This is a genomic window from Pseudomonas migulae NBRC 103157 (assembly GCF_002091715.1).
Classification (GTDB): Bacteria; Pseudomonadota; Gammaproteobacteria; order Pseudomonadales; family Pseudomonadaceae; genus Aquipseudomonas; species Aquipseudomonas migulae_A.
Genome location: NZ_BDAG01000016.1, coordinates 57,672 through 115,342, shown reverse-complemented (window position 1 = coordinate 115,342; position 57,671 = coordinate 57,672). Strand labels below are relative to the sequence as shown.

Annotated in this window: 41 protein-coding genes (2 of these 41 cut by a window edge); 26 read left to right on the top strand and 15 right to left on the bottom strand. The window is 60.2% G+C overall.

Going from position 1 to position 57,671, the window contains the following annotated elements:
* A protein-coding gene (locus tag PMI01S_RS14540; RefSeq protein ID WP_084320695.1) for an AraC family transcriptional regulator crosses the window boundary here: on the bottom strand, window positions 1-866 show its 5' portion. It extends 151 nt beyond the left edge of the window; the window shows 866 of its 1,017 coding nt (coding positions 1-866); it begins with the start codon at window positions 864-866; its stop codon lies beyond the left edge, outside the window.
* Window positions 867-1,097: 231 nt separating this feature from the next.
* Here PMI01S_RS14540 and efeU point away from each other — a divergent pair, with 231 nt between their 5' ends.
* The 4 genes from efeU (at window position 1,098) to efeO (PMI01S_RS14520) (ending at window position 5,403) form a co-directional block, all read left to right on the top strand.
* Entirely contained in the window at window positions 1,098-1,937 is an 840-nt protein-coding gene (gene efeU / locus PMI01S_RS14535; protein ID WP_084320694.1) for an iron uptake transporter permease EfeU, read from the top strand.
* Between the two features lie 98 nt (window positions 1,938-2,035).
* Entirely contained in the window at window positions 2,036-3,238 is a 1,203-nt protein-coding gene (gene efeO, locus PMI01S_RS14530; RefSeq protein ID WP_084320693.1) for an iron uptake system protein EfeO, read from the top strand.
* Between the two features lie 17 nt (window positions 3,239-3,255).
* The gene (efeB, locus tag PMI01S_RS14525; protein WP_084320692.1) at window positions 3,256-4,554 is read left to right on the top strand and encodes an iron uptake transporter deferrochelatase/peroxidase subunit; all 1,299 of its coding nucleotides are present in this window, start codon (window positions 3,256-3,258) and stop codon (window positions 4,552-4,554) included.
* Window positions 4,555-4,578: 24 nt separating this feature from the next.
* A complete protein-coding gene (gene efeO, locus PMI01S_RS14520) occupies window positions 4,579-5,403 on the top strand; it encodes an iron uptake system protein EfeO (RefSeq protein ID WP_084320691.1) in 825 nt (274 codons plus the stop codon).
* A gap of 140 nt (window positions 5,404-5,543) precedes the next feature.
* On the opposite strand, the gene pssA is transcribed toward efeO (PMI01S_RS14520), so the two are convergent.
* Window positions 5,544-6,887: a CDP-diacylglycerol--serine O-phosphatidyltransferase gene (pssA, locus tag PMI01S_RS14515; protein WP_084320690.1), complete on the bottom strand. Its 1,344-nt coding sequence runs from the start codon at window positions 6,885-6,887 to the stop codon at window positions 5,544-5,546.
* Between the two features lie 217 nt (window positions 6,888-7,104).
* Between pssA and PMI01S_RS14510 the strand changes: the two genes are divergently transcribed.
* Both PMI01S_RS14510 and PMI01S_RS14505 read left to right on the top strand, forming a co-directional pair.
* The gene (locus PMI01S_RS14510) at window positions 7,105-7,668 is read left to right on the top strand and encodes a TetR/AcrR family transcriptional regulator (RefSeq protein ID WP_084320689.1); all 564 of its coding nucleotides are present in this window, start codon (window positions 7,105-7,107) and stop codon (window positions 7,666-7,668) included.
* 56 nt (window positions 7,669-7,724) lie between these two features.
* Window positions 7,725-8,201 (top strand): nuclear transport factor 2 family protein, encoded by a 477-nt coding sequence (locus PMI01S_RS14505; RefSeq protein WP_008152708.1) that lies wholly within the window; start codon window positions 7,725-7,727, stop codon window positions 8,199-8,201.
* 117 nt (window positions 8,202-8,318) lie between these two features.
* Here the strand turns inward: PMI01S_RS14505 and sfnG are convergent, their stop codons facing one another.
* On the bottom strand, window positions 8,319-9,410 hold the full coding sequence (gene sfnG / locus PMI01S_RS14500) for a dimethylsulfone monooxygenase SfnG (RefSeq protein WP_084320688.1): 1,092 nt from the start codon (window positions 9,408-9,410) through the stop codon (window positions 8,319-8,321).
* A gap of 343 nt (window positions 9,411-9,753) precedes the next feature.
* Between sfnG and PMI01S_RS14490 the strand changes: the two genes are divergently transcribed.
* Both PMI01S_RS14490 and PMI01S_RS14485 read left to right on the top strand, forming a co-directional pair.
* The gene (locus tag PMI01S_RS14490) at window positions 9,754-10,995 is read left to right on the top strand and encodes an acyl-CoA dehydrogenase family protein (RefSeq protein WP_084320687.1); all 1,242 of its coding nucleotides are present in this window, start codon (window positions 9,754-9,756) and stop codon (window positions 10,993-10,995) included.
* 195 nt (window positions 10,996-11,190) lie between these two features.
* Window positions 11,191-11,970 (top strand): TSUP family transporter, encoded by a 780-nt coding sequence (locus PMI01S_RS14485; RefSeq protein ID WP_084320686.1) that lies wholly within the window; start codon window positions 11,191-11,193, stop codon window positions 11,968-11,970.
* On the opposite strand, the gene nudC is transcribed toward PMI01S_RS14485, so the two are convergent.
* On the bottom strand, window positions 11,938-12,768 hold the full coding sequence (nudC, locus tag PMI01S_RS14480; protein WP_084320685.1) for an NAD(+) diphosphatase: 831 nt from the start codon (window positions 12,766-12,768) through the stop codon (window positions 11,938-11,940). The genes PMI01S_RS14485 and nudC overlap by 33 nt on opposite strands.
* A gap of 7 nt (window positions 12,769-12,775) precedes the next feature.
* On the bottom strand, window positions 12,776-13,588 hold the full coding sequence (locus PMI01S_RS14475; RefSeq protein ID WP_084320684.1) for a crotonase/enoyl-CoA hydratase family protein: 813 nt from the start codon (window positions 13,586-13,588) through the stop codon (window positions 12,776-12,778).
* A gap of 555 nt (window positions 13,589-14,143) precedes the next feature.
* Here PMI01S_RS14475 and glgA point away from each other — a divergent pair.
* From glgA to PMI01S_RS14405, 14 genes are all read left to right on the top strand, one after another.
* Window positions 14,144-15,730, top strand: coding sequence for a glycogen synthase GlgA (glgA, locus tag PMI01S_RS14470; RefSeq protein WP_084320683.1), 1,587 nt, complete (start codon window positions 14,144-14,146; stop codon window positions 15,728-15,730).
* 14 nt (window positions 15,731-15,744) lie between these two features.
* Complete coding sequence (gene treZ, locus PMI01S_RS14465) at window positions 15,745-17,541, top strand: malto-oligosyltrehalose trehalohydrolase (protein WP_084320682.1); 1,797 nt, start codon at window positions 15,745-15,747, stop codon at window positions 17,539-17,541.
* Complete coding sequence (malQ, locus tag PMI01S_RS14460) at window positions 17,538-19,616, top strand: 4-alpha-glucanotransferase (protein ID WP_084320681.1); 2,079 nt, start codon at window positions 17,538-17,540, stop codon at window positions 19,614-19,616. Before treZ ends, malQ begins: the two co-directional genes overlap by 4 nt.
* Window positions 19,613-22,405, top strand: a complete 2,793-nt coding sequence (locus PMI01S_RS14455; protein ID WP_084320680.1) for a malto-oligosyltrehalose synthase — start codon at window positions 19,613-19,615, stop codon at window positions 22,403-22,405. Before malQ ends, PMI01S_RS14455 begins: the two co-directional genes overlap by 4 nt.
* Window positions 22,402-22,743 (top strand): DUF2934 domain-containing protein, encoded by a 342-nt coding sequence (locus PMI01S_RS14450; protein ID WP_084320679.1) that lies wholly within the window; start codon window positions 22,402-22,404, stop codon window positions 22,741-22,743. Before PMI01S_RS14455 ends, PMI01S_RS14450 begins: the two co-directional genes overlap by 4 nt.
* A gap of 207 nt (window positions 22,744-22,950) precedes the next feature.
* Window positions 22,951-25,110: a glycogen debranching protein GlgX gene (glgX, locus tag PMI01S_RS14445; RefSeq protein ID WP_084320678.1), complete on the top strand. Its 2,160-nt coding sequence runs from the start codon at window positions 22,951-22,953 to the stop codon at window positions 25,108-25,110.
* A 1-nt stretch (window position 25,111) separates the two neighbouring features.
* Complete coding sequence (locus PMI01S_RS14440; RefSeq protein ID WP_084320677.1) at window positions 25,112-26,101, top strand: acyl-CoA dehydrogenase family protein; 990 nt, start codon at window positions 25,112-25,114, stop codon at window positions 26,099-26,101.
* Window positions 26,098-26,856: a PIG-L deacetylase family protein gene (locus PMI01S_RS14435; RefSeq protein ID WP_084320676.1), complete on the top strand. Its 759-nt coding sequence runs from the start codon at window positions 26,098-26,100 to the stop codon at window positions 26,854-26,856. The genes PMI01S_RS14440 and PMI01S_RS14435 overlap by 4 nt, the downstream gene beginning before the upstream one ends.
* A complete protein-coding gene (locus tag PMI01S_RS14430; RefSeq protein WP_084320675.1) occupies window positions 26,853-27,452 on the top strand; it encodes a class I SAM-dependent DNA methyltransferase in 600 nt (199 codons plus the stop codon). The genes PMI01S_RS14435 and PMI01S_RS14430 overlap by 4 nt, the downstream gene beginning before the upstream one ends.
* Entirely contained in the window at window positions 27,449-28,108 is a 660-nt protein-coding gene (locus PMI01S_RS14425; RefSeq protein WP_084320674.1) for a glycosyltransferase family 2 protein, read from the top strand. Before PMI01S_RS14430 ends, PMI01S_RS14425 begins: the two co-directional genes overlap by 4 nt.
* A 116-nt stretch (window positions 28,109-28,224) precedes the next feature.
* Window positions 28,225-28,983, top strand: coding sequence for a PIG-L deacetylase family protein (locus PMI01S_RS14420; RefSeq protein ID WP_084320673.1), 759 nt, complete (start codon window positions 28,225-28,227; stop codon window positions 28,981-28,983).
* Between the two features lie 188 nt (window positions 28,984-29,171).
* Window positions 29,172-29,972, top strand: coding sequence for an endonuclease/exonuclease/phosphatase family protein (locus tag PMI01S_RS14415; protein WP_084320672.1), 801 nt, complete (start codon window positions 29,172-29,174; stop codon window positions 29,970-29,972).
* Window positions 29,973-30,391: 419 nt separating this feature from the next.
* On the top strand, window positions 30,392-31,459 hold the full coding sequence (locus PMI01S_RS14410) for an autotransporter outer membrane beta-barrel domain-containing protein (RefSeq protein WP_084320671.1): 1,068 nt from the start codon (window positions 30,392-30,394) through the stop codon (window positions 31,457-31,459).
* 93 nt (window positions 31,460-31,552) lie between these two features.
* Window positions 31,553-34,327 carry an RHS repeat domain-containing protein gene (locus tag PMI01S_RS14405; protein WP_084320670.1) on the top strand — a complete coding sequence of 925 codons (2,775 nt, stop codon included), beginning with the start codon at window positions 31,553-31,555 and terminating at the stop codon, window positions 34,325-34,327.
* Between the two features lie 81 nt (window positions 34,328-34,408).
* On the opposite strand, the gene glgB is transcribed toward PMI01S_RS14405, so the two are convergent.
* From glgB to PMI01S_RS14390, 3 genes are all read right to left on the bottom strand, one after another.
* Window positions 34,409-36,640 carry a 1,4-alpha-glucan branching protein GlgB gene (gene glgB, locus PMI01S_RS14400; protein WP_084320669.1) on the bottom strand — a complete coding sequence of 744 codons (2,232 nt, stop codon included), beginning with the start codon at window positions 36,638-36,640 and terminating at the stop codon, window positions 34,409-34,411.
* Between the two features lie 2 nt (window positions 36,641-36,642).
* A complete protein-coding gene (treS, locus tag PMI01S_RS14395; RefSeq protein ID WP_084320668.1) occupies window positions 36,643-39,999 on the bottom strand; it encodes a maltose alpha-D-glucosyltransferase in 3,357 nt (1,118 codons plus the stop codon).
* Between the two features lie 156 nt (window positions 40,000-40,155).
* Window positions 40,156-42,150, bottom strand: a complete 1,995-nt coding sequence (locus PMI01S_RS14390; RefSeq protein ID WP_084320667.1) for an alpha-1,4-glucan--maltose-1-phosphate maltosyltransferase — start codon at window positions 42,148-42,150, stop codon at window positions 40,156-40,158.
* A gap of 216 nt (window positions 42,151-42,366) precedes the next feature.
* Between PMI01S_RS14390 and PMI01S_RS31700 the strand changes: the two genes are divergently transcribed.
* On the top strand, window positions 42,367-42,534 hold the full coding sequence (locus PMI01S_RS31700) for a hypothetical protein (protein WP_167362929.1): 168 nt from the start codon (window positions 42,367-42,369) through the stop codon (window positions 42,532-42,534).
* 132 nt (window positions 42,535-42,666) lie between these two features.
* Here the strand turns inward: PMI01S_RS31700 and PMI01S_RS14385 are convergent, their stop codons facing one another.
* Window positions 42,667-43,194 carry an MgtC/SapB family protein gene (locus tag PMI01S_RS14385; protein WP_084320666.1) on the bottom strand — a complete coding sequence of 176 codons (528 nt, stop codon included), beginning with the start codon at window positions 43,192-43,194 and terminating at the stop codon, window positions 42,667-42,669.
* Window positions 43,195-43,316: 122 nt separating this feature from the next.
* Between PMI01S_RS14385 and PMI01S_RS14380 the strand changes: the two genes are divergently transcribed.
* From PMI01S_RS14380 to mapR, 3 genes are all read left to right on the top strand, one after another.
* On the top strand, window positions 43,317-43,550 hold the full coding sequence (locus tag PMI01S_RS14380) for a DUF3203 family protein (RefSeq protein WP_084320665.1): 234 nt from the start codon (window positions 43,317-43,319) through the stop codon (window positions 43,548-43,550).
* 195 nt (window positions 43,551-43,745) lie between these two features.
* Window positions 43,746-45,176, top strand: coding sequence for a cytochrome c oxidase accessory protein CcoG (gene ccoG, locus PMI01S_RS14375; RefSeq protein ID WP_084320664.1), 1,431 nt, complete (start codon window positions 43,746-43,748; stop codon window positions 45,174-45,176).
* A 121-nt stretch (window positions 45,177-45,297) separates the two neighbouring features.
* Entirely contained in the window at window positions 45,298-46,707 is a 1,410-nt protein-coding gene (gene mapR, locus PMI01S_RS14370; protein ID WP_084320663.1) for a GntR family transcriptional regulator MpaR, read from the top strand.
* 73 nt (window positions 46,708-46,780) lie between these two features.
* Here the strand turns inward: mapR and PMI01S_RS14365 are convergent, their stop codons facing one another.
* The 6 genes from PMI01S_RS14365 to PMI01S_RS14340 form a co-directional block, all read right to left on the bottom strand.
* On the bottom strand, window positions 46,781-49,501 hold the full coding sequence (locus PMI01S_RS14365) for an RHS repeat-associated core domain-containing protein (protein ID WP_235864425.1): 2,721 nt from the start codon (window positions 49,499-49,501) through the stop codon (window positions 46,781-46,783).
* 134 nt (window positions 49,502-49,635) lie between these two features.
* Window positions 49,636-50,382, bottom strand: a complete 747-nt coding sequence (locus tag PMI01S_RS14360; RefSeq protein WP_017338488.1) for an SDR family oxidoreductase — start codon at window positions 50,380-50,382, stop codon at window positions 49,636-49,638.
* 155 nt (window positions 50,383-50,537) lie between these two features.
* The gene (locus PMI01S_RS14355) at window positions 50,538-52,619 is read right to left on the bottom strand and encodes a putative bifunctional diguanylate cyclase/phosphodiesterase (protein WP_084320661.1); all 2,082 of its coding nucleotides are present in this window, start codon (window positions 52,617-52,619) and stop codon (window positions 50,538-50,540) included.
* Between the two features lie 231 nt (window positions 52,620-52,850).
* Window positions 52,851-54,326 carry an efflux transporter outer membrane subunit gene (locus tag PMI01S_RS14350; RefSeq protein WP_084320660.1) on the bottom strand — a complete coding sequence of 492 codons (1,476 nt, stop codon included), beginning with the start codon at window positions 54,324-54,326 and terminating at the stop codon, window positions 52,851-52,853.
* Window positions 54,323-57,430: an efflux RND transporter permease subunit gene (locus tag PMI01S_RS14345; RefSeq protein ID WP_084320659.1), complete on the bottom strand. Its 3,108-nt coding sequence runs from the start codon at window positions 57,428-57,430 to the stop codon at window positions 54,323-54,325. Before PMI01S_RS14345 ends, PMI01S_RS14350 begins: the two co-directional genes overlap by 4 nt.
* On the bottom strand, window positions 57,427-57,671 hold the final stretch of the coding sequence (locus PMI01S_RS14340; protein WP_084320658.1) for an MdtB/MuxB family multidrug efflux RND transporter permease subunit. The gene runs 2,860 nt beyond the window's last position; only the last 245 of its 3,105 coding nucleotides appear in the window; the start codon falls outside the window, past its right edge; its stop codon occupies window positions 57,427-57,429. Before PMI01S_RS14340 ends, PMI01S_RS14345 begins: the two co-directional genes overlap by 4 nt.

The window sequence follows — 57,671 nt, the reverse complement described above, 5'->3', positions numbered from 1 at the left end:
ATGGCCAATTCCTTGCGCACGCTGTCCTTGAGCCCCTGATACGTCTGCCCCTCTTCCGCCAGCCGCCGACGCAGGGTCGAGGCCGACATGCACAGTTGTTGCGCCAGAGGTTCAGTCTCCGGCCACTGTTCGGCGGGCAACTGCCGCAAATCGTGCTTGATCCGGCTCGCCAGGCTCTCCGGGTCGCGGTACTTGACCAGAATGTTGGCCGGCGCATGGGCCAGGAATCGCTTGAGTTCTTCGGCGCTGCGCTTGATCGGCAAATCCAGGCACTCGGCCGAGAAGATCATCCGGGTGCGCGGCCGGTCGAAACGCAGGTTTTCGGAGAACATCACCTGATAGTCGTCACAGAAATCCGGCTGCGGGCAGCGCAACTCGATGGCCAGAATCGGAATCCGTCGCCCCGCCAGCCAGCAGGCCACGCCGTGAACGATCATCCAGTAGGTGAAGTAGGTAAAGGCGCGACGCGGGTCCTGGTCGTCTTCCAAAAGCACGATCTCCGCCAGACTTTGCTGGCGAACCAGCTGCGCGGGCAAGTGTTCGAGCATCAACGACAGAAACCCCAGCCCTGAGGTCAGGCCAGCAGCGAGGCTCGGCTGGACCATGGAGCAGCGGCACAGAAACGCCAGACTGCCGGATTTGAGCTTGCGCGGGTCCATGCCAAAAAATTCATCGTCCCGACGCCGGGCCAGCAAGCGCCAAAGCCGTGCGTACGAGGTGGCCGGCACTCGGGCCGTGGACGATTCGAGCAGCGCCGGATCGATGCCGACCTTGTTCAACACCTCGTCGGTGGCAGCACCCGGGGCGCAACTTTGCAACAGCGCTTCACGCACCAGTTGAATGGAGATGGTGTCTTTTTCCGACATTACGCAGAGAGTGCCGTGTTGTTATCAGTGGTGCGCATATTAGCCCGATAAGATCAAAAGATCGCAGCCTTCGGCAGCTCTTACAGGGTATGCATTTCAAATGTAGGAGCTGCCGAAGGATGCGATCTTTTGATCTGTTCAGCTTAGGTTCAGGTAAATGTCAATGATTGCCATTTGGGAATGAGTGTCATTATGTTACAAATTAGCACCCTAATTCCGAGACGGTGCTGAATGCTTGTTCCTTTTCTGATCATGCTGCGCGAAGGCATTGAGGCTGCATTGATCGTTGGCATTATCGCCAGCTACCTCAAGCAAACCGGCCGCGGCCAGTGGATGCCCGCCGTATGGATTGGTGTATTCCTCGCCGCTGCACTGGCCCTGTTGGTGGGCGGGGGCCTGGAGCTGGTCAGCGCCGAATTTCCGCAGAAACAACAGGAGCTGTTTGAAGGTGTGGTCGGCCTGGTCGCGGTCGGCATCCTCAGTTCCATGGTGTTCTGGATGCGCAAGGTGGCGCGTTCGATCAAGCATTCGTTGCACGTCTCCCTCGATCACGCATTGACCGGTTCCAGGCATCAGGTGACAGCGCTGATTGCCATGGTGTTTTTCGCCGTCGCCCGGGAAGGCCTGGAAACGGTGTTCTTTCTGCTCGCGGTATTCCAGCAAAGCGAAGGTCCGGCCGCACCGATCGGTGCCCTGCTCGGCCTGATCCTGGCGATCATCGTCGGTTTCCTGATCTACACCGGCAGCATGCGCCTGAACCTCGGCGCGTTCTTTCGCTGGACCGGTCTGTTCATCCTCGTGGTGGCCGCCGGCATTCTCGCCAACTCGGTGCAGGCGCTGCATGAAGCCGGGGTCTGGAATCACCTGCAAACCGTGCTGTTCGATTTCAGCGCCACGCTGCCGATGGACGGCCCGCTGGGTTCGGTGCTGGCCGGCATGTTCGGGTATCAGGATGCCCCGACTGTCAGCACCCTCGGCGCTTATCTGATTTACCTGGTGGTGGCGCTGGCGATGTTCTTCATGCCCGCCCCGCCCCCTTGCAGGAGCGAGCTTGCTCGCGATGGTCGTTAACGATAACGCGCAAAACCAGATGTACAGCGGCGCCTGTGGTGTTTTCGCGAGCGACTTCGCGCCCACAGGATTGTGATTTCCAGTCAGTAAGGGCACCCATGCCAAATCAAGTTCCTCCTCCTCAGGCCTCCCCTCCCCGCGCCTTGCGCTGGGCGGTGGCCGGTTCGGTGATCGTGATGATCGCCGCCGGCGGCCTGTTCTACTACGCCTCGAAAATGGCCGCGGCCAAACGCCAGAGCAACCATGACGAAGTGCTGGTGACCATTCACCCGCACAGCTGCGAACCGAATGCGTTGACGGTGCCGGCCGGTCGCGCCAGTTTCCGCATCGTCAACCGCTCGGACCGTGCCGTTGAATGGGAAATCCTCGACGGCGTGCTGGTGGTCGAAGAACGGGAAAACATCGCGCCCGGCCTGAGCCAGGTGATCAACGCCAACCTGTTGCCCGGCGATTACGCGATCACCTGCGGCCTGCTGAGCAATCCGCGCGGCACACTGCACGTGACGCCAACCGCCGCTTCCGATGCCGCGGCCAAAGCCAAACCGGCGATGGTCGCTTTCGTCGGGCCATTGTCGGAATTCCGCGTTTACCTGAGCAGCCAAAGCACTGCGCTGATCAAAGCCGTCACCGCGCTCGAACAAGCCATCGAGGCCGGCGACCTGAGTCTGGCGCAAGCGTTGTACATCCCGGCCCGCACCGCGTATCAGCGCATCGCCCCGGCGGCACAGCGTCTCGCCGAACTCGACAACACGATCGACGCCCGCGCCGATTACTTTGAAAAACGTGAGCAGGATCCGGGCTTCAGCGGTTTCCATCGCCTCGAATATGCGTTGTTCCAGCAACGCTCCCTCGACGGCCTGACACCGCTAGCCCAGCGGCTGCTGACCGATGTCACCACGCTCAAGCAACAACTGCTCGCCCAATCGCTGCCGCCGGAACAACTGGTCAGCATTGTGGTGCGCAACCTCAACAACCTGGGGGACGTGCGCGCCAGCAGCGGTGAAGAAGAACGCTACAGCCACATCGACTTGAACGGTTTCGCCGGCAACCTTGACGCGGCCCGCAAAGTCGTCGACCTGTTGCGCCCGCTGCTGACCAAGTCCGCCGCCGACCTGCTTCCAACCCTCGACAACGCCCTCGCCAGCCTTGATGCCGAACTCAACGGCTTCAAGGTCGAGAACGGCTACGCGAGCTACGACAGCGTCAGCACCGAACAGCGTAAACAGATCGCCGACAAGGCCAAGGCGCTGGCCGACGCACTCGACGGCATCGATCCCGCCCTTGGCCTTTCCGGCCTATAGCAGAAGACGAACTTCAGATGAACGATTCAGAGCAATTCAACCTTCAACGGCGTCGGGTATTGATGGGCATGGGCGCCGCCGGCGTGGCCCTCGCCGGTTCGGCCTTGAGCTGCCCGGCCATGGCTGCCAGCCCCGCGCAAGTCACCGAAGCGCCGAGCAGCGACAAGACCGAGGACCGCCACGACTTCCACGGCCGGCACCAGAGCGGCATCGTCACCCCGCGCCCTGCGTCCGGCATGCTGGTGTCGTTTGATGTGTTGGCCAGCGACCGCGAAGACCTGGAGCGGCTGTTCCGCACGCTCAATGAACGCATCGCGTTCCTGATGAAGGGCGGTCCGGTGGCGCAGGTCGATCCGAAACTGCCGCCGGTGGATTCAGGCATTCTCGGCCCGGTGGTGACCCCGGACAACCTGACCATCACCGTGTCGGTCGGCGAATCGTTGTTCGACGAGCGCTTCGGCCTGGCGGGCGCCAAACCGAAACGGCTGAGCCGCATGGTCGGTTTTCCCAACGATGCGCTGGAAGCCGATTGCTGCCATGGCGACCTGAGCTTGCAGTTCTGCGCCAACACCACCGACACCAACATCCACGCCCTGCGTGACATCGTGAAAAACCTGCCGGACCTGCTGCTCGTACGCTGGAAACAGGAAGGCAGCGTGCCGCCGCAAGCGCCGGCGAAACCCGGTGTGCCGGCGCAGAGTGCACGCAATTTTCTGGGCTTTCGCGACGGATCGGCCAACCCGGATTCCAACGACGCCAAGGCCATGGACAGTATCGTCTGGGTCCAGCCCGGCAGCGACGAACCGGCCTGGGCGGTGAATGGCAGCTATCAAGCGGTGCGGATCATCCGCAATTTCGTCGAACGCTGGGACCGCACGCCGCTGCAGGAACAGGAAAGCATTCTCGGCCGGATCAAAAGCACTGGCGCGCCCATGGGCGGTGCCCATGAAACCGAGGTCCCGGACTACGCCAAAGACCCGCAAGGCAAGCTGACCAAACTCGACGCCCACATTCGCCTGGCCAACCCGCGCACCGCCGCGACCCAGGCCAACCTGATCCTGCGCCGGCCGTTCAATTATTCCAACGGCGTGAACAAGAACGGTCAGCTGGACATGGGGTTGTTGTTCATTTGCTACCAGGCCGACCTGGAAAAAGGCTTCATCACCGTGCAAACCCGGCTCAACGGCGAGCCGCTCGAGGAATACCTCAAGCCGGTCGGCGGCGGCTATTTCTTCACCCTGCCGGGTGTGACGGGCGACCAGGATTTCATCGGTCGCTCGCTGCTTGACGCCGCATCCCCAAAAACAACCGCCTAACCACCTCCCACACGGAACCGTCCCATGAAGAAGTCGCCACTCGCGTTACTGCTGACCCTTGGCTTGCTCAACACCCCGTTTTCGGCTTTCGCGGCGACGGCGCCGCTGGAGCTGGTGGGGCCGATTTCGGACTACAAGATCTACGTCACGGAACAACTGGACGAACTGGCCAGCCACACTCAGAAATTCACTGACGCCGTGAAGAATGGCGACCTCGCCACCGCGCAAAAACTCTACGCACCGACCCGGGTTTACTACGAGTCCATCGAGCCGATCGCCGAACTGTTCAGTGACCTCGACGCGGCCATCGACTCCCGTGTCGACGATCACGAAAAAGGTGTGAAGGCCGAAGACTTCACCGGTTTCCACCGCATCGAATATTCGCTGTTCTCCGAGAAAAGCACCAAGGGCCTGGGCGAACTGGCCGATGGTTTGAACAAAGACGTCAAAGACCTGCAAACCCGCGTGGCCGGCCTGACCTTCCCGCCTGAGAAAGTGGTGGGTGGTGCTGCGGCGCTGTTGGAAGAAGTGGCGGCGACCAAGATCTCCGGCGAGGAGGATCGCTACAGCCACACCGATCTTTACGACTTCCAGGGCAACATCGACGGCGCGAAGAAAATCGTCGACCTGTTCCGTCCGCAGATCGAGAAACAGGATGCGGCGTTCATTGCCAAGGTTGACAAGAACTTTGCCGCGGTCAACAAGACACTGGCCAAGTACAAAACCAAGGATGGGGGTTTTGAGACTTACGACAAGGTGAAGGAAGGCGACCGCAAAGCGCTGGTTGGGCCGGTGAATACGTTGGCTGAGGATTTGTCGACGTTGCGTGGGAAGCTTGGGTTGAACTGAGTTTTTGTAGCGTTTGAGCGGGCCCCTTCGCGGGCAAGCCCGCTCCCACAGGTTTTGCGGCGTCCACAACACTTGTGATCACCGCCTATCACTGTGGGAGCGGGCTTGCCCGCGATGGCGTCAGTAGCCGCAATACAAAATCAAAGAATGCGGTACAGCAACCGCTCGATCCGCACCCGGCTCACCCGCTTGAGAAACTTGGCCACCGCCGCCGGGTAATCCGGCAGGGTTTCCAGATCCTGATACCGCTCGATGCGCGTGGTGTGCTGGAAGATCTCCGCCAGCTCACTGCGACGCGACGCCAGCAATTCCCCTTTCGGATCATCAATCAGCAACGCGTTTTCCAGATCGAGGCGGAATGCTCGCGGGTTGAGGTTGTTGCCGGTCAGCAAGGTGTAACGCTGATCGATCCACATGCCTTTGAGGTGATAGGTGTTGTCGCCGTCCTTCCACAGGTGCAGGTTCAACTGACCGCTGTCGACGCTGCGATGATGACGCTTGGCGAAGCGGCGCAGGCTGATCTCATAGAGGTACGGCAATGCCGCGATCACCTTGAACGGCTCGCTCGGCGGGATGTAGAAATCGTTGGCGGTCTTGTCGCCGACCACGATGTCGATCTTCACGCCACGTGCCAATGCCCGGTTGATTTCCCGGGTCACTGCCAGCGGCAGATTGAAGTACGGCGTGCAGATCGTCAGTTGATGCTGGGCGCTGGCGATCAATTCGCAAATCACCCGGCTCAGCGGGTTGTTCTTGCCTACCCCGAGCAAGGGGCTGACCGACAAACCGTCCTTGGCCGTGCTGCCCGTGGTGGTGTCGTACGCTGCGTGTTTCAGGCGGCTGCGCAAGTCGCCGATGTCATGGCGCAGGCTGCGGGTGGTCGGCAGGTTCGGCAGGTCGAGGCGGTGTACCGCTTTCGAGGCGATCAGACCGTGCTGGACCAGGTGCTGCATCGAATCGGCCAGCGCGCTGTTCTGCAGCAGGTGATAACGGTCGTAGCGATATTTGTCGAACTTGTGCAGATAGACGTTATTGAGACTGGCGCCGCTGTAGATCACGCAGTCATCAATCACGAAGCCTTTCAGATGCAGTACGCCGAACAGCTCGCGGGTCTGCACCGGCACGCCGTACACCGGCACAACGCTTTCGTGGGTGCGCGTGATTTCCTGATACCACGCCGAGTTGCCCGGCTGCTTGCCGGCACCGATCAAGCCACGCTGGGCGCGCAACCAGTCGACGACCACCACCACGTCCAGTTCCGGACGCGCCCGTTTGGCGGCGTGCAAGGCATCGAGAATTTCCTGGCCGGCTTCATCCTGTTGCAGGTACAGCGCGACGATGTAGATGCGCTGGGTCGCTGCAGCGATTTTTTCCAGCAGGCAACGACGGAACTCGGCAGCGCCTGAGAGGATGGTGACGGCATCGGCGGTCAGCGGAAAACTGCGCAGTTTGGGCAGCAGAGAGCGTTTGAAAAGCGACGGCATAGGGCTCGCAAATGGGTCGAATCCGGAGAGTTTGAGAGCTTACACCATCGGTTGGTTCGGGTCTTGTCGGTGTCTGTGATGGCCCCTTCGCGAGCAAGCCCGCTCCCACATTTGAAAGACAATCCCCCTGTGGGAGCGGGCTTGCTCGCGAAGGCAATTTCATTAACGAAGAAAATCCTTCTTGACCAAGGAGAACGATCGTTCTACTGTACGCCACATGAACGAGATCACAAGCAACGACACACGCGACATCATTCTGGATGTCACCGAAAAGTTGATCTACAAAAGTGGCATCGCTGCCACCGGCATGGATCTTCTGGTGAAAACCGCCGGCGTCTCCAGAAAAAGCATTTACCGCTACTTCGCCAACAAGGAGGAGCTGACCGTCGCCGCCCTGCAACGGCGCGATGTGCGCTGGATGCACTGGTACAGGAGCGCCGTCGACCAGGCCGAAACCCCGGCCGATCGCCTGCTCAACCTGTTTACCGTGCTCAGGACCTGGTTTGACTCGGAAGGCTTCCGCGGCTGCGCCTTCATTAACACCAGCGGTGAAACCGGCGACCCGCAAGACCCGGTTCGCCTGGTCGCCAAAGAACACAAACAGAAGCTGCTCGACTACGTGCGCGAGCTCTGCACCGAACATGGCGCCAAAGACCCGGAGACGCTGGCCAGACAGCTGCTGATCCTGATCGACGGTGCCATTACCGTGGCGCTTGTCATGGGTGATCACAGTGCCGCCGATAATGCGCAATGCATGGCGCGAAAGTTATTGGACCTGTAACACTTTAACCAAGCCCGACAACTTGCTTGAACGTTAATTTGATAGGGAGACTTTAAATGTCTAACGCCGAAGTTCGTCCGCCATTGCCGCCTTTTACCCGCGAGTCCGCCATCGAAAAAGTTCGCCTGGCCGAAGACGGCTGGAACTCTCGTGACCCGGAACGTGTGTCTCTGGCCTATACCCTCGACACCAAATGGCGTAACCGCGCCGAATTCGCCTATAACCGTGAAGAAGCCAAAGGTTTCCTGACCCGCAAATGGGCCAAGGAACTGGACTATCGGCTGATCAAGGAACTCTGGGCCTTCACCGGCAACCGCATCGCCGTGCGTTACGCCTACGAATGGCACGACGACTCGGGCAACTGGTTCCGTTCCTATGGCAACGAAAACTGGGAGTTTGACGAGAACGGCTTGATGGCCAACCGGTTCGCCTGCATCAACGATATGCCGATCAAGGAAAGCGACCGCAAGTTCCACTGGCCGCTGGGTCGTCGGCCTGATGATCATCCAGGGCTGTCCGACTTAGGCCTGTAAACACATCTCCCCCTGTAGGAGCCGGCTTGCTGGCGATAGCGGTCATCCAGTCGACATCATCGTTTACTGACAAACCGCTTTGCCAGCAAGCTGGCTCCTACAGGGGTTTTGTGGTGTTCAGGCGACGGCGGCGTGTTTCACGCCCGCCTTCGCCTCCAGCTCCCGCACCAACGGCAACACCCGCTTGCCGAAATACTCCACCTCTTCCTGAAAGTGCAGGAACCCCGCCAGCACCAGATCCACACCCACCGCTTTCAACGCCACAATCCGTTCGGCAATCTGCAGCGGCGTGCCGATCAGGTTGGTCTTGAAGCCGTCGTTGTATTGCACCAAATCTTCGAAAGTCGATTTGGCCCAGTTGCCCTCGCCTTCCGGTGACGCCCTGCCCGCCTGCTTCGCCGCATCGCCAAAGGCGTTCACCGCGTTCGGATCGGCCTGATCGATGATCTGCGCCAGCACGGCCCGCGCCTCTTCTTCGGTGTCACGGGCGATCACAAACGCGTTCACCCCAATCTTCACCGCATGATTGTTTGCAGCGGCCTTGACCCGGATATCGTCGACTTGCGCCTTGATGCCTTCGGGGGTGTTGCCGTTGGTGAAGTACCAGTCCGACACCCGCGCCGCCATGTCTCGCGCCGCGCGGGAGCTGCCGCCCTGGAAAATTTCCGGTTGCCCCAGTGGTTTCGGTTTGAGGCTGTAGTTGTCGAAGCGGTAGAAGTCGCCACGAAAGGTGAAATTGTCCTGGCTCCAGATGCCTTTGAGTGAACGAATGAATTCTTCGGAGCGGCGATAACGCTCATCGTGTTCCAGCCAGTGTTCGCCGATCGCCTGGAATTCACCTTTGAACCAGCCGCTGACGATATTCACTGCCACCCGGCCGTTAGTCAGTTGATCGATCGTCGCCAGTTGCTTGGCGGCCAGCGCCGGTTGCCAGGGACCGGGCAGGATCGCGGCGATGACTTTCAACTTCGTCGTGGCGGCCAGTAGCGCGTGGCTGAAGGCAACCGATTCATGCTGGTACTCGGCACCGTACCCGGCGGTGAAGCGGATTTGCGTCAGGGCATATTCGAACCCCGCTTCCTCGGCCAGTTGCGCCAGTTTGCGGTTGTAGTCGATGCCCCAGTGGGTCCGTTGCTCGATCTTGCTGACCACCAGCCCGCCGCTGACATTCGGCACCCAGTAGGCAAATTTGACGGCTTGCTGACTCATTAGCGTGTCCTCGGGACGTTGGGAAGTTCTTGGGTGAGAGCAGCAACCGTGCCAGCGTGGTGAGACGACAATCTTGTGCCTGGCGAAAACCCTGTGGGAGCAGGCTTGCTCGCGAAAGCTGTGGGTCAGCCGACGTCAACGTTGAATGTGAAACCGCATTCGCGAGCAAGCCCGCTTCCACAAAGATTTGGGTGTGTCTGGGCAATTTGTTGTTGTGCTGTTGGTACGGCAACAGTTCAAGCGACTTCTGAATCCAAACCCCCAGCAAAACCCGGCGGCCTCTACCCGGCACGGACCGTGCAATCCCCCTCGGCACTAACTGCCGATCCAAGGAGCTGCCCCCATGACCGAACACCAGGTAATCAACCCACTGTCCATTGGCACCGACTATGAAGCGCTGGCCGCGAGATTCCGGCCGGTTTTCCAGCGCATTGCCGCCGGGGCCGTTGAGCGCGAACAGTCGCGCAACCTGCCTTTCGAACCGATTCAATGGCTCAAGGAAGCCGGGTTCGGCGCGGTGCGCGTGCCGGTCGAATACGGGGGTGGCGGCGCATCCCTGCCACAGTTGTTCGAGCTGCTGATTGAACTGGCCGAAGCGGATTCGAACGTACCTCAAGCGCTGCGCGGGCATTTCGCGTTTGCCGAGGATCGCTTGAACGCCACGCCGGGACCGGCCCGGGATCTCTGGTTCAAACGCTTCGTCGAGGGAGATATTGTCGGTTGCGCCTGGACAGAAATCGGCAGCGTGGCCATCGGCGATGTGATCACCAAAGTCACGCCCCATGGCGATCGCTGGCGACTCACCGGCGAGAAGTTCTATAGCACCGGCAGCCTGTTTTCCGACTGGATCGATGTCTACGCCCAACGCAGCGACACCGGTGGCGACGTGATTGCAGCGGTCCGTACACGCCAACCGGGGATCGTGCAAAGCGATGACTGGGACGGTTTCGGTCAGCGCACCACTGGCAGCGGCACGTCGCGGTTCATCGATGCCGAGGTGGACGCCGAAAACGTGATCGACTTCGCCACCCGCTTCAAATACCAGACGGCGTTTTATCAACTCGTCTTGCTTGCCACGCTTGCCGGGATCGGGCGCGGCGCGTTGCGTGATGTGGCGCATCAGGTGCGGGAGCGCAAACGCATTTACAGTCATGGCAACGCACCGCGCGCCAGTGAGGATGCGCAGGTTCAGCAGGTGGTCGGCGAAGTGGCGGCGTTGGTGTATGCCGCCGAAGCCAGTGCCCTGAAGGCCGCGCAGCCGGCGCAAAGGGCTTATCTGGCACGGTTTTCGGGGGATGAGGCGCTGGAACGGGCAGCGAATGTCGCCGCCGAAATCGAATCGGCGAAAGCGCAGGTGGTGGTTTCGGCGTTGATTCAGCGGGCGACCACCGAGCTGTTCAATGCGCTGGGAGCGTCGGATATTCGCGAGGGTAAATCCCTGGATCGGCATTGGCGCAATGCGCGGACGGTGTCGTCGCACAATCCGGTGATCTATAAGGCGCGGATTGTCGGGGATTGGGCGATCAACGGAACTGAGCCGCCGTTTGTGTGGCAGATCGGCAATGGGCCTGCCCGTAAAATCTGAACCCGAGCCCTGTAGGAGCTGCCGCAGGCTGCGATCTTTTGATCTTGCCCCTCAAAAACAAGATCGAAAGATCGCAGCCTGCGGCAGCTCCTACAAGGGATTGGGTCAGTGCGGTCGCCGCCGAAGTTGGATATAGGTAAGATATCGGCCCTTCCCCGCAGCCCCTTGCTGCACCCCGCCGAATAAGCCGATTCCATGCCTTTCGAACTCAGCGTTGACCTCACCACTCTGGCCATTCTGGCCGTTGTCGCCTTCATTGCCGGTTTCATCGACGCCATTGCCGGCGGCGGCGGTCTGTTGACCACCCCGGCGCTGCTGACCGCCGGCCTGCCGCCGCATCTGGTACTGGGCACCAACAAACTCAGCTCGACCTTCGGCTCGGCTACCGCGAGTTTCACCTTCTACCGGCGCAAGCTGTTCCATCCCCGGCAGTGGGTGCACGCCATTGTCGGCACGCTGGTCGGCGCGTTGACCGGTGCGGTGGTGGCGCATTACCTGCCCGCCGAGTGGCTGAACAAGATGCTGCCGGTGATTGTGTTCGCCTGCGGTGTTTATCTGTTGTTTGGCGGCACGCCGAAAGCGCCGCTGGACAGCGACGCGCCGATCAAGAAAAAGTGGCTGTCGACCCAAGGCTTCAGCCTGGGTTTCTACGACGGCGTGGCCGGCCCCGGCACCGGCGCGTTCTGGACCGTCAGCAGCCTGCTGATGTACCCCATCGATCTGGTGAAGGCCAGCGGCGTGGCCCGCAGCATGAACTTCGTCAGCAACATTGCGGCGCTGTCGGTGTTCATATTTTCCGGGCAAGTGGACTGGATCATCGGCCTGTGCATGGGCCTGTCGGTGATGGTCGGTGCATTCTTCGGCGCCCGCTCCGCCATAAGCGGTGGCGCCAAGTTCATTCGTCCGGTGTTCATCACCGTGGTGCTGGGCCTGACCGTGCGGCTAGCCTGGCAACACTGGTTCAGCGTGGCCTAAACGCCGCGCCACATAAACGTCGATCAGGTAACGGGCAATCGAGCGTGACGCCGGCAACGGCGGCAGCTCGTGCACGTTGAACCACTGGGCGTCCTCGATCTCGTCTTCCTGACAGACAATCTCGCCACCGGCGTACTCGGCATGAAACCCGAGCATCATCGAGTGCGGGAACGGCCAGCACTGGCTGCCCATGTACTGGATGTTCTTGACCTCGATCTGCACTTCCTCGCGTACCTCGCGAATCAGGCAGTCTTCGGCCGATTCGCCCGGCTCGGCGAACCCCGCCAGCGTGCTGTAGACCCCGGTGACAAAACGCGGTGAACGCGCCAGCAGGACTTCATCGCCACGGGTGATCAGCACGATCATGCTCGGCGAAATGCGCGGGTAATAACGCAGGTCGCACGGTTCGCAGTACATCGCCCGTTCCCGGAAGACTTGCTTGGTGGCCTGCCCGCAATTGCCGCAAAAGCGGTGCTCGCGGGCCCAGGTACCGATTTGCGCGGCATAACCCAGCACCTTGTAAACGGCATGATCACCGTCGAGCATGAATGCCCGCAGGCCTTTCCAGCCGCAGCCCGGCACTTCGCTGTGACTGCGCAGTTCCAGCAGGTACACCGGCTCGCCATCCAGGTGGCCTATGCCATGCTCGGCAAGAATCGGCAGGTCCTGACGCTTGAGCCATTCGCGCGGGAACAGCGCGCCATTGTCATCGAACAGAAAGCCTTCGGGGCTGCGCGCAACGGCCCAGCCGCCCGGTTGATCGGTGTCCAGTACTGCGGTGGTCCAGCGTGAAGTCATTTTTCAATCAATCCAGAAATTCGGGTTTCTGTTTGCTCAAATGGGCGGCCATGGCCACGCGCATATCATTGGATTGCAGCATGGCGGCGTTCCAGGTGGCGACGTATTCGAGGCCGTCGTCAATGCGATGGTCACGCATGTAGCTGATCATCTCCTTGGTGCCGGTGACCGCAATCGGCGACTTGCTGGCGATGTCGCGGGCAATGCCCATGACGCCGTCGAGCAGGCTGGCGGTGTCGCTGTAGACACGATTGACCAGACCGATATTGCGCGCTTCCTCGGCGCCGAATGAGCGACCAGTGTAAGCCAGTTCACGCAGCATGCCGTCACCGATGATCCGCGGCAAGCGTTGCAATGTGCCGACGTCGGCGGCCATGCCGAGGTCGATTTCCTTGATCGAAAATTGCGCGTCTTCGGTGGCGTAGCGCATGTCGCAAGCCGAAATCAGGTCGATGGCGCCCCCCAGGCAATAACCTTGAATCGCGGCAAGTACGGGCTTGCGGCAGTTGTCGACCGCGTTGAAGGACGCTTGCAGCCTGAGGACCGTGCGGCGCAGCAGGCGCGCGTTGCGCCCCACGTCCTTGCCCAGCTCATTGGCCACGCCGGCCAGCATCATCAGGTCGATACCGGACGAGAAGTGTTTGCCGGCGCCACTGAGCACCACCACCCGCACTTCGTCGGTGTCGTCGATCCACTGGAAGATCTCGATGATCTCTTTCCAGAACGCAGCGTTCATCGAATTGATCTTTTCCGGGCGATTGATTTGCACATGGGCAATTTTATCGGCCAGTTCGACGGTGAACGCAGTGTACTGAGACATGGCAGTGATCCTTTACCGGGCAAAAAAGAGGCCCGAACTATAACAAGGCATCCCGTTGGGCAGTAAGGCAGCGGTTCAGCCAAAAGCGGGACTGCACGACGCACCACAATAGTGCGCCGGCGTTGCAGCCCTCGCATATTCGTGTGACCGCCAGGTTACTTTTTGGAGCTCGATCGCAAAAAAACGTGCACTTCGTCGGAGCGTTTGAGCCCTATTCATGCACGTTCGTACCTCTTTGAACCGATTGTCGAACAATTTTGCCATATGCCCTTCACCGCTCTAAGTTCTGGCCTAGACTCATTTTCGCGTGGCAAAACCGGTCGGTCACAAAGTGCAAAAAAAATCGAAACTTTTGCTCTTCGTGGTCGGTCCTCTGACAGGTAGGTGCGTTGCGACTGGTGCAATCCTTGCAACGTCCACTCCAGCCAATCTGCTTCAACGCGTGGGCAGCGTTTGCTGACCAATGCGTCGCGCGTTTGCGCCCGGCCACAGGAAATGGCCACGAAACACCGTTTGCCAGACCTGAGAATTAGATCAACAACAGGGGAGATTCATATGATCAGTGCGGCTTTAGACATCCAGGGAGAACGTGCTCATCAGCAGGTCGGCGAAACGAGCGCCGTGAGCGCCCCAAGTGCCCAATCGATCAACGTCCCGAGCACCAAGACGCTGACACCGGTGGCCAAACAGAATCCAAATCGAAAGAAAGTGTTGTTCGTGACCTCGGAAATCGCCGACCTGGTGAAGACCGGCGGTCTGGGTGACGTCTCGGCAGCATTGCCCCGGGCCATGGCGCAATTGCACGATGTGCGGGTGCTGATCCCCGGTTACCCGCAAGTGCTGCACAGCGAAAACCCGATTCATATTATTGGTGAGCTCGGTGGTCATGCCGCACTGCCACCCTGCAAGATCGGGCGCATGGACATGCCTGACGGTCTGGTCATTTACGTGTTGATCTGCCCTGAACTCTACGAGCGCGAAGGCTCGCCCTACGGCGCCAACAACGGTCGCGACTGGCCGGACAACCATATCCGCTTCGCCCGCCTGGGCCTGGCCGCTGCCGATATCGCCGCCAACCTCGCGCAGATCCACTGGTGCCCGGACCTGGTGCACGCTCATGACTGGCCCGCCGGCCTGGCGCCTGCCTACATGCACTGGCGTGGGCAGCGCACCCCGACACTGTTCACCATTCACAACCTCGCTTATCAAGGCGTGACCAGTCTGGGCTCTTGCCCGGAGCTGGGCATTCCCGCCCATGCCTTGCAACAGGAAGGCATGGAGTTCTACGGCAAGATGTCGTTCCTCAAGGCCGGCATGGCTTACTCGAGCCACATCACCACGGTCAGCGCCACCTACGCTCAGGAAATCACCACGCCGGCGTTCGGCTGCGGCCTCGACGGTTTTCTTGCCGCCAAGACCCAGCAAGGTCTGCTCAGCGGCATTCCCAATGGCATCGATGAAAGCTGGGATGCGGCCACCGACCCGCACCTGTTCTGCCCGTTCAGCATCGGTGACTGGGAAGGCAAAGCGGTCAACGCGGCGCACGTGCGCGACCTGTTTGGCCTGGACGACTCAGAAGGCCCGCTGTTTGCCGTGGTCTCGCGCCTGGTCTACCAGAAAGGCCTGGACCTGACCGAAGCCGTGTCCGAGTACATCGTCCAGTCGGGTGGCCAGATCGCGATCATCGGCCGTGGCGAGCCGGAAGAAGAACAAGCCATGCGCGAACTGGCCCTGCGTTTCCCCGGGCAAATCGGTGTACGCATCGGCTTCAACGAAACAGACGCCCGCCGCATGTTCGCCGGCAGCGATTTCCTGCTGATGCCATCGCGTTATGAACCGTGCGGCCTGAGCCAGATGTACGCCCAGCGCTTCGGCTCGTTGCCGGTTGCGCGCAACACCGGAGGCCTGGCCGACACCATCGAAAACGGCGTGACCGGTTTCCTGTTCGACGAATCCACCGTTGAGAGTTATCAGGAAGCCCTGAGCCGCGCCTTCAAGGTGTTTGCCTTCCCCGACCTGCTCAACGCCATGCGGTGCCGCGCCATGGCCGCGCCGTTCAACTGGTGCAAAGCGGTCGAACCCTACGCCGAACTCTATGAACAGCTTGTTGCTAAAGCACTGGGGAAATCGAACAGACAGTAAGAGGTTTTTGAACAATGCCGTTACGGACCCTTGAGACCTGGCCCCACGGCGCAATCATGCTGGACGCAGAACACACGCGTTTTGCCTTGTGGGCGCCAGATGCGTTTTTTGTCAGTGTCGAACTGGAAGATGGACAATCCTTGCCGCTACTGCCTCAGGCCGATGGCTGGTTCGTGATCAAAACGCGTTGCCCCGCAGGCACGCGTTATCGCTACAACATCGACGGTGAGATTGAAGTACCCGACCCGGCCTCCCGCGCGCAGGCCGGTGATATTGATCGGCACAGCGTGGTGGTCGATCCCCTCGCCTACACCTGGCAACACAGCACGTGGCTGGGGCGGCCATGGAACGAGGCAGTGATCTACGAATTGCATGTCGGTGCGCTGGGCGGCTTCAGCGAAGTCGAACAGCACCTGGAGCGCCTCGCGGCGTTGGGCATCACGGCCATCGAGCTGATGCCCATCGCGCAATTTCCCGGTGAACGGAACTGGGGCTACGACGGGGTGCTGCCCTACGCGCCCCAGGCGTCCTATGGCACCCCCGAACAGCTCAAGCACCTGATCGACACCGCCCACGGCCATGGCTTGGCGGTGATCCTCGACGTGGTCTACAACCACTTCGGCCCGCATGGCAATTACCTGCATCGCTACGCCAAGGGCTTCTTCAATGAAGACAAGCACACCCCCTGGGGCGCGGCCATCGATTTCCGGCGGCGCGAGGTGCGAGACTTCTTCATCGACAATGCGTTGATGTGGTTGCTGGAATACCGCTTTGACGGTTTGCGCTTTGATGCGGTGCACGCCATCGAAAGCCCGGACTTTCTTCAGGAACTGGCGCATCGCATTCGACAACAGATCGATCCGGCAAGGCATGTCTGGTTGACGGTCGAGAACGAGCACAACCAGGCCAGCCTGCTGCAAGAAGGGTTCGATGCGCAGTGGAACGACGATGGCCACAACGCGTTGCACGTGCTGCTGACCGGTGAAACCGATGCCTATTACGCCGACTATGCCGACAACCCCACTGAACAATTGGCTCGCTGCCTGAGCCAGGGCTTCGTGTTTCAGGGCCACACCAACCGCCATGGCGAAGCCCGCGGTGAGCCCAGTGGTCACTTGCCGCCCACCGCGTTCGTGCTGTTTTTGCAGAACCATGACCAGATCGGCAATCGCGCGTTCGGCGAACGGCTGCACCAACTGGCCCACCCCGACGCATTGAAAGCCGCAACAGCATTGTTGCTGTTGTCGCCGATGATCCCATTGATGTTCATGGGCGACGAATTCGCCGCGCAAGAGCCGTTTCTGTTCTTCACCAGCCATCACGGGGAACTTGCGGAACTGGTTCGCGAAGGACGACGTAGCGAGTTTTCCGCGTTCAGCGCGTTTGCCGATCCGGAAAAGCGCGAACAGATCCCCGACCCGAACGCGCAACAGACGTTCGAAGACTCCCGTCCGAACCTTGCGGCGAGCCGGCAGTCCGCCATTTACGCGCTGTACCGCCAACTGTTGGAGATCCGTCATGAGCAGATCATCCCGCACTTGTCTGGCGCCCACCCGTTGGGGGCCGACGTACTGGCGCAAGGCGCGGTGACGGCGCGCTGGCAACTGGGCGATGGCAGCCTGCTGCGCATTGACCTGAACCTCAGCGACACGCCGGTGGTCCACTCCCCACAGGCCGGCACTTCGTTGCTGTTCGAACACCCGCCGAAGTCCGCCGACCTGTTGGATCAGGGCACGCTTGCCCCGTATTGCGCGCTAGTCAGCCTCACGGCCGCAGCCCCTTTGCTACCCCCGGATGGAGAGCGCCAATGAGCGATGCGCAACTGGAAATACTGGCCGGCCGAGCTGGCCTGGCCGTCGACTGGATCGACGCCAACGGCCGCCCACAGAAAGTCGCCCCATCAGTGTTACGCAACGTCCTGAGCGGACTCGGCCACCCGGCCGGCAGTGCCCAGGAAATCGATGCCAGCCTGCTCGAATTGCAGCAGGTGCAACAGACCCGGCACCTGCCGCCGCTGCTGACCGCAGACTTTGGCGTAAGCCTTAACCTCGCGCATTATTTCGAGCCGGAAACCGCCTGCGAGATCCACCTTGAAGATGGCTCGCGACTCAGCTTGAAACTGGATGCCGAGGCGATGTTGCCCGGCCTGATCCCGGTCGGTTACCAGCATGTCAGCATTGACGGGCAGAGCTTTACGCTGGCCGTGGCACCGGCGCGCTGCTACAGCGTCGGCGATGCCGTCGACAGTCCGATCCCCCGTACCTGGGGCCTGAGCGTACAGCTGTATTCGCTGCGCCGTCCCGGCGATGGCGGTTGCGGCGATACCCAGGCACTGGAGGATCTCGCCCGGGTGGCCGGTGAGCGTGGCGCCGAAGCGTTGGCGATCAGCCCGCTGCACGCCATGTTCAGCAGCGACACCCAGCGCTACAGCCCCTATTCGCCGTCCAGCCGTTTGTTTCTCAACAGCCTGTACGCCGCGCCTGGCGCAATCCTTGGTGAGCGAGCGATGCGCACGGCGATTGATGCCACCGGGCTCGCCGCTGAACTCAAGCACCTTGAAGCACTGCCATTGATCGACTGGCCCGTCGCCGCCGAAGCCAAGCATCGCCTGTTGCAGGCGTTGTACGAAGGCTTTGTCCAGGGCGAACACCCGTTACATGCCGACTTCAGCAGCTACCGCCACGCGGCCGGCGAAGCCCTGGAAAACCACTGCCGCTTCGAAGCCATTCAGGAAGCCCGCGCCGCCAAGGGTGAAAACCTCGACTGGCGCGAATGGCCCGAGCAATGGCGCGATCCGCGCAGCGCGGCACTGGCTGAATTCGCCGAAGAGAATGCCGGGCGCATTGGCTTCTTTGCCTTCTGCCAATGGCTGATCACCCGATGCCTGGAACGCGCTCAAGCCGCCGCCCGCAGCAGCGGCATGAGCATTGGCTTGATCGCCGACCTGGCCGTCGGTGCCGACGGCGGTGGCAGCCAGGCCTGGAGTCGCCAGGATGAACTGCTCGCGTCCCTGACCGTGGGCGCGCCGCCGGACATTCTCAACCGCACCGGCCAGGGCTGGGGGATTTCCGCGTTCTCGCCAGAGGGTCTGGTGCGCAACGGCTTTCGCGCTTTCATCGAAATGCTCCGGGCCAACTTCGCCCACGCTGGCGGCCTGCGCATCGATCACGTCATGGGCCTGCAACGGTTGTGGGTAATCCCTAACGGCGCAATACCCGCTGACGGCGCTTATCTCTATTACCCGGTTGACGATTTGCTGCGCCTTCTGGCCCTGGAATCCCATCGGCATCAGGCCATCGTCCTTGGCGAAGATCTCGGCACGGTGGAAGACAGCCTGCGGGAAAAACTCATCGCCCGCGCGATCCTCGGCATGCGCGTGATGCTGTTCGAACAGGACAACACTCGCTTCAAACCGATCCTCGACTGGCCGGACAACGCACTGGCGACCACCAGCACCCACGACCTGCCGACGCTCAACGGCTGGTGGCATGGCCGCGATATCGACTGGAACGCCAGGTTGGGGCTGGTCGATGCCCAGAGTGAAATCGAGTGGCGCCATCATCGTGAACGGGAGCGCGAAGGCTTGCGCCGCGTATTGAGCGAAGACCCGCAGAACTTTCGTGAGGAGTCCCACGAAACCGACCAGGTACTCGATGCCGCCATTCGTTTCCTCGGTCATACCCGCGCGCCGCTGGTGTTGCTGCCGCTGGAAGATGCCTTGGGCATCGAGCAGCAGGCCAACCTGCCCGGCACCATCGATACGCATCCCAATTGGTCGCGACGTTTACCCGGCTACAGCGAAGCGCTGCTCGATGACCCGGACGCCGCCCGGCGCCTGGAACTGCTCGCTTGCGCGCGACTTCAGGCTGCCGAGCGTGACCGATGAATCCGCCACGTATTCAACCGCTGCGCGCAACGTTGCGATTGCAGTTTCATAAAGGTTTCACGCTCGACGATGCGGTGCCGCTGGTGCCGTATTTCGCCAGCCTCGGCATCAGTCATGTCTACGCCTCGCCGCTGCTGAGCGCCCGCGCCGGTTCCATGCATGGCTATGACGTGGTCGACCCGACCACGGTCAATCCTGAACTGGGCGGCGAAGCAGCATTGCGCCGTCTGGTCAGCGCATTGCGTGCGCAGAACATGGGCTTGATCCTCGACATCGTCTCCAACCACATGGCCGTTGGCGGCGGTGATAACCCCTGGTGGCTGGACTTGCTGGAATGGGGGCGCCTGAGCCCTTACGGCGAGTTCTTCGACATCCAGTGGCATTCGCCCGATCCGTTGATGGAAGGCCAGCTGCTGTTGCCCTTCCTCGGCAGCGACTATGGCGTTGCGTTGCAGGACGGGACCCTGCCCTTGCGCTTCGATGCGCAGCGTGGCGCATTTTATGTCGAGCACTACGATCACCACTTCCCGATTTGCCCAATGAATTTTGGCGAACTGTTGAAAGCGGATGACGAGCAACTCAAGTCCCTGGCCGACCGCTTCAGCACCTTGAGTTATCAGACCGACGCCCACCGTCTGGCGATGCCGCTTAAAGAAGAGCTGCGCGAACTCGCCAGCGACCCGGCCGTGCTTCAAACCATCGAACAGAACCTTGAAGCCTACGACTCGCTGACGCCGGACGGCTTCCAGCGTCTGCATCAGTTGCTGGAGCGCCAGAGCTATCGCCTCGCCAGTTGGCGCACGGCAGCGGACGACATCAACTGGCGGCGCTTTTTCGATGTCAACGAACTGGGCGGACTGCGCGTGGAGCGTCCGGCGGTGTTCGAAGCGACCCACGCGAAAATCTTCGAACTGGTGGCTGAAGGCCTGATCGATGGTCTGCGTATCGACCACATCGACGGCCTCGCCGATCCGCGCGGTTATTGCCGCAAACTGCGGCGCCGGGTCGACAGCCTGGCGCCGGACCGGCACTTGCCGATCTACGTCGAGAAGATCCTTGGCGAGGGGGAAACCCTGCACCGTGACTGGTCGGTGGATGGCACCACGGGTTACGAATTCATGAACCAGTTGTCGTTGCTGCAACATGACCCGGACGGCGCACAAACCCTGGGCGAACTGTGGAGTCGCTGCAGCGAGCGGCCCGCCGATTTCCGTCAGGAAGCGCAACTGGCGCGTCAGCAGATTCTCAACGGTTCCCTCGCCGGTGATTTTGAAAGCGTCGCCCAAGCCCTGTTGCAAGTGGCCCGGGATGACCTGATGACCCGCGACCTGACCCTCGGCGCGATTCGCCGGGCGTTGCAGGAACTGATCGTGCATTTTCCGGTGTATCGCACCTACATCAGTCCCCGTGGGCGCTCCACTGAGGACGATGTGTTTTTCCAGCAAGCCATGGACGGTGCGCGGCAAACCCTCGGCGAGGCCGATTGGCCCGTGCTTGATTGCCTGGCCCGATGGCTGGGCGGTGAACCGTGGCGCAAACGTCCGGTGGGCCGGTCGCGCAAGATGCTCAAACATGCTTGCGTACGCTTTCAGCAGCTGACGTCGCCAGCGGCGGCGAAGGCCGTGGAAGACACCGCGTTCTATCGCTCGGCGGTGCTGTTGTCGCGCAACGACGTGGGTTTCAGCACCGAGCAATTCAGTGCGCCGGTGGCCGACTTTCATGCGGCGTGCCTCAATCGCCTTGAAGAATTCCCCGACAACCTGCTGGCCACTGCGACCCACGACCACAAACGCGGCGAAGACACCCGCGCCAGGCTGGCGGTGTTGAGCGAACGCAGCGCGTGGTTCGCCTGGCAGGTACCGCTCTGGCAGACGCTGGCCCGGCCGCTGCGCGACGACGACCAGATGCCGTCCGCGGGCGATGAACTGATCCTCTATCAAGCGCTCCTCGGCAGCTGGCCGCTGGATCTGCGCAACGACGATAAGGCGGCGTACGAGAACTACACTCAACGTGTTTGGCAGTGGCAACAGAAAGCTTTGCGCGAAGCTAAATTACAAAGCAGTTGGAGCGCACCCAACGATGCTTACGAACACGCGGCTCACCAATTCCTCGAACGCCTGCTACTCAGCCCCGAAGGTGAACGGCTGCGCGCAGCTCTGGCTAAAGCGGCGATGTCGATTGCTGCACCCGGTGCACTCAACGGCTTGGCGCAAACCTTGCTGCGCATGACCGTGCCGGGCGTTCCGGACCTTTACCAAGGCAACGAATACTGGGACTTCTCGCTGGTCGACCCGGACAACCGTCGCCCGGTGGATTACGCCAGTCGTCAACAAGCCATGCAGCGTCCGCTGGACCTGCCTGACCTGCTGGCGAACTGGCGGGACGGGCGTATCAAACAAACCCTGATCGCGCGCACGTTGAACCTGCGCGCCGAACAGGCCGAGCTGTTTCAGCGTGGCTCGTATCAAGCGCTGGAAGTGGTCGGCAGCGAGGCACACCGGGTGCTGGCATTTGCGCGCTCGTACAACCAGAAACAAGCCATCGTGATCGTACCGATACGCTGTGCAGGCCTGCTGGAAAACAGTGCCGAGCCCCAGGTCGGCGCGCAGCAGTGGGGCGATACGCGGGTCAAATTACCGTTCACCACCCCTGACGAGAATCTGAAGGGACTTTTTTCCAGCGTCGCAGTCACAGAACACAAGGAGCTGATGATTGGCGCTGCGCTGGGGGATTTCCCGGTCAATCTCTTTATCCAAAACTTTGAGTTCAGTTCAGGAGCATTGCGATGAGTACCGACGAAAAACGCATCCGCGAATTTGCCTATCAGATCTGGGAATCGGAAGGGAAACCCGAGGGCGAGGAAGCTCGTCATTGGGAGATGGCTCGCAAGCTGGCTGAAGCCGAAGCCCTCGCACCGAAGAAGTCCCCGAAGGCTGCCGCAAGCAAAGCCGTCACCGCCAAACCGGCGGCCAAAGCGGATGGCAAGCTCAACGGTCAGGCCGATGGCAAGGCTGCGGCATCGAAAGCCAAGGCCAAACCGGCCGCGGCGGCTGCGAAAGTCACCCCGCCGGGTGAGAAAGCCGCCCAGAAAAAACCGCGCACCACGAAAAAACCACCCGCGGTTTGACGCTTCACTTCATTGCCGCTTGATTGAACCCGTGGCGAGCCTGCTCGCCACCGTGGGCGCGCTCGCCCCGAAAAACCTGTAGTAGCGAGCTTGCTCGCGATGGACGTTAACGATAACGCGTACTTTCTGACTAAACGCGTCGCTCTTTTGTCCATCGCGAGCAAGCTCGCTCCTACAAAAAGCATTCCCCATTTTGCAGGAGCACCTATGACCAGTCCGAAAAATTCCGCGCCAGAACCTCAAGCAGAGGCCTCGCGAATCCGTGAAGGCTTGCCCTTCCCGCTGGGCGCCACCTGGGATGGTCTGGGGGTCAACTTTGCGTTGTTTTCCGCCAACGCAACCAAGGTCGAACTGTGCATTTTCGATGACGCCGGTGAAGTCGAACTGGAACGCATCGAACTGCCGGAATACACCGATGAGATCTACCACGGTTATCTGCCCGACGCCCACCCGGGGCTGATCTACGGCTACCGTGTCTACGGAGCCTATGACCCGGCCAACGGTCATCGCTTCAACCACAACAAATTGCTGATCGACCCCTACGCCAAACAACTGGTCGGCCAGTTGAAATGGTCCGAAGCGCTGTTCGGCTACACCATCGGCCACCCTGACGCCGACCTCAGTTTCGACGAGCGCGACAGCGCGCCGTTCGTGCCCAAATGCAAAGTCATCGATCCGGCACACACCTGGGGCCATGACCATCGCGTCAGCGTGCCGTGGGACAAGACGATCATTTATGAGACTCACGTGCGCGGCATCAGCATGCGTCACCCTTCCGTCCCCGAGAACCTGCGCGGCACCTTCGCCGGGTTGATGGTCGATGACGTGCTGGAACACATCCGCAAGCTCGGGGTGTCGTCGGTAGAGTTGTTGCCGATCCATGCCTTCGTCAACGACCAGCATCTGCTGCACAAAGGCATGACCAATTACTGGGGCTACAACAGCATCGCGTTTTTCGCCCCCGACCCGCGCTACCTGGCCAGCGGCAAGATCGCCGAGTTCAAGGAGATGGTCGCGCACCTGCACGAAGCCAATCTCGAAGTGATTCTCGACGTGGTCTACAACCACACCGCCGAGGGCAACGAACAAGGCCCGACCCTGTCGATGCGCGGCATCGACAACGCCTCTTACTACCGCTTGATGCCTGACGACAAGCGCTACTACATCAACGATTCCGGCACCGGCAATACGCTGGACCTGAGTCACCCGTGCGTGCTGCAGATGGTCACCGACTCCTTGCGCTACTGGGCCACGGAAATGCACGTGGACGGCTTCCGCTTCGACCTGGCGACCATTCTCGGGCGTTACCACCACGGCTTCGACGAACGTCACAGCTTCCTCGTTGCCTGCCGCCAGGACCCGGTGCTGCGTCAGGTGAAGATGATTTCCGAACCCTGGGATTGTGGCCCCGGAGGTTATCAGGTCGGTGGTTTTCCGCCAGGCTGGGTCGAGTGGAACGACAAATTCCGCGACACCGTGCGCGCGTTCTGGAAAGGCGACGACGGCCAACTGGCGGACTTCGCCAGCCGCATGACCGCGTCCGGTGAAATGTTCAACCAGCGCGGCCGGCGGCCATACGCCTCGTTGAATTTCATTACGGCGCATGACGGGTTCACCCTCAATGACCTCGTGTCGTACAACGACAAACACAACGAAGCCAACGACGAGAACAACCAGGACGGTAGCAACAACAACCTGTCCTGGAACCACGGCGTTGAAGGTCCGACCGACGATCCCGAGATCAACGAGCTGCGTCAGCGGCAGATGCGCAATTTCTTCGCCACGCTGTTGCTGTCCCAAGGCACGCCGATGCTGGTGGCCGGTGACGAGTTTGCCCGCACTCAGGAAGGCAACAACAACGCCTATTGCCAGGACAGCGAGATCGGTTGGGTCAATTGGGACCTGAGCGAGGATGGCAAGGCATTGCTGAAATTCGTCAAACGCCTGATCAAGTTGCGCCTGACTTACCCGATATTGCGTCGCGGACGCTTCCTGGTGGGCAATTACAACGAGGACATCGGCGTCAAGGACGTCACTTGGCTCGCACCGGATGGTAGCGAGATGAGCATCGAGCAATGGGAAGATGCGCACGGCAAATGCCTGGGCATGTTGATGGACGGCCGCGCCCAGGAAACCGGAATTCGCCGCAAGGGCGGTGACGCGACCTTGCTGCTGGTGGTCAACGCGCACCACGACATCGTCAACTTCACTTTGCCGGAAGTACCGGACGGCGGATTCTGGACTTGCATGATCGACACCAACCAACCGTCGATTCGTGGTCAGGAACGCTTCGAGTTCGGTCGTGAATATTCCGTCACCGGCCGTTCGCTGCTGCTGTTCGAATTGCAGCACGAGGAAGAAGAGTGAAATGGACCTACAGGCTTTTCTCCATCGACAGTCAGCGGACTACACCGATACACGGGCGTTAGGCCGGTGCTTGCGGGAGCTGGTCGAGGCCGGTCTTGATCAGCTTCCGCTGCCCGGCAGCGGCCGGACGCTGGAACGCTTTCAGCGTCTGGCCGAGGTCGGCGGGCATGATCTGGGGTTGTGCAAGTTGTACGAGGGTCATACCGATGCTCTTGCGATCATTCAGCAACTCGGCGGTTCGCCCACACCTTCCAGCACCTGGGGAATGTGGGCCGCCGAGCCGCCGGATGCGCGGGTGCGGGTCACCCCTCAAGGCCAGATGGTTGCACTGAACGGGCGTAAGGCCTGGTGTTCAGGCGCGACGGTATTGAGCCACGCGTTGCTGACGACGTGGGATCAACAGGACCGCCAGCAATTGGTGGCGGTGGCGCTGGATCAACCCGGCGTGACCCTCACCGATCAAGGCTGGCAAGCGGTGGGCATGGGCGCCACCGGCAGCGTTGAAGTGCTGTTCGACGGTGCCGAAGCCCAGGCCATCGGCAACCCCGGCGACTACCTGCAACGCCCTGGCTTCTGGCAAGGCGGAATCGGCATTGCGGCGTGTTGGTACGGCGCGGCGCAGAGTCTGGCCGAACGTCTGCGCAGGCACTGCGGCCATCGCGAAGAACCCCACGCCCTCGCCCACCTTGGTGCAGTCGACAGCGCGCTGCATGCCGCGGCAACAGTGTTGCGATTCAGCGCATTGAGCCTCGATGCCGCGCCACAGGAAGACGCCGAACGCCTCGCTCGTCGCGCCCGGGCGGTGGTGGAAAATGCCGTCGAACAGGTGATCCTGCACGTCGGCCACGCCGTCGGCGCCGGTCCTTACTGCAAGGATCGGCAGTTCGCCCGACTGATTGCCGACCTGCCAGTGTTCCTGCGTCAAAGCCACGCCGAACGCGACCTCGCCGCGCTCGGCCAGCACGTCATCAATGGAACATGGACGTTATGAAAACCAATCCCATCGTCGGTCAGGGCACGCCCTTGCACCTGTGGCAAACCTCCAGCCACCTGGCGCAAATGCCAGTGATCGACATCCTCGACCTGGTGCCCGAAGGTTCCCGGGCCGTGGTCATCGCCCCGCACCCTGACGACGAAGTGCTTGGCTGCGGCGGTTTCCTGCAGTTGCTCGCCGCCGCGGAACGGCCGTTGCAATTGATTTCGGTCACCGACGGCAGCGCGAGCCATCCCGGCTCCCGGCGCTGGCCGGTCGAGCGCTTGTGTGCGGTCCGTCCGCAAGAATCCGTTGAAGCGTTGCGTCGACTCGGCCTGCCGTTGCACAGCCTCAAATGGTTGCGCGGCGGGTTCGCCGACAGTCAGGTCGCGGCGCGGGAAACGCAATTGGTGGAATTCATCGAACGTCACCTGCGCCCCACCGACGTGGTTTTCACCACGTGGCGCGAGGACGGCCATTGCGACCATGAAGCGGTTGGGCGCGCCAGTGCCGCGGCGGCGAAACGTGTCGGCGCAACGGTGCATGAACTGCCCGTCTGGACGTGGCATTGGGCAACCCCTGAAGACAGCCTGGTGCCCTGGCAGCGAGCACGGAAAATCCTGCTGGCCCCGCCGCTGGTCGCGCGCAAGCGTCATGCCATTCATGCCTTTGCCAGTCAATTGGAGGGCGACCCAAACATTGGCTTGCCGCCGGTGCTGGCGCCGTATGTGCTTGATCGATTACTGCAACCGTTTGAGGTGGTGTTTCTATGAGTGTCGAGGATCGCTACTTCGACGGGTTGTTTGCCGGCAGCGACGACCCCTGGGCGTTTCGTCAGCGCTGGTACGAACAGCGCAAACGCGCGATCACCCTCGCTACGTTGCCCCGCCCCCGCTACCGCTCCATCTTCGAACCCGGTTGCGCCAACGGGGAGTTGAGTGCCGAGCTGGCCGCTCGCTGCGATCGCCTGTTGTGCTGCGACACCGCAGCCGCTGCCGTGACGCTGGCCAGAACGCGCCTGAGTCTGTTCGACCACGCCGAAGTCCGCCAAAGCCGCTTGCCCGGCGACTGGCCGAACGAACAGTTCGACCTGATCGTGCTCAGTGAAGTCGGTTACTACCTGGACGCCGGTGATCTCGAACAACTCATCGAGCACGCGGCACAGTCACTGACCGCCGACGGCCAATTGCTGGCCTGCCACTGGCGTCCGCCGATCGATGGCTGCCCGCTTAACGCCCGACAGGTTCATGACCTGTTGCACGAGCATCTTCACCTGCCGCGCCTGGTCCTGCATCAGGAAGCCGATTTCCTGTTGGAACTCTGGAGCCGCGAACCGCGCTCGGTGGCGAAGCTGGAGGGCTTGCGATGATCGGCATCCTGATCCCGGCGCATAACGAGGAAGACCTGCTCGAAGACTGTCTGCAAGCTGCGCTGCGAGCCGCGCAACATGAGCTGTTGGGCGGTGAGACAGTCGTCGTTCTGGTGGTGCTCGACAGTTGCACGGATCGATCGTCCGACATCGTCGGCAGTTACCCGGTGCACTGCCTGGAAATCAACGCACGCAATGTTGGCCAGGCCCGCGCTGCGGGTGCGCGGTTTCTGCTGGAGCGCGGGGTGCGCTGGATTTCCTGCTCCGACGCCGACAGTCGCGTGGCTCACGACTGGCTGGTGGCGCAACTGTCGCTGGAGGTGGATGCTGTGTGTGGCACGGTCACCGTGGAAACCTGGGACGAATCGTTCAGTGAGTCGGCACAGATTCAGTATCACCAGCACTATCAGAACCGTGAGGGACATCGACATATTCACGGCGCCAATCTCGGGATCAGCGCCGACGCTTACCGGCGCGCAGGCGGTTTCGAACCCCTGGCGAGCGATGAAGACGTGCAACTGGTGCGGCAACTCGAACGCTGCGGCGCGACGATTGCCTGGAGCCAGCGTCCTCAGGTGCTCACCAGTGCGCGCCTGGACAGTCGGGCCCGGGGCGGCTTCGGTGATTACTTGCGCGAACTCGTACAGGCCGGATAAAAATCAGATCGAACATCGACGCGACGAATAGCCGTACTTGAGCAATACTCTGCTCGCTGCAATCCAGGGTTCGGAACGCGGCACTCTGCTATCAACCAGAACAAGGACGTAGCCCGATGAAATCCGTTTCCATCAGCGACAGCAGCCCTTCAGCGCAGATCTGGAATAGCGCTCTTCAGCTGGACAATGTTCCGGTCATCAATACGCAGACCCTGGTCCCCGCTGGCGGGCGCGCCGTGGTGATCGCGCCGCATCCCGGTGACGAAGTGGTGACCTGCGGCGGTCTGCTGCAATTACTCAGTGCCCTTGGCCATCCCCTCCAATTGATCTCGATCACCGACGGCAGCGCCAGTCATCCGGGGTCGCAGCAATGGTCAGAGAAGCGCCTCAGTGTGTTTCGCCCCCAGGAAAGCGTCGAAGCCTTGCGCCGGCTCGGGTTGCCGATGCACAGCCTGAAGTGGATTCGCGGCGGTTTTACCGACAACGCCCTGGCCGAGCGCGAGCTTCAATTGACCCAGTTCATCGCTCGCTATCTGCGGCCTGGCGATGTGGTGTTCACCACCTGGTGCGAGGACGGCAATATCGACCATGAAGCCGTCGGTCGTGCCAGCGCTAAAGCTGCGGCCTCGGTCGGCGCCGCGTTCAACGAAATGCCCGTCTGGGCCTGGCACTGGCCGTTGCGTGACAGTGGATTGATCCCTTGGCATCGCGCCCGCAAGGTTCGTCTCGATACGTGGTCCGTCGCGCGCAAAAGCCACGCCACCCACGCTTATGCCAGTCAGCTCGATGGTGAGCCGGCCATCGGTATCGCCCCGCTGCTGCCACCGGTGCTGCTTGAGCGTATGCGGTTGCCGTATGAAATCGTATTCGTCTGAACTACACCTATCCAATATGGGAGCGGGCTTGCTCGCGAAAGCGGTCTGTCATCGAACATTGATGCCGACTGATCTATCGCATTCGCGAGCAAGCCCGCTCCCACAGGGAATGGGGCGTACATTCGTACTGAACTGCCTGCCGCCACATCAGTCGCATACATAAGCAACCCTGATTCAGAGGAGTGAAAGTGAGCGATGACTCCAAACGGCAATCCGTCGACTCGGTGCCATTGAACACGCCCCCGGCGATTCATCGACTTCGGGTGCTGACCGTCAACACCCACAAGGGCTTCACCGCACTCAACCGACGCTTCATACTCCCGGAGCTGCGTGAGGCGGTACGCAGTACCTCGGCAGATCTGGTGTTCCTGCAGGAAGTCGTCGGCGAACACGAGCGGCATTCTTCCCGTTTCAATAATTGGCCGCAGACCTCGCAATACGAGTTTCTGGCCGACAGCATGTGGAGCGATTTCGCCTACGGGCGCAACGCGGTCTACCCTGATGGCCACCACGGCAATGCACTGCTGTCAAAATATCCGATCCGCGAATACCGCAACCTCGACGTCTCGATCACCGGGCCCGAGCGTCGCGGACTGTTGCATTGCGTGCTGGACGTGCCGGGACACGCCGAAGTCCATGCCATCTGCGTGCACCTGAGCTTGCTGGAAAGCCATCGCCAATTGCAGCTCGAATTGCTCTGCCAGCTGCTGGAGTCATTGCCCGACCATGCCCCGGTGATCATCGCCGGCGACTTCAACGACTGGCAGCTACAAGGCAACACCGCCCTCGCCCGTCGCGATTACCTGCACGAAGTCTTCGAACGCCACCATGGTCGTCCTGCCAAAACCTATCCGGCGCGGTTTCCGTTGCTGCGCCTGGACCGGGTTTATCTGCGCAATGCCAGCAGCCACGACCCGCGGATATTGGGAAGCAGGCCATGGACGCATTTGTCGGATCATTTGCCGTTGGCGGTTGAAGTGCATTTATAGCGCCACCTTCTAGCGCCCTCATTTTCTCAAGCATTATTGACAGTAATCCGGGTGGGGATTTGATTGGCTGTCCTGTCGGCCAATCAGGTTCACTTACCGATTGTCGGTTGCCAAAAAGCCTCTGGATCACGGTTCCCATGATGATTTTTCGTACAAACAAGAACTTAGATAAGTACTAAAAAACAATTAGTTGCATCGGCTAAATTAGCCATACCGCTCATCGTTCATTTTCTTGACGCGGAGCTTTGAGTCTTCTTAGCTTCACCGTACTACCCCCGGAAGTAACACCTGAGGCAAACCATCAGACACCCGTGAAAACGGGCGGGCCAAGGCTTGCCCCACTCCATTCGGTCGCCCCTCATTCGGGGTAGGAGAGACGCCAGAGCGAGATGCCGCATGCGACTGCAAGGTAGACCTCCATGAAAACTTCATTCACCCCACAAGAGATCAAAGTCACTTTTTGCACTGTCTCGAGTTCACTCCTGCTGTGCTCATCCATGGAAGTGCAGGCCTCACCTGCCGAGGAAGAAACACCCCCCTGGTATGACCAGGAGATTCCGGCGCTTACCTTGCCCGCGCTCGCAGCAACCTACCCCGGCCGCTTCAGCGCCAATCCTGATTTGCGAAGTTCACACCTGACCGTCGAAGACGCTGCGCCGTCGGCCTGGGATCAGCTTTATGGACAGGCGTCGCGTCAAGCTCTAACCGATTACCAGTCCCATGGCTTCACGCTGCCTGGCGCCAATCAACTCAAAGGCCCGGCGATCCTGACCCTGCAAAGTGGCAGCGGCCATACCCAGCAGTTCGGTCTGATCGGCGGCACCAGTCAGTTCCAGAGTAACGGCAACGGCCTGCTGACCAGTCGCGCCCTCGCCGCCCCCAACACTGACACGCTTAACCTGCAAGGCCAGAGCCTCGGCGCCTACTACAGCCTGACCGGCCCCCAAGGCTGGCACGTGGATTTGACGGCCAGCGGAGGTCGGGTCAACGGCATCAGCCGCACCGAACAAGGCGCCCGGCAAGTCACCGAAGGCAGCGCAGTCACCTTCTCGGTGGAAGGCGGCTTTCCGATTGGTCTGAGCGACAACTGGGTCGTCGAGCCCCAGGCGCAGTTGATCAACCAGCGAATCACACTGGACACGCCGTACGCAGGTTCGGGCAATGCGTCGTCCAGCGACCTGTCCTCCTGGAGCGGCCGGGTCGGTGCGCGATTGAAAGGTAGTTACGACATCAACGGCCTCGCGGTTGAACCGTATGTGCGGACCAACTTGTGGCACACGGTGTACACCGGCAATACCGTGACCCTCGATCAGGTCGACAAGATCAGCAGCAGCCGCTACTCATCCACCGTCGAAGTGGGGTTGGGTCTGGTGGCCAGGGTCACGCCCGCCGTGAGTCTGTACTTCAGCGCCGATTACAGCAGTGATGTGGATGACAATGATTTGAATGGGTTGATTGGCAGTCTGGGTGTGCGGATGCGGTGGTGAAAAACCTGTTCTACCTGTTACTTCTTACAGTAGGCAGGCTTGTGGAGGTCGTGCATTGTGAAGAACAGTTCACTTTGATCAGGACCCGCAGGGATGCCGACAGCGACTTCGACACACGCGCATGCCGACACACCGACCCTTCGGGTGTCGGATGCGCGAGGGTTGCTGGTCAGGACGGTGCAGTTTCATCGGCGGGAGGCTGCTGATCCTGTTGATACGCGAGTGACCCATCAACGGTTCGACGCGGCGGGCCGGTTGGTGGGCAGTCGTGATCCATATCTGTTTGATCTGGCTCATACCGATGTATTGGCACCTTTTAACCTGAGCCAAGTGGTGAGCCTGTCTGGTGCTCCGCTTTCGACCCGCAGCGTCGATGCCGGATGGCGTGTTGTGTTGAACGGTGAAGCCGGTCAACTTGTTGAAAGCTGGGACGGTCGCGGCAGCCATTCGCTGACTGAGTATGATGAACTGCTGCACCCGGTGGCCGTGCGTGAATACGGGCGGGAAGTGGCCGAGCACTCGCTCGAACGATTTACCTACGCCGGGGTTGGCGCGGAGTACGCCGCGCACAATCTGTGTGGCCAGTTGATTCGCCACGATGACCCGGCCGGCACTGTGCATGTTCGCGACTTGAGCCTCTTCGGCAGCGTGCTGAAACAGACGCGGCAATTCTTGATCAGCATCGATCCGCCCGATTGGCCCGTCGATATGACAGAACGAAACGCCTTGCTCGAGTCCGGGGATGGCGCGACCACTTCTTACGCCTACTCCGCCACCGCCGAGCCCCTGCGCCAAACGGACGCGTTCGGCAATGTGCAAGCCTTCGCCTACACCCTCGCCGGGCAACTGAAAAACACCCGCCTGACCTTGGCCGGTGATGGACAAACCGAGAAGGTTCTGGTCAGCGCTATCCACTACAACGCCACCGGCCAGATCGAAGCGGAAACCGCCGGCAACGGCGTCATCACCCGCCACCATTACGACGAGGCCAACGGCCGGCTGACCGAACTGAGCGCCCACAAAGCCGATGGCACGCCGCTGCAGATCCTCAAATATCTCTACGACGCCGTGGGCAATGTGCTGAGCATCGAGGATGCCGCGCAACCGATCCGCTACTTCAACAACCAGCGCATCGAGCCGATCAAAACCTACCGCTACGACACGCTTTACCAGCTGATTTACGCCACCGGTTGCGAAGCCAAAACCAGCCGCGGCGGCCCCGCCCTGCCCGACTTTCAATCCTTGCCGCCCGATCCCGGCCAGATCGCCAACTACGCACAAACCTTCTACTACTGCGCCGGCGGCAATCTGCTGAATCTGGAGCATGTCGGCGCGCAAGCCCACAGCCGCACCTTGACCCGTTCCCGCTACAGCAACCGCTGCTTGCCCGAGCGCGACAACCGCCCACCGACCGAGGCAGAACTGGCCGCAGGGTTCGATGCCAACGGCAATCTGTGGGAGTTGCAACCCGGTCAGCGGCTAAGTTGGGACCTGCGCAACCAACTCAGGAAAGTCTGTCCCGTCGTGCGCGAAGATAAACAAGATGACTGCGAATGCTATATCTACGACGGCAGCGGTCAACGAGTGCGCAAGGTGCATTCCGCCCAAACCAACGCGCGTACGATCATTCGCGAGGTGCGTTACCTGCGCGGCCTGGAAATCCGCAGCCACAGCGGCACCGGGGAAATCCTCCACGTCATCACCGCCAGTGCTGGCAGCAACAGTGTGCAGGTGCTGCATTGGGTGCCGACGCCACCCGATGAAATGAAGCAGGATCAGGTGCGTTACGCCCTCAACGATCACTTGAAATCCAGCATGCAGGAACTGGATCAAAACGCCGACCTGATCAGCCAGGAATGGTATTACCCGTTCGGCGGGACTGCTCTGTGGGCAGGTCGCGACGAAACCGAAGCCAAATACAAAACCATCCGTTACTCGGGCAAGGAACGGGATGCCACGGGGCTTTATTGCTACGGCCTCCGTTATTACGCACCGTGGTTGCAACGCTGGATCAATCCTGATCCCGCGGGACCTATCTACGGGCTCAACTATTACTGCATGGTCAGCAACAATCCCACCACCTTTCTGGATGTACTGGGCAAGAAAGGCGAAAGGTACAACGATGAAGATCTAAACAACTTCAAAAAAGAACTTAAGGAGTCCACATCAATAACAAACGCCATCAAAGACAATAAAGAAATACAGAAAATTCTCGGAAAAATAAACAAGACGAAATCGATATCAAAACCCGAGCACTTTGGAAAGTTTGCAACAAGAATACTTTTAGTGCGCGCAGAACTGAAAAATGAAAAAGAACGGCTAGGGCCAGACATTTACAGGATGGCTGACGAACTCTTCCGGTCTGCACTGGGCTTTAATTCAACAACTAGTGGATCTTATGTAGCCTGGAAGGCACCTGCTTTCAACTTATTTGAAGGACCAGGCTGGAGCGCTCCCCAACCTTCTGGGGGTAGTCGGTCGAGTAGCTCTCAACGAGCACAATCAGAACGGCCGCAATCTGAACCAAACCGTCGACCTGAAGCGTCCCATTCGCGCAACAGTCATAAACCCGAAAGTCCATTTATAATGCCTGAAATGCTGCCATCGCAAACGGATGAAAAAATCTCCAAGGGATACAATATCGCCATCGAGATTATCAATAACAAGAATAACATTCGCGCTATTTTTCCTGACGAAGACGACAACAGTAGAAGCCTGCGATACAAGCAACTTGCATTACTTATACACCCAGGCAAACTCAAACTAGAGCAAGTGCCTGACGTTAAAAAAAGAGCCGAAGAAGCCACTACAATAATTACAGTCTGGAAAGCGAACGGATATCCCGGAGCAACAACAAGTCGTCGATAATCCAGATGCCATCAAGGTGAGCCCCTTTTTTACAGACCCGTATCTGTAGGAAAGGGGCTACCGATAATCAATGTCCCTTGATCACCCCTCCGGCCGCAACATCAACACCGCCAACGGCGGCAAATTCAGCACCAGCGACAACGCCTGCCCATGGCTCGCCTCCTCCTCGGTAAATGCCCCGCCGCTGTTCCCGTAATTCGACCCGGCATACATCGCCGCATCGCTGTTGATCACCTCCGTCCACCGCCCGGCAATCGGCACGCCAATGCGATAGCCCTCACGTGGCACCGGCGTAAAGTTGGCGACAATCAATACCGGCCGCCCATCCTTGCTCCAGCGCATAAACGCGTAAACGCTGTTGATCGCGTCATCGCCGATCAACCACTGGAATCCTTGCGGCGCGTCGTCCTGGTCATGCAAGGCGGGTTCTTCGCGGTACAACCGGTTCAGGTCGCCGACGAGTTTCTGCACGCCTTTGTGTTCCGAATACTGCAGCAAGTACCAATCCAGCTGCTGATCGTGGTTCCACTCGCGCCACTGACCAAATTCGCACCCCATGAACAACAGCTTCTTGCCCGGATGTGCCCACATGAAGCTCAGGTACGCCCGCAGGTTGGCGAATTTCTGCCAGCGATCACCGGGCATTTTGTCGATCAGCGAGTGTTTGCCATGGACCACTTCGTCGTGGGAGATCGGCAGGATAAAGCGCTCGGACCAGGCATACACCAGGCCGAAACTCAGTTCGTTGTGGTGATGGGCGCGGTACACCGGGTCTTGCTGGATGTAATGCAGCGAATCGTGCATCCAGCCCATGTTCCATTTGTAGTCGAAACCCAGGCCACCTTGTTGCGTGCTCTGGCTGACGCCGGGCCATGCCGTGGACTCTTCGGCGATCACCAGCGCGCCGGGCGCTTCCAGGTTGACCACGTCGTTGAGGTGGCGCAGGAAGTCGATCGCTTCAAGGTTCTCCCGACCGCCGTGACGGTTCGGCACCCACTCGCCGGCCTTGCGCGAGTAATCGCGGTACAGCATCGATGCCACCGCATCGACGCGCAGGCCGTCGACATGGAAATGCTTGAGCCAATGCAGACCCGAGGCCAGCATGTAGCCGTGCACTTCGGTGCGGCCGAGGTTGTAGATCAGCGTGTCCCAATCCTGGTGGAAGCCTTCCTGCGGGTTGCCGTATTCGTACAGCGCGGTGCCGTCGAATTGCGCCAGGCCGTGGGTATCGGTCGGAAAATGCGCCGGGACCCAATCGAGGATAACGCCGATGTCGGCCAAGTGGCAGGCGTTGACGAACGCCGCGAAATCATCCGGAGAACCGTAACGGGCGCTCGGGGCAAACTGTGAAAGCAGTTGATAGCCCCACGAGCCGCCAAACGGGTGTTCCATGATCGGCATCAGTTCAATGTGGGTGAACCCCAGTTCCTTGACGTACGGAATCAACCGTTCGCCCAGCTCATGCCAGGTGTACTGGCGGGCCACTTCGCCCAGATCGTCCAGCTCGCATTGCCACGAACCGGCGTGCAATTCGTAGATCGACAGCGGCGCGCTCGGTTTTGAACGCTCGACGCGAGCCTGCATCCACTCGTGGTCCTGCCAGTCGATATTCAGCGGTGAAGCGACCTTCGACGCAGTGTCCGGCGGCAGTGTCGTGGCCAGCGCCATCGGATCGGCCTTGAGCGGCAGAATGCCGTGGGCGCCAAGGATCTCGTACTTATAGGCTTCCCCCGCTTGCAGGCGCGGGATAAACAACTCCCAGACGCCGGTCGGGTGACGCAGGCGCATCGGGTGCCGACGGCCGTCCCAGTTATTGAAGTCACCCACCACCGACACCCGTTTGGCGTTCGGTGCCCACACGGCGAAACGTACGCCGTCAACACCGTCGACGTTTTTCAGTTGCGCACCCAGGCAACTGCTCAAGTCACGGTGATTGCCTTCGGCAAACAGGTACAAATCCATTTCACCGAGCAGCGGGCCGAAGCTGTAAGGGTCTTCGGAAACCTGTTCGCCGCCCGCCCAACGTGTGCGCAGCACATACGGCTGCGCCCGATCGAAATGCCCGACGAACAGCCCCGGCGTTTCGGTGGCCTCAAGGCTGCCGAGTTCTTCCCCGGAGTCCTTGGCCAACACCTGCACGCTCAGCGCGTCAGGCAGATAGGCACGAATGAATTGGCCACCGGCATCGTCGCCATGGGGACCGAGAATTGCAAAGGGGTCTTGATGCTGGGCGCGTACCAGCGCGTCGATGTCCCGCGATCTGGGCAGTAACGCCTCTTTAGCGTGACCCTGTTCCTTGTTCGAGAAACTCATGACTACTCTCCACCAAGATCGGAAAAGGGTTTAAGCCCACTCAATAATCCATATAAACCGTGCAACGGCACGGGCAGCCAGGTAGGCCGATTTTCTGCTTCATAGGCCACCTCATACGCCGCTTTTTCCAGACCGAACAACGCCAGCGCGGCGTCCTCGCCTTCCGGATCTTGCCACGCATGAGCAAGACTAGCTGCCGCCAGCCGATAAGCGTCGACAAATGCCTGTTTCGCTTCATTTAAATAGCGGTCCGAGACCCGCAGCCGTGCTGCCCGGGCATCGGCGGTGTTATCAACGTTGTTCACGTTGATCGCCATGGCCGCCGCGTAGTCGAACGAGCGCAAGACGCCGCTCACGTCCTTGTACGGGCTGTGCTTGCCGCGCCGTTCAGACAGTGGGCGCGCCGGTTCACCTTCAAAGTCGATCAGGTAAGCGTCGCCCTTGATCACCAGCACTTGTCCCAGGTGCAAGTCGCCATGGACGCGGATACGCAAACCACCGATCGCCTTTTTGCCCAATTCATGGACGTGACTGAGGATGGCTTTTTTGTTGTCCAGTAAACGAGTGACCAGGGTTTTGTCCGCGGGGTTCAGTTCGTTTTGATGTTGCTTGAGTAACTTCAGCGCGTGCTCCAGTTGCGCGACGACATCCTTGGCCGAGGCCAGGGCATCTTTTTGCGAGGTGACTTGCGGTGCGAAGTCCGGATTGTCCGTCGGCGCGGCCAGCACCTGATGCATTTCCCCCAGACGCTGACCGAGCATGCCAGCGAAGTCTCGCAGTTCGCCGAGGGCGTTGTAGTGCTGCTCCTGCTCGGACATGGCATCGGCGAGTTCGTCGCGCAGTGCCCGTTCGAGGTTGTTCTGCGTCCACTCCCACGCATCGCCCTGATTGCTCAGATAGCCTTGGGCGATCATCAGCAGGTTGTCTTCGCCCTTGGCATCACGGCGGACCACCGACCCCAGTAACGGCGAAATATTGGCGAAGCCGGCACCGGTCAGGTACGCGCTCATTTCCAGTTCCGGGTGCACGCCCGGGGCGACCTTGCGGATCAGTTTGAGCACCAGGCTGCTGCCGATCACCACCGAGCTGTTGGACTGTTCGGCCGACAGGTAACGCACTTCCGATTCAGCCGTCAGGCCCAGTCTGGCCAGCTCGGCAGTCGGCTGGAAACGAATCTCGCCGCCATCGGAAGGCAGCACGGTGTTGTCCTGCATGCCTTGCAAGACTGCGCGGATGAAGTGTTCAAGACTGAAAGCATCGGTGATCAAACCCACCTGCGGACCGCGTCGCACCCGAGACAGCGCCAGTTGCTGTGGCAACGCGGGGCCCACCTGATCATCCGCAATGAAGCCGAACGGCAGCTGATAGCGGCTGGTCTGGCCGCCGCTCGTGACTTCGATTTCACTCAACAACACCGGGTGCAGCGCATCACCGAAGCGCACGCCGTAGGCCAAGTTGACCTTGTCGATGGTCGCGTCCTTGCCGGCGAACCAGCGTCGGTTTTGCAACCAGTTTGGCAGGATGTCCTGTTCCAGCGTGCCGCGTGACGGCGCTTCGAGCAGTTCTTCCATGCGTTTTTTCAGCACCAGAGTGGTGAAGTCCGGCAGGCTTTGCGCCGGTTCTACGTGCCAGCTAGGCATTTGATTCTCCGCTGCGAGTCCGAACCAGTAAAAACCGTAAGGCGCCAGGGTCAGGAGGAAATTCAACTGGCCAATCGGCGGGAACGCGTTACCGCCCAACATCTCCACCGGCACCATGCCGACGTAGGCCGACAGGTCCAGTTCTGCCGCTTGGGCGCTGCGCGACACGTTGGCCACGCACAGGATAATTTCGTGCTTGCCGTCCGCACCGGTGAATTCTCGGGTATAAGCCAGAATTCGCCGGTTGCTCGGCGACAGCATTTTCAGTGTGCCGCGTCCGAACGCCTTGGATTGCTTGCGCACGGCGAGCATGCGGCGGGTCCAGTTGAGCAGCGAATGCGGGTCACCGGCCTGGGTTTCGACGTTGACCGACAGGTAACCGTATTGCGGGTCCATGATCGGCGGCAGCACCAGGCTCGCCGGATCGGCGCGGGAGAAGCCGCCGTTACGGTCAATCGACCATTGCATCGGCGTGCGCACGCCATCGCGGTCACCGAGGTAGATGTTGTCGCCCATGCCGATTTCATCGCCGTAATACAGGGTCGGCGTGCCGGGCATCGACAGCAGCAGGCTGTTGAGCAATTCCACACGGCGACGGTCGCGTTCCATCAATGGTGCGAGACGACGGCGAATCCCCAGGTTGATCCGCGCCCGACGGTCGGCCGCGTAGTAATTCCACAGGTAGTCACGCTCCTTGTCGGTGACCATCTCCAGCGTCAGCTCATCGTGGTTGCGCAGGAAAATCGCCCACTGGCAGTTGGCCGGGATCTCCGGGGTCTGGCGCAGAATGTCGGTGATCGGGAAGCGGTCTTCCTGGGCCAGCGCCATGTACATGCGCGGCATCAACGGGAAGTGGAAGGCCATGTGGCATTCGTCGCCGTTGAGGCCTTTGGCGTCGGTGTCCCCGCTCTCTGATTTACCAAAATACAGCTGCGTATCTTCCGGCCATTGGTTGGCCTCGGCGAGCAGCATGCGATCGGGGTAATTGGCGTCGATTTCAGCGCGGATCTGCTTGAGAACGTCGTGGGTCTCGGGCAGGTTTTCGTTGTTGGTGCCGTCCCGCTCGATGAGGTACGGAATCGCATCCAGCCGCAAACCGTCGATGCCCATGTCGAGCCAGTAGCGCATCACCGACAGCACGGCCTTCATCACTTGCGGGTTATCGAAATTCAGGTCCGGTTGGTGCGAATAGAAACGGTGCCAGAAGTACTGGCCGGCGACCGGGTCCCAGGTCCAGTTGGATTTCTCGGTGTCGAGAAAGATGATGCGGGTGCCATCGTATTTTTGATCGTCATCGGACCAGACGTAAAAGTCCCGCGCCGCCGAACCGGGTTTGGCTTTGCGTGCCCGTTGAAACCAGGCGTGCTGGTCCGAGGTGTGGTTGATGACCAGTTCGGTGATGACCCGCAAGCCACGCTTGTGGGCTTCAGAGATAAAGCGCCTGGCATCGGCCATGGTGCCGTAATCGGAATGCACGCCACGGTATTCGGCAATGTCGTAGCCGTCATCGCGTCGTGGCGACGGGTAGAACGGCAGGAGCCAGATGGTATTGACACCGAGATCGGCGATGTAATCGAGTTTGGCGATAAGACCGGGAAAGTCGCCGATTCCGTCGTTGTTGGAGTCGAAAAAAGACTTAACGTGAACCTGATAGATCACTGCATCCTTGTACCAGAGCGGGTCCTTGATAAAGGTGGCAGCCTTGGGTTTCTTCGCCATTTGAAACTCCTGTTGAATTCGAAATAGCCACTTGCCTAAAGCGCGATGAAAAAACCTGTGGGAGCGGGCTTGCTCGCGAATGCGATCGATCTGCCAACATTGATGTTGAATGTGATGGCCTCTTCGCGAGCAAGCCCGCTCCCACAGGTTTTGCGTCTAGGCAGTTATGCGCCAGATCCCGAACGGCTGATGCGCCGGGTCGATCCGCATGAACTGGTACTTGCCGTGCCACGTCCAGCGATGACCGCTCATCAAGTCTTCGCCCTGGGTACTGGCGTCGTCAGGCAAACCCATTTCCCACAGCGGCAACTCGAAATTCGCTTCCTGAACGTTATGCGGATCGAGGTTGACGGCGACCAGAATGAAGTTGCTGCCATCCTCGCTGCGCTTGCCGAAATACAGGATGTTGTCGTTCCAGGCGTTGTAGACCTTCAGGCCCAGATGCGTGTGCAAGGCCGGGTTCTGCCGGCGAATACGGTTGAGCTGGGCGATCTCGGCGATGATGTTGCCGGGGGCATTGAAGTCCCTCGGGCGGATTTCGTATTTCTCGGAGTTGAGATATTCCTCCTTCCCTGGCACCGGTGCGGCTTCACAGAGTTCGAAACCTGAATACATGCCCCACAACCCCGAGCCCATGGTTGCCAGGGCCGCGCGGATCAGAAAGCCGGCACGCCCGGACTCATGCAGAAACGCCGGGTTGATGTCCGGTGTATTGACGAAGAAGTTCGGCCGATAGCATTCGCGCCACGGCGACTCGTTGAGCTCGGTGAAATAGGTCGAGAGTTCGTACTTTGTGTTGCGCCAGGTGAAGTAGGTGTAGCTCTGCGAATAACCGACCTTGCCCAGGCGAGCCATCATCGCCGGCGTGGTGAACGCTTCGGCGAGGAAGATCACTTCCGGGTATAACGCTCGCACATCGGCGATCAGCCACTGCCAGAACGGCAACGGCTTGGTGTGCGGGTTATCGACGCGAAAGATCTTCACGCCCTCTTCGACCCAACCCACCACAATGTCGCGCAGTTCGATCCAGAGGCTGGGAATCGCTTCGACGGCATAGAAATCGACGTTGACGATGTCCTGGTATTTCTTCGGCGGGTTCTCGGCGTATTTGATCGTGCCGTCCGGCCGCCAGTTGAACCAGCCCGGGTGCTGCTTGAGCCACGGGTGATCCTGTGAACACTGGATGGCGAAGTCGAGGGCGATTTCCAGGCCGTGGTCGGCGGCGGCGGCCACCAGCCGACGGAAGTCTTCGCGGGTGCCCAGTTCCGGATGAATCGCCTCGTGCCCGCCCTCTTCGCTGCCGATGGCATACGGGCTGCCCGGATCGTCAGGGCCGGCGGTGAGGGAATTGTTCGGGCCTTTGCGGTAGCTGCGACCGATCGGGTGGATCGGCGGGAAGTACAGCACGTCGAAGCCCATGTCCTGGATCATCGGCAGCCGCGAATGCACGTCGTTAAAGGTGCCGTGGCGGGCCGGATCGTCGGTGATCGAGCGCGGGAACAACTCATACCAACTGGCGAACTGCGCAATCTCACGTTCGACGTCCAGCGGATACTCGGGGCTGAGGCTCAAATAGGCGCGGTGATCGGCCTGAGCCATCAGATCGGCGCTACGCTGGTGCAGAAACAGCGCCACCTGCTCGGTTTCGAGCAGTCCGGACAATTCGTGGTGCAACGCCGACAACTCTTCGCTGAGTTGCCCTTCGCTACGCTCGGCAGCCTGCTGGACCTGATTGCGTCCTTCCTGCAGTTCCAGGCTGACGGGCACTCTGGCCGCGTGTTTCTTCTCCAGCTCATAGCAGAAGCTGGCGAACTGATCGATCCAGGCCTCGATGCAGAATACATAACGGCCCTGACGCTCGACGCGGAACTGGCCTTGATAACCGTTATTGCCCAGCTCGCCCATAACTTCGCTTTGCCAAGTGTCATCGTCAGCACCACGCCAGCGAACCCGAACAGCCAGCTTGTCGTGCCCGTCGGCGAAAACCTTGCTCGTGACCACCACATCCTGGCCCACCACCGCTTTAACGGCAAACTGCCCGTTATCGAGGGTAGGCATGGTGTTTTCAATGGCGATACGCGGTAGCAGTAGAGCCTGCGACAGCGGCAGATGAGGGTTGTAGTTCAGCTCTGTCGGTTTTTCGGCAGTCATCGAGCATCTCTCCTTTACGCCCCAAGGACGCTCTTGTGCGGGGTCGTCATTCACGCAAGGCCATCGGCCCCGGAATGAACTCACTTAAGTTCCGAGCGACAGGCCCCGGTAAAGTTCACGTGGATTTGCCCACATCTGCGGTGGAATCAATTCCTGTGTGCAGTGGTCAATCCACTTAAGCACGACTTGCGCCATCTGCCACTGGAGGCTTCAACGATGAGTATTCCAATCCCGGCCGAAACACCCGACCCGAACATCGACAGCCCGACGATTCCACCCACCGAGCCTGCGCCAGTGCCCGAGCAGGAGCCGCCGGGTACTACCCCGCCACCGCGGGAAGATCCGCCGGAAACCATGCCGCCGGTGATCGTTGTGCCTGAATGACGCAAACCAATCCGGAGATTCGATCGAGTTTGATGACACAACCGAATCTGTAGGAGCCGGCTTGCTGGCGATTGCGGTGTAACAGCGATATTGATGGTGGCTGATCCACCGCAATCGCCAGCAAGCCGGCTCCTACAGGTGATCTTTGTCTTTATCCGGCAGTGGGTCTTTGTCTTTATCGAGCAGCTTCACGATCCTCGGCATCACGCTGAAAATCGCCAGCGCCAGCAACGTACTGAACACTGCCGTCGCTTCACGCCCCAATCCGGCCGAAACACCAATGGCCGCGGTCATCCACAAACCGGCGGCGGTGGTCAGGCCTTTCACATGACCTTCATCGCCTTCCTGGTTTTTCAGAATGGTCCCGGCGCCGAGGAAGCCGATCCCCGCAATCACCCCTTGCACCACCCGACTCATGGCATCGGCCTGTGAGCCGGACATCTGCGGCACCAGCACAAACAGCGCAGCACCGAGCGCCACCAGCATGTGCGTACGCACACCGGCGGCCTTCCCCTTGTGCTCGCGCTCGAAACCGAGAATCCCGCCCAGCACGGCGGCCATCAACAGTCTCACGGTTATGCGTGTCAGTTGTGAGGCGTCGCCGATGTCGGCGAACTCCGCTTGCAGCGTCACCCAAACTTCATGCCACCAGGCGTTCATGGTGCATTCCCTGTAAATGATCGATAGAGGATGGACCGCGCCGACCATTAATCGGTTGCACAGAACGATGGCCGCCGGTTGTGCCCTAACCCTGTAGAACCCGCAGAAAAAAGGACCTCTCCATGACTGTGCGCATCGAAAACCAGACCTGCTTCTTCACCACCGAGAACGGCGAGGAAATCCGCCTGTGTCCCGACGTCACCATCGTCACTGACGGCGAAAAAGCCATGTCGGCGGTGGATCTCGAAGGTCAGCGCATCTACATCACCGAAGCAGAAGCCGATGCATTGACCGTAGCAGGTGCGGTGGACGGTCGCCGGCATTTGAAGGCCACGGACAGTGATTCGGTGATTTGACTGACCCGGATCAACACCCCCTGCGGGCGCCTGTTATAGGCGATCGCGTCCCGTTGCGGCAGGTGCATCAAGTTGTCGCAGGCAGTGGACCAGCGCTCATCTGATCCGCTTTTTATTGCGATACCTGAGTCTGTTATGCAAACAGATCGACGCTCATAGTGACCCGGCCTGATGGAGGCTGATGAGCGAAAGACCATGAGCGAAAGAATCCCCGTCCGAACCGTAGAAAGTGCCCCGTTAGTACACAGCTATGAGCCTTCGCGTCCAAAGATGAAGGCCAAGTCCAGCGACAATCTGATCCACACTCGCAGCTTCACCGGTCTGTTCCGCACCTTGCGCATGAGCGGCGCGGGTTTTCTGTTCCTGCTGTTCTTCGGTACGGTCTGGTTGAACTGGGGCGGCCGCCAGGCGGTGCTCTGGGACCTTTCCGAAAGCAAATTCCACATTTTCGGCGCGACCTTCTGGCCCCAGGATTTCATCCTGCTGTCGGCGCTGCTGATCATTGCGGCGTTCGGCCTGTTTGCGATCACCGTGTTTGCCGGACGCGTCTGGTGCGGCTACACCTGCCCACAGAGCTCCTGGACGTGGATCTTCATGTGGTGCGAGAAGATCACCGAAGGTGAACGCAACCAGCGGATCAAACTGCAAGCCGCGCCCTGGGGCCCGAACAAATTGATGCGCCGCGCGGCCAAGCACACCTTGTGGCTGGCGATCAGTTTGCTGACCGGCCTGACCTTCGTCGGCTACTTCACACCGATCCGCCCGCTGGCCGAAGAACTGCTGACCTTGCAGATCGGCGGCGTGAGTCTGTTCTGGGTGCTGTTCTTCACCGGCGCCACGTACATCAACGCCGGTTGGCTTCGTGAGGCGGTGTGCATGCACATGTGCCCGTATGCACGGTTCCAGAGCGTGATGTTCGACAAAGACACCCTGACCATCTCCTATGACGTCGCCCGTGGCGAAAACCGTGGCCCGCGCAAACGTGACGTGCAACCTGCCGAAGTCGGCCTCGGCGATTGCATCGATTGCCAGCTCTGCGTGCAGGTGTGCCCGACCGGCATCGACATTCGCGATGGCCTGCAAATGGAATGCATCGGGTGCGCCGCGTGTATCGATGCCTGTGATTCGATCATGGACAAAATGGGCTACGCCCGTGGCCTGATCAGCTACACCTCGGAGCACGAGTTGCAAGGTGGCAAAACCCGTCTGCTGCGACCACGATTGATCGGCTACACCGCGGTGCTGCTGGTGATGATCGGCGCCCTCGCCCTGGCCCTTGTCGAGCGGCCGATGGTCTCGCTGGACGTCAGCAAGGACCGTGGCCTGTTCCGCGAGAACAGTCAGGGGCAGATCGAAAACATCTACAGCCTGAAGGTCATCAACAAGACCCAGCAACGACAGGACTACCATTTGACCCTGGTAGACGGCGACGGCTTCCAGCTGCAAGGCAAGACCGAACTGAGCCTGGCGCCCGGCGAGATTGTCGACGTGCCGGTGTCCGTGGCGATGACTACGGAACGGCCGAGCAGCAGTTCGCAGAGCATCGGCTTCAAGATCGTCGACAGCGATGAGCCTGAGATTTATAGCGTTGCGAATAGCCGGTTTGTTGCGCCGATGAACCGTTGATCCCTTAGACTGCATCGCCAGCAAGCCGGCTCCTACAGGAATCACGCAGGCCTGTAGGAGCCGGCTTGCTGGCGAAGAAGCCCCCCCAATTTCACTGAATACCGTACTCCCAGGGCACTCGATGAAACGCTACGAAAAATTCGCCGATGACATCGCTGAACTGATCCGCTCCGGCGTCCTTGGCCCCGGCCAGCGCGTGCCGTCGGTGCGCTACGCCAGCCAGACCTACGGCGTCAGCCCGTCCACGGTGTTCCAGGCCTACTACCTGCTCGAACGTCGTGGCCTGATCCGCGCCCGCCCGCGCTCCGGTTATTTCGTCAACACCCATGCACCGAGCCCGTTTTCGGAGCCGGTGATCAGCAGCCAGGTCAACGAATCCACCGAAGTCGATGTCAGCGAACTGGTGTTCTCGGTGCTCGACTCAATCAAGGACCCCAACACCGTACCGTTCGGTTCCGCGTTCCCCAGCCCTACCCTGTTTCCCCTGCAACGATTGTCCCGTTCCCTGGCCAGTGCCGCCCGGGACATGGACCCGCGCATGGTCGTCACCGACATGTCGCCGGGCAACCCGCAACTGCGTCGACAAATCGCCCTGCGCTACATGGTCGGCGGCCTGATGCTGCCCATGGAAGAACTGCTGATCACCAACGGCGCACTGGAAGCGCTGAACCTGTGCCTGCAAGCCGTCACCGAACCCGGCGACCTGGTAGCCATCGAAGCCCCGGCGTTCTACGCCTGCCTGCAAATCCTCGAACGCTTGAAACTCAAGGCCGTGGAAATCCCCGTACACCCGCGCGACGGCATCGACCTCGGCGTGCTCGCACAAACCCTGGAACGCCACCCGATCAAGGCCTGTTGGTGCATGACCAGTTTCCAGAACCCCATGGGCGCGACCATGCCCGAGGCGAAGAAACAGGAACTGGTGGAGCTGTTGCGCACCCACCAGGTGCCGCTGATCGAAGATGATGTCTACGCCGAGCTCTATTACGGTCAACAGGCGCCAAAACCGGCCAAGGCGTTCGATACCGAAGGGTTGGTGATGCATTGCGGGTCGTTCGCCAAAAGCCTCGCGCCGGGTTATCGCATTGGCTGGGTGGCAGCCGGGCGTTATGCGCAGAAGATTGAGCGGTTGAAGCTGATGACCTCGCTGTGCGCGTCGATGCCGGCTCAGGCGGCGATTGCCGATTACCTGCAACATGGTGGCTATGACCGGCATTTGCGCAAGTTGCGTTATGCGTTGGAGGAGCAACAGAGTGCGATGCTCGCGGCGATTGCCCGGTATTTTCCGGCGCAGACTCGCGTGAGCCAACCAGCAGGCGGGTACTTTTTGTGGCTGGAACTTCCGGCGCAGATGGATTCGTTGAAGTTGTTTCAGATGGCGTTGGCGCAAGGGATCAGCATTGCGCCGGGGCCGATATTTTCGCCGGCGCAGCGGTTCAGGAATTGTATTCGGTTAAATTATGGGAGCCCTTGGGATGAGGCTTCGGAGAAGGCGATGGAGACGTTGGGGCGGATTGTGCGGTCATTCTGAACACCTTCGAATATTCGTCTACGTAATAGCAGGAGTGCAATCATTATCGGCAACCACTACTTCTAAACTGCCATTAATTATGGAATGAACCATACGCTGCGATAGTGTCGGCATTTCTGCGTGCCATTTTGTATCTAAGCTCAGGCGTGCGATTAAATACTTTCAACGCTTCACTCAGATTTTCACCGCCTGCTGCTTTAATAAACCCCTCCTGAATTTCTATCGGGATGTCGCGTTCTAGCACCCCGCCCTTCACGATTCTTTCTGATTGTATCAGCCTTGCGAAATGTTTCGATTCTTCAGGGTCTTGTACTCCGTGCTGAAATGTAGCTTTGGCAAAATCATCGTCGCTTGGTTCCAGATACCAATAATCCATCGTCCTGGTTTCTGAATCATCCTGATGACTCAACTCATGTTTTAAAGTAAAAACCACATCTGACAAATTCCGAATATCACGGTGCACGAAGTTCACATAAACCTTGTTTCGCCGATCAGCCCCCCCAATCATTGCCATAGTATGTTTGTACTTACCGTTTTGATCTGCGAACAAAACAATCTTGTCAGGTTTGTTTTCTATTTTTTCAAAACGCTTCAAGATTTTCAGAAAGCGGTTTTTTACTTCGCCAATTTCATTATCAACATTGCTACCGAAATACTGTTCAAACCTCTCGCTGTCAAATACTCGGTTACCGAAATCGCTTATAGTGCGTTCCACATCGTTTTTTCCCACCTGTATCGCGTCTGTCAATCTCTCGGCCAGATCAGGGGAAACTTTTCTAATGTTTTCAACCCCGCGCTGCTGAATCAAATCACGAATGCCACTACTGCTTTCAAATGCAAAATCAAAATAATATCTAAGAACGGGAAGATATCCCTCCTTATCCACAAAATTCATTGGGTTGTTCCTGACAAAGCGATAGAAATTCAACCCGTCCAGAGCCCCTGCCGGATCCGAATTCAACCAGCGCTGCAGCCACGGCGCGTAGTAACGCGCGCCGTAGTAATAAAGCCCCGTCGCATCTCGCTCCTTGCCTGAATAACGAATGGTCTTGTAACTGGTTTCCACCACGTGCCGCCCGGCCAACCATGCCGTACCACCAAAGGGGTAATAAACTTCCTGGCTGATCGGTTTCGCTTGGGCATCCACCTCAAAGGCACTCGACCCCAGGTGATCATCGAAGCAGTAACGTAACTGATCATTTACCACTCCATCAGGAGGGGGACCGTCCCAATACAGTAGGCGCACCGAACAGCGACCTGCCTTAACGCTAATGACCTGCAGCTGCTCCCCAGATGCCGTGTTGACGTGCACTTCGATACCCGGCAGGTAGCGCACTTCGGCTGTGTGGATGACGGATTTAGCTGCAGCGCTGCGCCATTTGCGCAGACGCATGCCCTCAGCATCGTAAACGTAGCGCTCCCAATCATTCGCGGCAACGATCCGGGTGACTTGGGTGACCTGGGCCAATTCATTGCGACCATTCCATTGCAACGCCTGACCCGGTTGCAGCTCCAGCAGATTGCCGCGAGCATCGAACAGCGCCTCCAGATCCGCACCCGGTCGATCTTTGACGCTGCGATTGCTGTGCGCCGCCACCTGCATGGTCAAGGTGTCGTTCTCGGCGCCGAGATGATTGCGTTCCAACAGATTGCCGGCGGCATCGTAGTGATAGGTTTCGCTGTAGTTGCGCCAACGGCTGGCATCAGGCGGGCCGAAGGCTTGCCACTCGGGCAATGCGGGGCCGAATGAGGGCTTGGCGGTTTCCCAGCCGGTGGCTTTGATCAATTGATACAGCGTGTCGTAGGTGAACCGGCGGACCGGTTCGATGCGCTGGTTGGCGAAATACTGGATCGGTAACGCGGCGTCGGTGATTTCGGTGATGTTGCCCGCCGGGTCGTAGCGGTAGCTCAGGTTTTGCAAAAACGCACCGTCCGGGCCTTGATTGGCCAGCGACAGCAGATGTCCATCGGCCGGGTCATAACTGGAAACGGTGCGCATGCCGTTGCCGGCGAGCTCGTGCTGAATCTGTCCGAGCGCGCTGTACTCGATGGCACTGACCAGCGTTTCGGCGGCAGGTTGTCCGGCCCGTTGCAGACCGACTTCGCGCAGTTGCCCCGCCCGGTCATGGGCGAAGTGTCGGACATGGCCTTTGGCATCGGTCTGGCTCAGCGCCTCACCGGTGGCCGCGAAGTGCCAGGCAGCACGCGCACCGTCACCCGGCTCCAGCAAGCTGTTGCGCTCAGTCTCGGCGAGGGGCCAGTCCGGCGGATCCAGGCTGTCGAGGAAACGACGGACTTCGGCGAGGACCACGCCCGACAATCCATACTCGGGCAGCAACCGGCTCCCCGCCGGATCATCGTGTCGCACCGGTTGGCCGCAGCGATTGTGCGGCGCATCGTCCGTCGAAGAACCGCCCCAGGTGATCCGCTCGGCACAGCGCGCGGGCTCGTCGGGAAAGTGCTCGAAGATCGCCACCGGTCGCAGCAACGAGTCATGCTCGGTCTGACGATGCCAGCCCCGCTGATCCCACGCCTCAAGCGCCTGCCCCGCGGCACCGGACAAACTCAGCTGCCAGCCCGCATCGACGCTGTGACTGCACAGGCTCTGGCCTGACAGGCTGTAAAAAGTAGACAGGTTCGCCGGCACCGCAGCACCCGACGGCATCAACGCAAACAACCGGGGATCCCGCTGTTCAGAGAGCCGGCCCGCTGCATCGTGAAGCTGGTGCGTGACCCGCGTTTCAACAGGATCACCCACATCGCGTCGATAATAAGCCACCGCACGAACGGGCAACCCGCGTGGCTCAATGGCACTTATTGACGGTGTGTAACTGTGCAAATCGTGGCACTCAACGATGGAGAGGCCACTCGCAATCTAGGCGTGCCGGAGATCAACGTCTACTGTCAACAATGACAGTAGACAGCCATTCAGCGCCCACCTCCGAGATCAACGAACGTCCCCGTCGCATACGACGCCTTATCCGACAACAACCACACAATCGCCTCAGCCACTTCATCCGGTCGGCCCCCGCGCGCCATCGGGATCGCCGATTCCAGTTTGCTGACCCGGTCCGGATCGCCGCTCAGCGCATGGAAATCGGTGTAGATGTAACCGGGGCGCACGGCATTGACCCGAATGCCTTCGCCCGCCACTTCCTTGGACAGGCCGATGGTGAACGTGTCGAGCGCGCCTTTGGACGACGCGTAATCCACGTACTCGTTTGGCGCTCCCAGGCGCGAGGCGACCGAAGAGACGTTGACGATGCTGCCGCCCTGCCCGCCGTGTTTCGGCGACATGCGCAGCACGGCGTGCTTGGCGCAGAGGATCGGCGCCAGGACGTTGGTCTTGAGGGTTTTGAGAATGCGGAACTCGGACATTTCGTCGACGCGGGATTTGTGCCCGACGGTGCCGGCGTTATTGACCAGTGCGGTCACCCGGCCCAGTTCGGCGTCAACGCGGTTGAACAGCCCGATCACTTCGTCTTCGATGCTGACGTCGGCTCGTACCGCGATGGCCTGGGCACCGAGGGCGCGTACTTGCTCGAGCACACGGTGCGCCGCTTCTTCGTCGGATTGATAGTTGATGCAGATCCGATAGCCCTGTGCGGCGGCCAACAAGGCTGTGGCGGCGCCGATGCCGCGGCTGCCGCCGGTGATGACGATGACTTTGTCCATGCGAGCGTTTCCCCGTTCAAGCGTATGCAGTCGGGGCCAAGAATAACCGCCATTGGCGGGTTTTGCATGGGGTCTGTGGTGTCAAGGCCGACGCCATCGCGAACAAGTCAGACCGCCGCACCGCCGCGAAGAGCGATAGCGCGGTCCAACATTTTTCACGCCGTTGCCAACCGCTCCCCGCGAAGAATATCCACCATGAAGCGCTCCGCCGGCAGCGGATGCCCCAGCAGATAGCCCTGCAACGAGTCGCAACCGAGTTGAGTCAGGAAATCCTGCTGCACATCGGTTTCCACGCCTTCGGCGACGATGCGCAAACCCAGCGCCTGGCCAAGGGCGACGATGGCGGAAACGATGGCCGCGTCATCGCTGTCACGTTCCAGGTCACGGACAAACCCCCGGTCGATTTTCAGTTCGTTGGCCGGCAGGCGCTTGAGGTACATCAGGCTGGAATAGCCGGTTCCAAAGTCGTCAATCGACAGGTCGACACCCATCTCCGAGAGTTCGTTAAGCACCATCATGCTCGCATCGGCGTCGCTCATGGCGGTGGTTTCGGTGATTTCCAGGGTCAGGCTGTTGGCCGGCAAATGGTGCGTGGCCAGTGCTTTGGCGACGCTCTGGACCAGGCCAGCGTGGCAGAACTGCAAAGCCGAGAGGTTCACGGCAATGCGCCAGTCGGTGTAACCGAGCTCGTACCATTCGCGCATCTGCCGGCAGGCTTCGTTGAGCACCCAATCGCCGATCGGAATGATCAACCCGGTCTTCTCCGCGAGTTCGATGAACCTGTCCGGCATCAGCATGCCCTGCGTCGGGTGCTCCCAGCGCAATAACGCCTCGGCGCCGACTGGCCGGCCGTTGCTGGCGTCGAATTTTGGCTGGTAATAGAGGCTGAATTGTTGCTGGTCCAAGGCATTGCGCAGGTCTTGCAGCAATTGCAGCTGTTTGCGCGCGTTGCTGTTCATCGAGGCGTCGAAGAAGCTGTAGCCGTTTTTGCCCGCGCCCTTGGCGTGATACATCGCTGCGTCGGCGTTCATCAGCAGTTCTTCGCAGGTCTGGCCGTTTCCCGGATAAAGGGCGATGCCGACACTGGCGGATATCTGCAAATCATGTTCGGCGACGCGGAACGAGCGCGCGATCAGCCCGACTTGCCGCGCCGCCAGATTCAATGCGTCATGCTCATCGGCCAGTTGCACCAGCAGCACAAACTCGTCGCCGCCAATCCGCGCCAGCGTGTCCTGGCTTCGCAAGTCCTCACGCAGGCGCAGCGCGACTTCACGCAACAATTGGTCGCCCATGTGATGGCCGAATGCATCATTGACCGGTTTGAAACCGTCCAGATCGATGAACATCAAGGCAAAGCAGCCGCCTTGCTCCTGCACCCTCGACATGGCTTGGTCGATACGGTCAGCCAGCAACACCCGATTGGGCAGGCCGGTCAGGGTGTCGTGCAGCGCCAGTTGGGTGAGTTCGCGATTGGCCTCTGTCAGCGAGTGGGCCAGCTCGGCGGTGCGAGCCTCCAGGCGCGCATCGAGAATAGAGGTGAGCAAGGCAATGCTCAGCACCGCCATCGTGGTGATCAGCACCAGGCTGTCCAGGCCCTTGCCGTTCAATCCACTGATTGCCGCGCCACAAAAACTGCCGTCGGGAAAACGTGCAGCGGCCATGGCGGTGTAGTGCATGCCGACAATGGCAATGCCCATGATCACCGCCGCGCCGCCTCGAAGCACGCTGACATAAGGCGTGTGCCGGCGCAGGCGGAAGGCGATCCATAACGCAGCGCCCGACGCGCCGACGGCGATAAGCAGAGAGGCGCCGAACAGTATCGGGTCGTAATCGATACCCGGCTGCATGCGCATGGCGGCCATGCCGGTGTAGTGCATGGCGCTGATGCCCGCGCCCATCGCCAGCGCTCCGAACGCCAGTTGCCAGCCCGGCAGTTGTGGCTGGCTGACCAGCCACAGGGCAAAACCACAGGACAGGATTGCAGTCAGCAGCGACAGGGCCGTCAGGGTGATGTCGTAGCCGAGGTCAATCGGTAGTTCAAACGCGAGCATGCCGATGAAATGCATCGACCACACGCCAAAGCCCATCGCCAAAGCGCCGCCGGCCGTCCACAAATGCACCGCACGGCCTTTGGCCGTGGCAATGCGCCCGGTCATGTCGAGCGCGGTATAGGACGCGAGAATCGCCACAAAGAGCGAGATGATAACCAGCGTGGGGGAATAGCTACCGATGAGCATGGGACTTCTCGTGACGACCCGCCGTACTGCTTCCATTCTCGGGGGGAAAATCCGGCGATTGTACTGATTGCATGAAAGAACGCACTGACAAAATTAGCAAAGGGCCATCAACCCGATGAAACGCTTGTTTGATTGCTGGCGACTCCTCTGGAACCTTGCCTCCGCTCCCCTTGCAGGCGCTGTGTAGGAGCTCCTACACAGCGCCTACCAGCTCCGACAGAAATACAGGTGTCAGTTGTTTAGCTCTAGCTGTCCGTCCCAACCACCACCCAGTGCCGTAATCAACTGCACGCTGGCAATCAGCCGGCTCTGCAACAAGTCCAGCATGTTGCGTTCGTTGTTCAGCGCCGTGGCTTGCACCACCACCACATCCAGATAAGCAATCAACCCGGCCTTGTACTGATTCCGGGTCAGGCGCAAGGACTCACGCGCCGCGTCCAGCGCTTGCTGGCGCACGGCAGATTCGTTTTCCAGGACCTTGAGCTGAACCAGATAATTTTCCACCTCGCGGAAGCCGTCGAGCACGGTCTGACGGTACTTGGCGACGGTCTCGTCATAGGCTGCTTCGCTACGGTCGACTTCGGCGGACCGTTGCCCGCCGTCAAACAGGGTCATCGCCAGTTGCGGGCCGACCGACCAGAAGCGGTTCGGCACGCTGATCCAGTTGGATGACGTGCTGCTGCTGTAACCGCCGTTCAGGCTCAGCGTCAGGTCCGGGTAGTAAGCCGCCTTGGCCACGCCGATGTTGGCGTTGGCCGCCATCACCGAACGTTCGGCGGAAGCGATGTCAGGACGGCGCTCCAGTAATTGCGAAGGCAGGCTCAGTGGCACCTCAGGCAAGACCGGGATGTTCTGGGTTTGCGCGAGGCTGAACTCGGCCGGCGGCAGCCCGATCAGCACGGCGATGGCGTTCTCGAACTGGGCACGCTGCCAGATCAGATCGACCAGGTCGGCCTCGGTGCTCTTGAGCTGAGTGGTGGCCTGAGCCACTGCGTCCTTGCCGGAAACACCGGCGCGGTACTGGTTTTCGGTCATTTTCAGCGAGCGCTGATAGGCCTCGACCGTCGCTTGCAGCAGACGTTTCTGCTCATCGATCACGCGCAATTGCAGGTAGTTCTGCACCAGTTCCGACTGTTGACTCAGGCGCATCGCCGCCAGATCGGCAAAACTCGCCTCGGCGTTGGCGGTGTCGGCTTCCAGCCCGCGGCGCAGCTTGCCCCAGACGTCGGCCTCCCAACTGACCCCGGCCTGTGCGGTATAGGTGTCGCGGATACCACTGGACGAACTGGTCAGGCTCGAACTGCTGCTGCCGGTGCCCTGGCTGGAACGGTTTTTCCCGACGGTCAGGTCCACGGTCGGAAAAAACGCCCCGCGGGCACTGCGCACCAACGCCTGGGCCTGACGGTATTGGGCTTCGGACTGGGCAACCGTCTGGTTGGCGCTGTTGAGCTTCTCGATCAGGCCGTTCAGTTGTTGATCGCCATACAATTCCCACCAGGCACCGCGAGCCAGGGAATCGCTTGGGTTGGCCTGACGCCAACCGGCCGCTTCCTTGTATTGCACCGGCGCGGCAGCTTGCGGGCGCTGGTAATCCGGGCCGATGGCGCAGGCACTGAGCAGCGCCACGCACAGCGACAGGCTCAACAAGCGCGAGCCTCGGGCCGTGATCAGCGGTGCAGACAGGTTGATAAGCGAACGGTCAGTCATAGCGGAGTTTCCAGAGCAGCATCGGTACGCACCCCACGCCAGTGGTTGAAGCGATGGCGCAGTTTGTCGAGATAGAGGTAAACCACCGGGGTGGTGTAAAGGGTCAGCACCTGACTGAAAATCAGCCCGCCGATGATGGTCAGGCCCAGTGGTTGACGCATTTCCGCACCCTCGGCACGGCTCAGCAGCAGCGGCAAGGCACCGAGGATCGCGGCCAGCGTGGTCATCAGAATCGGACGCAGACGTTGCAGGCACGCGCTGCGAATCGACTCCAGCGGTTCCAGGCCCTGATGCCGTTCGAGTTGCAACGCGAGGTCGATCATCAGAATGGCGTTTTTCTTCACCACGCCGATCAGCAAAAACAGCCCGAGCAACGAGATCAGGCTGAATTCACCGCCCAACGCATAGATCGACAGCAGCGCACCGACTCCGGCCGACGGCAAGGTCGAGAGAATGGTCAGCGGATGGATGTAGCTTTCATACAACACGCCCAACACCAGATACACCGCCACCAGCGCACCAAGAATCATCCATGGCTGGCTCTTCTGTGTCGCGGCAAAAGCGTCAGCGGTGCCAGCCATCTTCACGATCACATCTTCCGGCATGCCGAGTCTGGCAATCGCCCGCTCGATGGCAGCCGTGCCCTGCTCCACCGTCACGCCTTCGGCCATGTCGAAGGAAATGCTCTCGGAGGCGAACTGGCCTTCGTGGCTGACACGGTCATCTTCCAGGCTGTTTTCGTAATGGGCGATGGTCGACAGTGGAATTCGCGCACCATCGGCGGTGATCACCTGAACCTGCTTGAGGGTGATCGGGTCCTGGGCGTACTTCGGATTGACCTCCATGACGACCTGATATTGGTTGAGGCTGTCGTAGATGGTCGAAATCTGTCGCTGGCTGTAGGCGTTGTTCAGGACGGCGGTGACCATGTCCATGTCGACCCCCAGCCGTTTTGCCTGATCGCGATCGACGATCAAGGTCACCTGCTGCGCGCCCCGCCCTTCACGGGCGTCAATGGCGGTCAGCTCCGGCAACGCCTTGAGCGCAGTCACCACTTTCGGATACCACTGGCGCAATTCGCCAAGGTCGGCGCTTTGCAGGATGTAGGAATACTGCGAAGTGGTCTGCTCGCGACCGCCGCCAAATTGCAGGTCCTGATCCGCCATCAGCATCAACTGTGCACCGGCAACCTTGGGCATTTCCTTGCGCAGGCGCTCAATGACTTTTTGCGCGGAAACGCTCCGTTCCTTGATCGGTTTCAGGCGCACCAGCATGAAGGCGTTGTTGGTGCCGTTGGTACCGCCGATGAAGCCTGCGACGCTTTCCACCGCTTCATCCTTGAGTACGGCGCGACGAAAGGTTTCCATTTTCGGTTGCATCACGCTGAACGACAGACCGTCGTCGCCGCGCACAAAGCCGATCAGTTGGCCTGTGTCCTGTTGAGGCATAAAGGTTTTAGGAACAACCACATACAGCGCAATGTTAACGCCAACTGTCACGATCAGACTGAGCAAAGTCAGGCGACGGTGACGCAACACCCAGTCCAGGCTGGTGGCGTATTTGCCGACCATCCACTCGTTGGCGCGCTGGCTCCAGCGTTGCAGGCGGTTTTCCTCACCCGGCGTATGTGGCTTGAGCCAGCGGGCACACAGCATCGGTGTCAGGGTCAGCGAGACCACCAGCGACACCACGATGGACGCCGCCAGGGTGATGGAAAACTCACGGAACAGGCTTTCGATAATCCCGCCCATGAACAGGATCGACAGGAATACCGCGACCAGCGAGACGTTCATCGACAGCAGCGTAAAACCGACTTCCTGGGCCCCGAGGTAAGCGGCCTTCATCGGTGGCACGCCTTCGTCGATGTGCCGGGTGATGTTCTCCAGCACCACGATGGCATCGTCCACCACCAGACCGGTGGCCAGAATCAGCGCCATCAGCGACAGGTTGTTCAGGGAAAACCCGTACAGGTACATCACCGCAAAGGTGCCCACCAGCGAAACCGGCACCGCGAGGGTCGGAATCAGCGAGGCGCGGAAGTTACCGAGAAACAGGAACACCACCAGAATCACCAGCGCCACGGCGATCAGCAGGGTCATTTCCGCTTCGTGCAGGGTTGCCTTGATCACCGGCGAGCGGTCCATGGCCAGGTTCAGCTTGACGCTGGCCGGCAGCACGGCTTGCAGTGCCGGGAGTTGGGCCTTGATCTCGTTGACCGTCTCGATGATGTTCGCACCGGCCTGGCGGTTGATCACCAGCAGCACCGCCGCGTCATCGTTGAAGAAACCGCTGTTGTAACGGTCCTCGACGCCGTCGCTGACCTTGGCCACATCCTTCAACCGCAGTGCTGCACCGCCGTTGTAGTGAATGATCAGCGACTCGTAATCCTTGGCTTTTTCCAGCTGATCGTTGGCCTGAACCTGCCACAACCGCTGGCCGTCTTCGACCGAGCCTTTGGGCCGACGCACGTTGGCATTGGCGATGGTGTTGCGCACATCGTCCAGCGCCACGCCGTACTGGTTGAGCGCCTGGGGTTCGAGTTCGATGCGCACCGCCGGCAGAGAGCTGCCGCCGATCTGCACCTCACCCACGCCCTGAACCTGGGACAGGCTCTGGGACAGGATCGTCGAGGCCAAATCGTAAAGCTGACCCTTTTCCAGCACGTCCGAGGTCAGCGACAGCACCATGATCGGCGCCTGTGACGGGTTGACCTTCTTGTAGGTCGGCATGCTGCGCATCCCGCTCGGCAGCAGGTTGCGCGAGGCATTGATCGCCGCTTGCACTTCCCGCGCCGCGCCGTTGATGTCGCGGTCGAGGTCGAATTGCAGAATCACCCGGGTCGAGCCTTGGCTGGAACGGCTGCTCATGGTGTTGACCCCGGCGATGGCGCCGAAGGAACGTTCGAGCGGTGTCGCCACGGTCGAGGCCATCACTTCGGGGCTCGCGCCCGGCAGACTGGCCTGGACCACGATCACCGGGAAGTCCATTTGCGGCAGCGGTGACACCGGCAATAAACCGAAGCTCACCCCGCCCAGCAGCATGATCGCCAGGCTCAGCAACATCGTGGCGACCGGGCGTTTGATGAAAGGTCCGGAGAGGTTCATGGCTGTTCGACCACTTCCACGGGCTCGGACGGACGGCCCCAGCGCCGACCGAGGCGGTCGAAGTACAGGTAAATCACCGGCGTGGTGAACAAGGTCAGCACCTGGCTGACCAACAAACCACCGACCATCACCAGACCCAACGGTTGACGCAGCTCAGCGCCGGAACCGGTGGCCAGCATCAACGGCACTGCACCGAACAACGCCGCCAGCGTGGTCATCAGGATCGGCCGGAAACGCAACA

Excerpts from the sequence above, each read along its gene's own strand:
- efeU (WP_084320694.1), top strand. The coding sequence starts at position 1,098 with ATGCTTGTTCCTTTTCTGATCATGCTGCGCGAAGGCATTGAGGCTGCA.
- efeO (WP_084320693.1), top strand. The coding sequence starts at position 2,036 with ATGCCAAATCAAGTTCCTCCTCCTCAGGCCTCCCCTCCCCGCGCCTTG.
- efeB (WP_084320692.1), top strand. The coding sequence starts at position 3,256 with ATGAACGATTCAGAGCAATTCAACCTTCAACGGCGTCGGGTATTGATG.
- efeO (WP_084320691.1), top strand. The coding sequence starts at position 4,579 with ATGAAGAAGTCGCCACTCGCGTTACTGCTGACCCTTGGCTTGCTCAAC.
- pssA (WP_084320690.1), bottom strand. The coding sequence starts at position 6,887 with ATGCCGTCGCTTTTCAAACGCTCTCTGCTGCCCAAACTGCGCAGTTTT.
- PMI01S_RS14510 (WP_084320689.1), top strand. The coding sequence starts at position 7,105 with ATGAACGAGATCACAAGCAACGACACACGCGACATCATTCTGGATGTC.
- PMI01S_RS14505 (WP_008152708.1), top strand. The coding sequence starts at position 7,725 with ATGTCTAACGCCGAAGTTCGTCCGCCATTGCCGCCTTTTACCCGCGAG.
- sfnG (WP_084320688.1), bottom strand. The coding sequence starts at position 9,410 with ATGAGTCAGCAAGCCGTCAAATTTGCCTACTGGGTGCCGAATGTCAGC.
- PMI01S_RS14490 (WP_084320687.1), top strand. The coding sequence starts at position 9,754 with ATGACCGAACACCAGGTAATCAACCCACTGTCCATTGGCACCGACTAT.
- PMI01S_RS14485 (WP_084320686.1), top strand. The coding sequence starts at position 11,191 with ATGCCTTTCGAACTCAGCGTTGACCTCACCACTCTGGCCATTCTGGCC.
- nudC (WP_084320685.1), bottom strand. The coding sequence starts at position 12,768 with ATGACTTCACGCTGGACCACCGCAGTACTGGACACCGATCAACCGGGC.
- PMI01S_RS14475 (WP_084320684.1), bottom strand. The coding sequence starts at position 13,588 with ATGTCTCAGTACACTGCGTTCACCGTCGAACTGGCCGATAAAATTGCC.
- glgA (WP_084320683.1), top strand. The coding sequence starts at position 14,144 with ATGATCAGTGCGGCTTTAGACATCCAGGGAGAACGTGCTCATCAGCAG.
- treZ (WP_084320682.1), top strand. The coding sequence starts at position 15,745 with ATGCCGTTACGGACCCTTGAGACCTGGCCCCACGGCGCAATCATGCTG.
- malQ (WP_084320681.1), top strand. The coding sequence starts at position 17,538 with ATGAGCGATGCGCAACTGGAAATACTGGCCGGCCGAGCTGGCCTGGCC.
- PMI01S_RS14455 (WP_084320680.1), top strand. The coding sequence starts at position 19,613 with ATGAATCCGCCACGTATTCAACCGCTGCGCGCAACGTTGCGATTGCAG.
- PMI01S_RS14450 (WP_084320679.1), top strand. The coding sequence starts at position 22,402 with ATGAGTACCGACGAAAAACGCATCCGCGAATTTGCCTATCAGATCTGG.
- glgX (WP_084320678.1), top strand. The coding sequence starts at position 22,951 with ATGACCAGTCCGAAAAATTCCGCGCCAGAACCTCAAGCAGAGGCCTCG.
- PMI01S_RS14440 (WP_084320677.1), top strand. The coding sequence starts at position 25,112 with ATGGACCTACAGGCTTTTCTCCATCGACAGTCAGCGGACTACACCGAT.
- PMI01S_RS14435 (WP_084320676.1), top strand. The coding sequence starts at position 26,098 with ATGAAAACCAATCCCATCGTCGGTCAGGGCACGCCCTTGCACCTGTGG.
- PMI01S_RS14430 (WP_084320675.1), top strand. The coding sequence starts at position 26,853 with ATGAGTGTCGAGGATCGCTACTTCGACGGGTTGTTTGCCGGCAGCGAC.
- PMI01S_RS14425 (WP_084320674.1), top strand. The coding sequence starts at position 27,449 with ATGATCGGCATCCTGATCCCGGCGCATAACGAGGAAGACCTGCTCGAA.
- PMI01S_RS14420 (WP_084320673.1), top strand. The coding sequence starts at position 28,225 with ATGAAATCCGTTTCCATCAGCGACAGCAGCCCTTCAGCGCAGATCTGG.
- PMI01S_RS14410 (WP_084320671.1), top strand. The coding sequence starts at position 30,392 with ATGAAAACTTCATTCACCCCACAAGAGATCAAAGTCACTTTTTGCACT.
- PMI01S_RS14405 (WP_084320670.1), top strand. The coding sequence starts at position 31,553 with ATGCCGACAGCGACTTCGACACACGCGCATGCCGACACACCGACCCTT.
- glgB (WP_084320669.1), bottom strand. The coding sequence starts at position 36,640 with ATGAGTTTCTCGAACAAGGAACAGGGTCACGCTAAAGAGGCGTTACTG.
- treS (WP_084320668.1), bottom strand. The coding sequence starts at position 39,999 with ATGGCGAAGAAACCCAAGGCTGCCACCTTTATCAAGGACCCGCTCTGG.
- PMI01S_RS14390 (WP_084320667.1), bottom strand. The coding sequence starts at position 42,150 with ATGACTGCCGAAAAACCGACAGAGCTGAACTACAACCCTCATCTGCCG.
- PMI01S_RS31700 (WP_167362929.1), top strand. The coding sequence starts at position 42,367 with ATGAGTATTCCAATCCCGGCCGAAACACCCGACCCGAACATCGACAGC.
- PMI01S_RS14385 (WP_084320666.1), bottom strand. The coding sequence starts at position 43,194 with ATGAACGCCTGGTGGCATGAAGTTTGGGTGACGCTGCAAGCGGAGTTC.
- PMI01S_RS14380 (WP_084320665.1), top strand. The coding sequence starts at position 43,317 with ATGACTGTGCGCATCGAAAACCAGACCTGCTTCTTCACCACCGAGAAC.
- ccoG (WP_084320664.1), top strand. The coding sequence starts at position 43,746 with ATGAGCGAAAGAATCCCCGTCCGAACCGTAGAAAGTGCCCCGTTAGTA.
- mapR (WP_084320663.1), top strand. The coding sequence starts at position 45,298 with ATGAAACGCTACGAAAAATTCGCCGATGACATCGCTGAACTGATCCGC.
- PMI01S_RS14360 (WP_017338488.1), bottom strand. The coding sequence starts at position 50,382 with ATGGACAAAGTCATCGTCATCACCGGCGGCAGCCGCGGCATCGGCGCC.
- PMI01S_RS14355 (WP_084320661.1), bottom strand. The coding sequence starts at position 52,619 with ATGCTCATCGGTAGCTATTCCCCCACGCTGGTTATCATCTCGCTCTTT.
- PMI01S_RS14350 (WP_084320660.1), bottom strand. The coding sequence starts at position 54,326 with ATGACTGACCGTTCGCTTATCAACCTGTCTGCACCGCTGATCACGGCC.
- PMI01S_RS14345 (WP_084320659.1), bottom strand. The coding sequence starts at position 57,430 with ATGAACCTCTCCGGACCTTTCATCAAACGCCCGGTCGCCACGATGTTG.